We start from the raw sequence: 45478 nt of genomic DNA on the forward strand, positions 1-45478 counted from the left end.
TTGTGTCGTGTCTACCCTCGGCGCGGGGGTCGGGGGGCGGGGGGGCGGGCCGGCGGTCTTCCCCACCGCCGCGCGCCCGGCCCCGCCCCCCCCCCCACGCCCGCTAGACGGACGGGGGCGGGGACGAGGACCCGCCGGACCCGCCGGTGTCGGTGTGCCGGATGCGCACCCACAGGGGCAGGGCGAACCAGCACAGCAGGTACCAGAGCAGGACCCCGGCAACGATCCACGGCACCACGGTGTTGTCGGTGGACACGCGCAGGATCAGGAACAGGGCGGCGACGAGCGTGGCCAGCAGCAGCACGATCCCGGTCATCGTGAGCCGGGAGGCCCACACCACCGCCTGCGGTTTGATCTGGCGTCCCGAGACGATGCGGTGGAGGGACACGGGCCCGATCAGCGCTCCGGTGGCCAGCGAGCCGAGGACGACCGTGATGGTGTAGATCGTCCGGTCCATGTCGGAGAGCCGCTGGAACTGGACGGTGAACGCAACGGTCAGCAGGAACCCGAACAGGATCTGGACGCCCGTCTGGACGACCCGGATCTCCTGTACGAGCTCTTGCCACCGCCGGTCGGCCCGTTCCTCCGGGGTTTCGTCCCGGCCGCGTTCCCCGCGATCGGCGTCAGCTTTCAAGGGTGTCCTTCGTCTTCTCCTCGGCCTCGCGGACGTCGCCCTCGATGCGTTCCGCGCGGCCTTCGGTGGTCAGGCGCCTGTCGTTGGTGATACGGCCGGCGGCTTCCTTGGCCTTGCCCTTGAGCTGTTCGCCCTTGGCCTTGGCCTTTTCCTTGCCGGACATGGCACTCCCTCCGAAGGGACCGGTGAAGGTGAACATCCATGCGTCTGACCCGCGGTGCGGGCCGCAAACGCTCCCGGCCGGGAAATCGCGCCCGGACCCGCACCGGGGCGCGGTACCGGGCCGTGCCCGTCAGGGCCTCGCGGGATCCCCGCCCATGACGTCGCGGAAGGCCGTCATGCAGGGCACACAATGCGCATCGGTCTCGGTGTACCCGGCCGGAAGGAGGGGGCGGCCGCACAGGGTGGCGGAGCGGTCGCGGGCGACGACGTGCCAGACCGGGTCCTGCCCGGTGGCCGCCTCGCCGAGGTGCATTTCGTACATGAGACTTCCCCGTGTGCTCGACAGCTCGTGCATCCACCACACCAGGGGCCGGCCCGGACGGCCCGATGAGTGGGCCGTCCGGGTGATGTCGGGGCCGCCACGCGGCATACCGGGGCAAACGAAAAAACCCCGGGCCGAATTGGCGTCCAGGGTTTTCATTCGCGTATATTTAATGGTTCACGCATCCCCGTGAGGGCAGGCGTGAAGAAGCTTTACGAGGACACTGTATCGGGTCGGGAGTGGAATTGTCAACCGAGGAATTCCGTAAAGAGCAGCAATTCATCGACGCGCTCTACGCGCGCCTCGATGACCTGCGGGATCAGGCCGAACGCGCCGTGCACAGCGCACTCGCGGCCGGCGCGGGAAACAGTGGCCAGGCGCGCCTGGAGCGCGACATCCTGGTCGCCGAGCAGTCCGGGCTGCTTTCCGCGCTGAACTCGGGGGAGAGCGGTCTGTGCTTCGGGCGTCTGGAGTTCTCCGACGGGCAGGACCGTCACATCGGCCGGATCGGGATCCGCCGGGACGACGCCGAGCGCACCCCGCTCGTCATCGACTGGCGGGCCGAAGTCGCCCGCCCGTTCTACCTCGCCACCAGACACCACCCCATGGGCCTGCGCCGGCGCCGGCACATCACCACCACGGGGCGCCGCGTCACCGCCCTGCACGACGAGATCCTCGACCTCACCGACACCGAGCGCACCGGACACGAGGGCGCCGACGCGGACGCCGTGCTGCTCGCCGCGCTCGACGCCGCCCGCACCGGCCGCATGCACGACATCGTCGAGACCATCCAGGCCGAGCAGGACCGGATCATCCGCTCCCCGCACCGCGGCGTGCTCGTGGTCGAGGGCGGCCCGGGCACCGGCAAGACGGCGGTCGCCCTGCACCGGGCGGCCTACCTGCTCTACGCGTACCGCGAACTGCTCGCCAAGCGCGGCGTGCTGATCGTCGGCCCGAACCCGGCGTTCCTCGGCTACATCGGCGAGGTCCTTCCGGCCCTCGGCGAGACCGGCGTCCTGCTCGCCACGATGGGCGAGCTGTTCCCCGGCATCCGCGCGACGGGCACCGACCGGCCCGGCGCTGCGGCGGTCAAGGGCCACGCGAAGATGGCCACGGTCCTGGCCCGGGTCGTGGCGGACCGGCAGACGCTGCCCGAGACCGTGCCCGCGGGCAGCGGCGAGGACAGCGCCGTGGTCCCCGAACCCGCCCTGGAGATCGACCACGACGAGTACGGGACGCTGCTGCTGGACCGGACCATGGCGTACGAGGCCCGGGACCGGGCGCGGGCCACCGGGCTGCCGCACAACCTCGCCCGCCCCTACTTCGCGTTCTCCGTCATCGACGCCCTCACCGAGCAGCTCGCGGACCGGCTCGGCGCGGACCCGTTCGGCGGCCCCAACCTGCTGGGCCCGGACGACATCGCACAGCTCGGCAAGGAGATCGCGACGAGCAGCGAGGTACACGCCGCGATCGACACCCTGTGGCCGCCGCTGACCCCGCACCGGCTGGTCTCGGACTTCCTCGCCGATCCCACCCACCTCCCGGACGGCGAAGCCGAGTTGATCCGCCGTACGGGGTCCGCGGCCGCCGACTGGACCCCCGCCGACATCCCGTTGCTCGACGAGGCCGCCGAACTCCTCGGCCTCGACGACAGCGCGCAGCGCGCCGCCGAGGAGCGGGCCAGGCAGGAGCGCATCGCGTACGCGCAGGGCGTTCTCGACCTGTCGGCCGGCTCGGAGTCGTACGAATTCGAGGACATGGAGAACGAGTTCCTCGCAGCGCACGACATCATCGACGCCGAGCGGATGGCCGAACGCCACGACGAGGCCGACCACCGCAGCACGGCCGAACGGGCCGCCGCCGACCGCACCTGGGCCTTCGGGCACGTCATCGTCGACGAGGCGCAGGAGCTGTCGGCCATGGCCTGGCGGCTCCTGATGCGGCGCTGCCCGACCCGTTCCATGACGCTGGTCGGCGACCCGGCCCAGACGGCCGACGAAGCCGGCTGCGGCTCCTGGGGCCAGGTCCTGGACCCGTACGTCGGCGACCGGTGGGAGCTCGTCCGGCTCGGCGTCAACTACCGCACGCCCGCCGAGATCATGGACGTCGCGACCGCCGTGCTGCGGGCCCGCCACCCCGGCTTCGAGCCGCCGCGTTCGGTGCGCTCCACCGGCCGGCAGCCCTGGCTCCTGGCCGCGGACGATCTGGCCGCCGCGGTGGCCGACGCCGTCCGCCGCGGCACCCCCGCGGAGGGCCGGCTCGCGGTGATCGCGCCGCCGGCGCTGCACGAGCCGCTGGGGGCGGCGCTGCCGGGCGTCCGTGGGGGCGCGGAGCCCGATCTCACCCGGACCGTGGTCCTGTTGGAGCCGCGGCAGGCCAAGGGCCTGGAATTCGACTCGGTGATCGTCGTCGAGCCCGCCGACTTCGCCCCGAGCGACCTGTACGTGGCCCTGACCCGAGCCACCCAGAGCCTCGGCGTGGTGCACACCGGCCGCCTGCCCGACGGACTGGGGGAGACGGCGGCGGTGTAGCGGCCCTGCCCGGCCCGGTCAAGCCGTGACCGGGCCGACGGCCGGGGCCCGGTCACGGGCCGGGGCCGCGGCCGGGGCCGGGGCCGGGGTGGTGGTGGTGGTCGTCGGCACGGCCGGGTCGGGAGCCGTGGACTGTGCCCGTGCCCGTTCGCGTTCCCCCGCCAGGGTCTGGAGCCGCTCCAGGCGCCGGCGGGTCTCCTCGTCCAGCGGCGCGTACGTCACCAGGCGCGGGCCCGGTGCCGGGCCGAGCCACAGGCTGGTGTGCTCCAGGTGCAGGAGCCCGACCTGCGGGTTGAGGACGTACTTCGCCCTGGCCCCCTGGCCGACCACCTCGCGCCGGGCCCAGACCTCGCGGAACTCCGGGGAGCGGGCCTCCAGCCGGGCCACCAGCCCCTTCCAGGCGGGCTCGGCCAGGTGCTCGGCCATGGACGCACGGAACTTGGCCGCCAGCACCCGGACCATCTCCGCGTGGTCGACGACGGACCTCCGCCAGTCGGGGTCCGTGAAGGCCAACCACAGGCAGTTGCGGTCCTCCGGCGGCAGCGCGTCCAGGTCGCACAGCAGCCGCCCGTAGGTGCTGTTGTACGCGAGGATGTCGTACCGGCTGTTCTGCACGCAGGCCGGGAACGGGGCCAGCTGGTCGAGCATCGCCCGCAGCGCCGGGGTCACGCTCGGACACGGCGTGTTCGGCGCCGGGTCGGCGGTGCAGGCCAGCGCGAACAGGTGCGCGCGCTCGCTCGCGTCGAGCAGCAGGGCGCGCGCCACGGCGTCGAGGACCTGCGCGGACACCTGGATCTCGCGGGCCTGCTCCAGCCAGGTGTACCAGGTGACGCCGACGGCGGAGAGCTGGGCGACCTCCTCGCGGCGCAGCCCCGGCGTGCGCCGTCGGCGCCCGCGGGGCAGCCCCACCTGCTCGGGGGTGATGCGTTCGCGGCGGCTGCGCAGGAACTCGGCCAGCTCGTGCCGGCGGACGTCGCTCCGGGGGGCCACAGTGGTCATGGAACCAGGGTGCCGTACCGCCCATCAGGTTGCCAGGTGGTGCGGGTACCAGGATGAGGAGACTCTGGTACCAGGCTAGTGCGGGCGCGATCCTGCGGTGTGTGAGTGAGACGACCCTACGAACGACCCTGTCCGCCCCGGGCGCGGCCTCCGCCGCAGCTGCCGCCGCCTCCGTCCCGGCCGCGGCCGCCGCCCCGACTCAGGCCCCCGTGCCCCCTCCCGCGTCCGCCCCGGCCCCGATGGGCCGGCTGGGGCTGTTCACGGTGCTGCTCGGCGCCGCCCTGCCGATGGTCGACTTCTTCATCGTCAACGTGGCGCTGCACGCCATCGACCGCGACCTCGCCGCCGGTCCCGCCGTGCTCGAACTGATCGTCGGCGGTTACGGCGTCGCGTACGCCGTGCTCCTCGTGCTCGGCGGCCGCCTCGGCGACACCGCCGGCCGGCGCCGGCTCTTCCTCGCGGGCACGGCCGCCTTCGGCCTCACCTCGCTCGCCTGCGGCCTCGCCCCGACCGCATGGACCCTCGTCGTGGCCCGGGTGGCACAGGGCGCCGCGGCCGCACTGATGTTGCCGCAGGTGCTCGCCACCATCCAGGCCACCACGCAGGGCCCGCGCCGGGCGCGGGCGATGAGCCTGTACGGGGCCACGGGCGGGCTGTCCATGGTGGCGGGGCAGGTCCTGGGCGGGGTCCTGGTGGCCGCCGACGTGGCCGGCCTCGGCTGGCGGTCCGTGTTCTTGGTGAACGTCCCGGTGGTCCTGCTCGGGCTGGTGCTCGCCGCCCGGACCGTGCCGCAGACCCGCTCGGAGCGGCCCGCCCCGGTCGACCTGCCGGGGACGCTGCTGCTGGCCCTGTCGCTGGTGTCGCTGCTCCTGCCGCTCACCGAGGGGCGGGCCACCGGCTGGCCGCTGTGGACGTGGCTCTCGCTGGCTGCTTTCCCCGTCTCGGCCGCCGCCTTCGTCGCCGTGGAGCGGCGGGCCGACCGGCTGGGGCGGACCCCGCTGGTGCCGCCGAGCCTGCTGCGGCTGCCGTCGCTGCGGCGCGGCCTGGCCCTGCTGGTGCCGTTCTCGATCGGGTTCAGCGGCTTCATGTTCGTGATGGCCGTGGTCCTGCAAGAGGGCCTGCGCAAGGGCCCGGTGGCCGCCGGGCTCGCCCTCGCACCGATGGCCGTCGCCTTCTTCGCGGCCTCGCTGGCCGGGCCGCGGCTGACCGGCCGGTTCGGCAGCCGGGTGGTGACCGCGGGCGCGGGGCTCCAGGCCCTCGGCATCACCGTGCTGCTGCTCACGCTCCGGTACGGTCCGCAGGACCCCGCCCTCGCCGAACTGGCGCCGGGCGTGGCCCTCGCCGGCCTGGGTCAGGGCTTCCAACTGCCCGTATTGATGAGGCTGATGCTCGCGGACGTGCCGGCCGACCGGGCCGGCGTGGGCAGCGGGGTGGTGACCACCACCCAGCAGTCCGCGCTCGCCCTCGGCGTCGCGACCCTCGGCAGCCTCTTCCTCGCCCTCAGCGCATCGCACGGCATGCGGACGGCCCTCACCGCGGTCCTGCTGGCCCAGCTGGGCCTGATCGCCCTCACGGCCGGACTGAGCCTGCGCCTGCCGCGCACCGTGCGGTGAGCGGCGGCCGGGCACCGGCCCGGTTCCGGGACCGCCCGTCAGAGCGCGCCCGAGCGGGCGACGCGGAACCCCACGTCGTCGACGCGGAACGCGGGGTGGCTGCGGCGGCGGGCCGAGGCCCGGCAGCTCCAGTGCTCGTCGAACCAGCCGCCACCACGGAGCACCCGGTAGCCGCCGTAGACCTCGGCGTCGTACACGTCCCAGCACCAGTTCCAGACGTTGCCGAGCATGTCGTACAGCCCCCACGGGTTGGGGAGCTTGCCGCCCACCTCGCGGATGCGCCCGTCCGAATTGCCGCGGTACCAAGCGATTTCGTCGAGCGGTCCGTAGTGCGGTCCTGCCGTCCCGGCGCGGCAGGCGTGCTCCCACTCGGCCTCGGTCGGCAGCCGGTACCCGTCCGCGGACCGGTCCCGATCCACGCCGCCGCCGTCCCCGTCGCCGTCCCCGTCCGCGGCGCCGTCGCGGAAGCGGTAGACGGGCGCGAGGCCGTCCCGCAGCGACAGGGCGTTGCAGAACCGGGCGGCGTCCCACCAGGACACGCCCTCGACGGGCAGCCGGTCCCCGCGGGCCGTGCTCGGCCGCTCCCCGGTCACCCGGGCGTACAGCGCCTGGGTGACCGGCACCGCCCCGAGCCGGTAGGGGGCCACGTCGACCGCCCAACTGCGCTGCGTCCGCCGGTCGGACAGGGTCACCCGTCCGCCCGGCACGGGGACCAGCTCGTGTCCTGTCATTCCGTCCATGATCACGGAATGCTATCCGCGGGGAGGGCCGTCGACGCAGTGAACGCGCCACCGTCCGCATCGGCGGACTGTCACCCCGCACCCCTCCTCCCGTACAGTCCGTGATGCCGGGCCGACGCTCCGTCAGGGTCTTGGCCGGCGGGCGACAGGAGGAGAACCGTGGCCACCGAAGCCGGCCTCGACCGGGACCCGCTCCCGCAGGCCCCCCGACCGGGACGTCCGGTCCCCGAACTGGACGCCGGTGAGGTGCAGCGGTGGCGTGCGGCACGGGGCGACCTCGTCGACCTGCTCGCCGTGGCGCGCGAACGACTCGGCGGCGTCGCCGCGTTGCGCCTCCCTCCCGCAGACGGCGGCACCCCGCCCACCGTCCTGGTCACCGACCCCGCGGCCGTCCGGCACGTGCTCGCCCTGCATCCCGACCGGTACGTGAAACGCTCCCACCGGGCCCGTCTGCTGATCGGCGACGGGGTCCTCGCCGCCACGGGTGAGGCCTGGAAACGTCAACGCCGACTGCTCCAGTCGCAGTTCACCGGCACCGGGATGCGCCGCTACGAGCAGCGGATCGAGCGGGCCGCCGACACCGCCGCCGGACGCTGGGCGCAGTACGCGGCCACCGGGCGGACGCTCGACGTCGGACAGGAGATGCGCCGCTTCGCCCTGGACACCATCTGGCGCTCCCTGACCGGACACCCCCTCGACGCCCGGACCGAGCACGAACTGAACGCCGTCGAGGCCCTCGCTGCCGCGCTGCCCACCCTGCCCGCCGACGAGGCCGACGCCCGCGACGCCGTCGCCGAGGACGTCGCCCGGATCGACGCCGTCGCCCGGTACGCCATCGACGCCGCCCGCACCGGTACCACCGGACCCGACGGCCCCGGGCTGCTCCACGTCCTGCTCGACGCGGCAGTCGAACGGCCCGAATACACCGACCGCCTGATCCGCGACGAGCTCGTGACCCTGCTGTTCGCCGGGCACGAGACCACCGCGACCACCCTGACCTGGCTGTACCTGCTGCTCGATGGGAACCCCGAGGCCCGGGGGCAGGCCCTCGCGGCCGGCGGCGCGGGCTCCCCGGAGCGCCGGCAGGCCGTCCAGGCACTGGTCCACGAGACGCTGCGGCTCTACCCGTCCGCGTGGATCTTGCCCCGCCACGCGGCACAGGACGACGTCCTGGCCGGGCATGCCGTCGCCGCGGGCACCGACCTCCTGGTGTGCCCGTACCTGACGCACCGCGACCCGGAGCTGTGGCCGGACCCGGAGCGCTTCGACCCCCGGCGGTTCACCGCACCCCGGGGCCGCCCGGCCGACCAGGGCGCCTACCTGCCCTTCGGGATGGGTCCGCGCGCCTGCCTCGGCCTGCAGTTCGCCCTGCGCGAGTCCACCGTCCTGCTGGAGCGGCTGCTGCCCGCATACACCGTCACCTTCCGCTCCACCCCCGCCGGGGCCGCGTACGGGATCACCGTCCGCCCCGACGGCCCGACCCAGGCGACCCTCACCGCCGACGGCCCGCCCGCCGACGGCCCGGCCAGGTCCGGCCCGCCCGCTCCCTGATCGGCCGCGCCCTGAGGCGGGCACACCCGGAACCGCGGGGCGTGCCCGCATCCGCGCAACCCCCGACCGCCCTCCCGCGCCCGCGGAATCCGGCGCGGTGGGGTCGGCGGGGTCTTCCGTGAAGCAGTGAATCGGTGCTTCAATCCTTCCCGTGCCCTACCGCCGCCCCCCTGCCGTGCAGGCCCGCCTCGACGCCCGCCGCGACCGGGTCCTGGAAGCCGCCGTCCGCCTGCTCTCCCGGGAGGGGTACGGCGGCTGCTCCGTCGCCGCGATCGCCGCCGAGGCGGGCATCTCCACCGGCAGCGTCTACCAGTCCTTCTCCGGCAAGTCGGAGCTCGCCGCCGCCCTCTTCCGCACCCTCGTCGCGCGCGAGTTGGAGGCGGTCGCCGCCGCCGCGGACCGTCCCGGGACCGCCGCCCAGCGGGTCGCCGCCGCGGTGGAGACCTTCGCCTCCCGTGCGCTCCAGGCCCCGCGGCGGGCCTTCGCCCTCCTCGCGGAGCCCGCCGACCCGGCCGTCGACAGCGAACGCCTCGCCTTCCGGCGTGCGTTCCGGGACGTGTACGCCGAACGGATCGCCGCCGGAGTCGAAACCGGCGAACTGCCCCCGCAGAGACCCGAGCTGACCGCAGCCGCACTGGTCGGCGCCATCGCCGAGGCGCTCGTCGGACCCCTCGCCGACGGCGACGCGGCTCCCGGCGACGTCATCCCCGGCCTGATCACCTTCACCCTGCGCGCCCTTGGAGGACACGATGCCGCAGACGCATGAGGTCACCAACCAGGTACCGCCGCACCACGGCTACGACGCCGCCGACGACCCGGCCCTGCTGGCCGCCCTCGACCGCGAGGGAGCCGGCTGGGCCGCACCAGAGTTGCACGAGATCGGCGTCCTCGCCGGCTCGGAACGGGCCGCGGACTGGGGGCGCCTGGCCAACGAGAACCCGCCCGTCCTCCACACCCACGACCGCTACGGCCACCGCGTCGACGAGGTCGAGTTCCACCCGTACTGGCACGAGCTGATGCGCACCGCCGTCACGCACGGTCTGCACGCCGCCCCCTGGGCCGACGACCGGCCGGGCGCGCACGTCGCCCGCGCGGCGAAGTTCCTCGTCTGGAGCCAGGTCGAGGCCGGCCACACCTGCCCGGTCTCCATGACGTACGCGGCCGTCCCCGCGCTGCGTGCGACGCCCGCACTGGCCGAGTGGCTGGAGCCCCTGCTCGCCTCCCGCACCTACGACTTCGGGCTGCGCCGCCCCGACACCAAGCGCGGGCTGATCGCCGGCATGTCGATGACCGAGAAGCAGGGCGGTTCGGACGTCCGCGCCAACACCACGACCGCCGTCCCGGCCGGGGACGGCACGTACCGGCTCACCGGGCACAAGTGGTTCACCTCGGCGCCCATGTCGGACGTCTTCCTCACCCTGGCGCAGGCCCCGGGCGGACTGTCCTGCTTCCTGCTTCCGCGGGTGCTGCCCGACGGCAGCCGCAACCGCCTGCTGCTCCAGCGCCTCAAGGACAAGCTGGGCAACCGCTCCAACGCCTCCGCCGAGATCGAGTACGACGAGGCGTTCGGCTGGCTGGTGGGTGAGGAGGGGCGCGGGGTCGCCACCATCATCGAGATGGTCAACACGACCCGCCTCGACTGCGTCCTCGGTGGGGCGTCCGGCATGCGCCTCGGCGCGATCCGGGCGGTCCACCACGCCACCCACCGGAGGGCGTTCGGCAAGGCCCTGATCGACCAGCCCCTGATGCGCAACGTCCTCGCAGACCTGGTGCTCGAATCCGAGGCCGCCACCGCCGTCGCGATGCGGCTGGCCGGGGCCACGGACCGGGTGGCCCGCGGCGACGCGGACGAGGCGCTCCTGCGCAGGCTGGGGCTGGCGGTGACCAAGTACTGGGTGTGCAAGCGGGCCCCGGGGCACGCGGCCGAGGCCCTGGAATGCCTGGGCGGCAACGGCTACATCGAGGACTCGGGCATGCCGCGCCTCTACCGGGAGGCCCCGTTGTCGTCCATCTGGGAGGGCTCGGGGAACGTGGCCGCCCTGGACGGGCTGCGGGCCATGGCCCGGCAGCCGGAAACCGTGGAGGCGTTCTTCGCGGAGGTGGGGCGGGCGGCGGGCGCCGACCGGCACTTGGACGTGGCGGTGGCGGGGCTGCAGAAGCAGCTCGCCGACCCCGCCGAGGCCGAGTACCGGGCCCGGCAGCTGACCGAGACGATGGCCCTGGTGTTCCAGGCGTCGCTGCTGCAGCAGCACGCCCCCGCCGCGGTCGCCGACGCGTTCTGCGCCTCCCGGCTGGGTGGCGAGCACGGCGGGGCGTACGGCACCCTCCCGACGGGGGTGGACACCGGGGCCGTACTGGCCCGCGCCCGTACGACGGCCGTCTGACAGCGGGGCGGAGCCGGGGCGGGGCGGTGGGGGAGACCACCCGCTCGCCCGGCCCGGCGTGCGGCACCTGCGGCACCGTTCCTCGGCGGACGGCCGGGTGGCCCGTGCAACCGCGCCGCCGCCCCGGACGTCTCCGCCCGCGACGGCAGACGGCCGCAGCGGCGACGGGGGACGGACATGGCACGTGCGCGCACCCACGCGATGGCGGCCACCGCGGTGGCGGTGGCCCTCGGGCTCTCGGCCTGCTCCCCGAACGACGATCCGGCCGCCCCCGGCGCGACCGCCCCGCCCAGCGCCCCTTCCGGCGCGCCGCAGCACCCGCCGATCGGCTCGCCGGGCGGCACCGGGCCCTCCGGCGGGCCCCGCCCCTCCGGTTCCCCCTCGGGCAGCCGTCCGCCGTCCGGCAACCCCGGCGCCGCACCCGCCCCCCGTACGGGGGTCCCGTGGAACCTGGACCGGATCGACCAGCGCACCCCACCGCTCGACGGCACCTTCGCCCCCGGCTCCGACGGCAGCGGCGTGCGCGTCTACGTGCTCGACACCGGCATGGAGGTCCGGCACGCGGAGTTCGGCGGCCGCGCCTCCCTCGGCGCCGACTTCGTCGGGGACCCGGACGCCGGTGACTGCTTCGACGGCGGCGGCCTGGGGCACGGCACGTTCGTGGCCGGCATCATCGGCGGCCGCACTAACGGCGTCGCCCCGCGCGCCGACCTCGTCCGCGTACAGGCCATCGCCTGCGAGGAGGGCGGCTCGGCAGGGGCCGCAGACGCCGGCCCGGCCGCCGAGGCCTCCGTCATCAAGGCGGTGGAGTGGGTGGCCGAGCACGCCCGCCGCCCGGCCGTGGTCAACATGTCCCTCAACCTGGCGAACCGCTCGGCCGCCCTCGACGCCGCCGTGGAACGCCTGATCGCCTCGGGGATCCCCGTGGTCGTATCGGCGGGCAACTTCGCCGATGACGCGTGCCGGCACTCCCCGGCCGGCGCGCGCGGCGCGCTCGTGGTCGCCGCCTCCACCGCCGACGACCGCCACTGGCGGGACAGCGACGCGTTCGGCTCCGGGCACGGCCCCTGCGTCGACCTGTACGCCCCCGGCGAGAAGGTCACCTCCGCGCTGGCGGGCGCGGGCACCGCCACGAGCGACGCCACCGCCACCTCGTGGGCCGCCCCGCACGTGGCCGGCGCGGTAGCCCTCTACCTCTCGGCGCACCCGGACGCCACCCCCGCGCAGGTCCGCACCTGGATCACCGAACGGGCCGCGCGGGACGTCCTGGCGGGAGTCCCGCCGCAGACCCCCAACCGGCTGCTCAACGCGGGCGGCCGGTAGGCGGGCGGGGCGGGATCGGACGGTCCGACTTCCCGACGGTGCCTGCTGGTGCTCGACACGGGCGGCGGGGGTGCGGCGGCCGCTGCGTCCCGGCAGCACGCTGCGAGAGGCGTCCGCACTCGGACCCCGTGCCGGCGAACGCCCGCGCGCCGGCAGGGCCCGTACTGCCCTGGGGCAGGAACGGCTCGACACCACGGCCGACGGCACGGGGCCGAACGGGTGCGGTCCTATCCGCGCGGGTCGACCGGGGCCAGGACACCGAGCCGGTCCTCCACCGCCTGGGCCGCGTCCAGGCACAGGTCCTCGCGGAACGCCCGCCCGACGATCTGCACCCCGCACGGCAGCCCGTCGGCGTCCCTTCCGGTCGGCACGGCCACCCCGGGCACGCCCGCGAAGCTCGTCGCCGTGCACAGCCGCAGGCCCGACGCGACCCGGTCCCGGCCGGCCGGGTCCCGTGACTCCAGCCCCGGTTCCACCGGCGGCTCGGTGAACGACGGGCCGAGCAGCAGCGGCCACTCGTCGAGGAACTCCGCCCAGGAGCGGCGGACGCCCAGCCAAGTGCCCATCAGCCGCACCAGACCGGCCGCGTCCACGGGAGGCGTCCGCTCCATCGCCATGCCGATGTACCGGCTCCCCTCCGGGCCGAGCAGCCCCCGCACCGCGGGCCACGACGGCGCGAACTCCGTCAGGGTGATCCGGTCGTACGCCTCCAGCGTCTCGTCCAGCCGCGGGACGTCCGCCACCTCGCGCACGTCGTACCCGGCCTCGCGCAGCGCACCCGCCGCCGCCTCCACGGCCGCCCGCACCGCCGGGTGGACGCCGTGCCCGCCCGGGTCCGCCACCACCGCGACCTTCACCGGCCCCGGCAGCGGCTCCCCGCGCACGGGCACCGGCACCGCCCGCGGGTCACGGGGATCGGCCCCGGCCAGGACCTCGTACGCCAGCCGCAGATCACGTACCCGGCGGGCCAGGGGACCGTCGGTGACCAGCATCTGCGAGGCCGGTCCGGGATCCTCGGGGCCGAGGACGCGGTGGTCCGCGGGGAACCGGCCCGCCGTCGGTTTGAGCGCCGCGACCCCGCAGAACTGGGCCGGGACGCGCAGTGACCCGCCGGAGTCGTTCCCGAGCCCGAGCGCGGCCATGCCGGTGGCGACGGCCACCGCATCGCCCCCGCTGGTACCACCGGGGGTGCGCGCCGGGTCCCACGGGTTGAGCGTGTCCCCGAAGAGCTCGCTGCGCGTGTGCATCCCGGCCAGGACCAGGGTCGGCATGTTGGAGTGCCCGACCGGAACCGCCCCGGCCGCGCGCAGCCGTGCCACCGGCGGCGCGTCCGCGGGCGCCACGAGGTCCCGGAACCGCTCCACGCCGAACGTGGTCGGCACCCCCGCCACGGCAGTGGTCTCCTTCACCGTGAACGGCACCCCTGCGAGCGGCCCCAGCGCCTCGCCGGCCGAGCGCCGCCGGTCGAGGGCGGCCGCGTCCGCGCGGGCCCGTTCGGCCATGAGCTGGGTGACCGCGTTGACCCGCGGATTGACCTCGGCGATGCGCTCCAAATGGCTGTCGACCAGCTCCACGGCCGAGACCTCCGCCCGACGCACCGCCTCCGCCTGCTCCGCCGCCGACAGCTGCCACAGGGGTTCGCTCACGGCGCCCCACCTCCCCGTTCCTCGTTGTGATGCGCTTGCATCGGAACGATAGTCCAAGAACCGATGCGGATGCATCGAATAAAGTTGCCCCACCCGACCCGCGGCACCGACGGACAGGAGATACGACATGCCCCGGCAGGTGGACCACGAAGGCCGGCGGCGCCTCATTGCTGAAGCCGTCTGCGCCCTCGCCGACGAAAGCGGGCTGGAAGGCGTCACCCTGCGCGACGTCGCTGACCGCGCCCAGGTGTCGATGGGTGCCGTCCAGCGGTGCTTCCGCACCAAGGAGGAGATGCTCCTCTTCGCCCTCGGCCACGTCGGCGACCGCATCGGCGAGCGCGTGCGGGCCCGCCTGGTCCGCAGCCCGGCCCAGTCCGCCGGCACCGCCCTGGGCCACGCGGCCGCCGAACTCGCCCTGCTGCGCGAGGAACACCGCGCCGAGGCCCGGGTCTGGCTCGCCTTCCTCGCCCAGGCCGCCGTCAGCGAGCCGCTGGCCCGGGCGGTGAGGGCCAACTACGCAGCCCTTCAGGACGTGTTCACCCGTCTCCTCGCGGAAGCCGCCGTGAACGCCAGCGGCCCCGGGGGCACCGGCCGCGCCGCTCCCCTGGACCCGGCCCGGGAGGCCCGTACCCTCCTCGCCCTCGCCGACGGGCTCACCGCGCACGTCCTCATCGGCCACCTCACCGCGGACGAGGCGCACGAGGTCCTGCACGCCCGCCTCGCCGCCCTGTGGGAGGGTGTCAACACGCCCTGAAAAGCTGACCTATGTCCGGGAAAAAACCGTTCGGCGCGGCGCGGCCCCACCGACCCCGGATGGCTCTACTGTCTCCGCATGGCTGAGACGTTCGATCACAACCCACAGGTATGGACCGCCGGCCGGCTGCGCGAGGTGCTGGCCGCACTGCCCGAGGACACCCCGATCCACATCGGTGTCGCGGACGGCCCCGGTGACTTCGAGGGCTACGGCGAGTACGTACTCGTGGACGCCGAACCGGTGGAGCTCGACATCGAGGGCGACGAGGACGGAGCCGGGGGCCCGGGTGCTCCCCGCGTGCAGTTCACGCTCTTCGCCGACGCCACGGCCGGCGTCTACCACCTCGACCTGGACTGACCGCCCGCCGGGCCGCCCACGCCCCCCCCGCCCCCGCGCAGACCGCGCCGGCCGGACGGGGTGCCCGGTGGTCGCAGCGACGGCGCGGCGGACCCGGCGTAGCCTGGTCTGAACGCCGGAACCGCCCGTGAGCCAGGAGGCGGCGCATGACCGATCCGCACGGGTTCCTCCGCACGCCCCGCAGCGCCGTCCCGGCCCGGCCCGCCGACCAGCGGATCGGCGACTGGCTGGAGGTCCATGCCGGGCAGGCGCTGCTGCCCCTGGTGTCCGCGCAGGCCAACCGGTGCATGGACTGCGGTGTCCCCTTCTGCCACGGCGGCTGCCCGCTCGGCAACCTGATACCCGAGTGGAACGCGTACGCCGCCCACGACGACTGGCAGGCGGCCTCGGACCGGCTCCACGCGACCAACAACTTCCCCGAGTTCACCGGCCGGCTCTGTCCCGCCCCCTGCGAGGACGCCTGTGTCCTGGCCATCAACTCCGACCCGGTCACCATCAAGAACGTCGAACAGACGATCGCCGACCAGGCCTGGGAGCACGGGTACACCGCTCCCGTCCCGCCCGCCCGGCCGACCGGCAGGACCGTCGCCGTCATCGGATCGGGCCCGGCCGGGCTCGCCGCGGCCCAGCAGCTCACCCGGGCCGGGCACACCGTCGTCGTCCACGAGCGCGCCGACCGCATCGGCGGCCTGCTCCGCTACGGCATCCCCGCCTTCAAGATGACGAAGGCGCACCTGGACCGGCGCGTGGCGCAGATGCTCGCCGAGGGCACCGTGTTCCGTACCGACGCGGACGTCGGAGGCCGTATCGATGCGGCCGAGCTGCGCAGACTGCATGACGCGGTGGTCGTCGCGGTCGGCGCCGGCGAGCGCCGCGAGCTCCCCGTACCGGGCCGCGGCCTGCACGGCGTCCACCAGGCCATGGAGTACCTCACCGGGGCCAACCGGGTCCAGGAAGGCGACCTCGCGGCGGCCCCGATCAGCGCGGAGGGCCGGCACGTGGTGATCGTCGGCGGCGGGGACACCGGCTCCGACTGCCTGGGCACCGCCCTGCGGCAGGGCGCCCGCTCCGTGGTGCAGCTCGACATCAACCCGGAGCCCGGCCCCGACCGGACCGCCACCGAGCCCTGGCCCGTGTACCCGAAGGTCTACCGGATCTCCCACGCGCACGAGGAGGCCCGCGACCGCGACGGCGACGACCCCCGGATCTTCGCCCACGCCACGCTGCACTTCGAGGGCGACGCGGCCGGCCGGGTACGGGCCCTGCACCTGACCGCGGTGGAACCCGTCACCCGCCGGCCCCTCCCCGGGACCGAGCGGGTCATCGAGGCCGGACTGGTCCTGCTCGCGCTCGGCTTCTCCGGGCCTGAACGGTCCGCCACCCTGGAGGAGCAGCTCGGCCTCACCCGGGACGGCCGCGGCGGGTACGCCCGCACCCCCGGCTTCGCAGCCGTCCCCCCGCCGGCCCCCGACGGCGGCGTCCCCGGCTCGGGCCCCGGCCCCGCCGAAGGGGTGTTCGTCGCCGGGGACGCCGGGCGGGGGCAGTCCTTGGTGGTGTGGGCCATCGCGGAGGGGCGGTCGGCGGCCGCCGCCGTCGACCGCTACCTCACCGGCTCCACCTCGCTCCCCGCCCCCGTACGCGCACACGACCGCCCCCTGACGGCCTGACGGAGCGGGACCCGCGGCGGTCCGCGCGGGGGAGGCGCCACCGGCTGGCCGCCACGGACGGCACAATCAGGGGGTGACTGGTGAAGATCCGTTCCTTTGGTTGGAAGACGTCGAAGGCGAGGCGGCGCTGGATTGGGTCGCCGAGCGGAACGCGGAGACCGCCGCCGCGCTCACCGCGGACCCCCGCTTCGAGGCACTGCGCGGCGAACTGCGCGAGGTCCTCGACGACGCCGAGCGCATCCCCTACACCGTCCGCCGCGGCCCCTACCTGTACGACTTCTGGCGGGACGCCGACCGGCCGAAGGGCGCGTGGCGGCGCACCACGCTGGAGCAGTACCGCAAGGACGAGCCCGCCTGGGACGTCCTCCTCGACGTCGACGCCCTCGCGGCGGCGGACGGCGAGGCGTGGGTGTGGGCCGGGGCCGCCGTCCGCTACCCGGACTACGGGCGTGCACTGGTCATGCTCTCGCGGGACGGCTCCGACGCCGTCGTGGTCCGCGAATTCGACCTGGAGGAACGCGCGTTCGTCGCGGGTGGCTTCGAGGTCGCCGAGGCGAAGACCCGGGTCGCCTGGATCGACGAGGACACCGTCTTCATCGGCGCCGACCTCGGCCCCGACTCCCTGACGGCCTCCGGCTACCCCCGCACCGTCCGCCGTTGGCGCCGCGGCACCCCCCTGGAGGAGGCCGAAACCGTCTTCGAGGCCGAACACGCGGACGTCTCCGCCTCCGGCTGGTACGACGCCACGCCCGGCTTCGAGCGGGCCTTCGTCTCCCGGGCCACCGACTTCTTCCACCGTGAGCTCCACCTGCTGGCCGACGGCGACCGACTGGTCCGGATCGACGTCCCGGCCGACGCCGGCGCGTACGCGTACCGGCAGTGGCTGGTCGTCACCCCGAAGAGCCCCTGGCTGGGCCATCCGGCCGGCTCGCTGCTCGTCTTCGACTTCGACGGCTTCCTCGCCGGCGACCGCACCGCTCACGCCCTGTTCACCCCCGACGAGCGCACGGCCCTGTCCAGCCACTGCTGGACCCGCCACCACCTGGTCCTGGACACCCTGGCCGACGTCGCCACCCGGCTGGAGGTCCTCACCCCCGGCCCCGACGGCTGGAGCCGCCGCCCGCTCGCCGACGTGCCGCCGCTGTCCTCGGCGTGCATCACCGACACCGATCCGGACACCTCCGACGAGTACTTCCTCGACGTGGACGGCTTCCTCCAGCCCTCCACCCTCACCCGCGGCCACATCGGCGGCGACACCGAGGTGCTCAAGCAGGCCCCCGCCCGCTTCGACACCGCCGGCCTGGCGGTACGGCAGCACTTCGCCACCTCCCGGGACGGCACCGCCGTGCCCTACTTCGTCGTCGGCCCCGCCGACCGCGACCGGCCCGGCCCGGCGCTGCTCTACGGCTACGGCGGGTTCCGCGACCAGCAGACCCCCGGCTACAACGCCCTCACCGGCCGCGCCTGGCTCGCCCGCGGCGGCACCTTCGTCGTCGCGAACGTCCGCGGCGGCGCCGAATACGGCCCCGCCTGGCACCAGGCCGCCCTCGGCGCCCACCGGGTCCGCTCCTTCGAGGACTTCGCCGCCGTCGCCGCCGACCTCACCGCCCGCGGCATCACCACCCCCGACCGGCTCGGCATCACCGGCGCCAGCAACGGCGGCCTGCTCATGGGCGCCGTGCTCGTCCGGTACCCCGAGCTGTTCGGCGCGGTCGTCGCCAAGGTCCCCCTCCTCGACATGCTGCGCTACCACCGGCTGCTCGCCGGCGCGTCCTGGATCGCGGAGTACGGCGACCCCGACACCGAGGCCGACCGGCCCCACCTGGAGGACATCTCCCCGTACCACAACCTGGCCGCCGGCCGGCCGTACCCGCCGGTGCTGCTGATGACCTCCACCCGCGACGACCGGGTCCACCCCGGGCACGCCCGGAAGGCCGCCGCCCGGCTGCGGGAGCTCGGCCACCGCGTCCTGTTCCACGAGAACACCGGCGGCGGCCACGGCGGCGCCTCCGACAACGAACAGGCCGCCCACAACCAGGCCCTCGCCTACACCTTCCTGTGGCAGCACCTCGGCGGCGACGCAGGATCCTGACGGCCGCCGTCCGGGGCGCGGCGGTCCGGCGGGCGGAAAATGCCTTGCCGCCCGCCGCGGCCCTCGCGGACCATGAAACGCTGTGAGTACCACCCGTCGCCTGTCGGACCTGCTGCCCGACTTCTCGCCGTGGCGTTCCAGCCGTGACTTCCGCACCCTCTTCTTCCAGGGCGCGGTCACGTTCTTCGCCTCCTTCATGGCGATGATCGCGCTGCCCCTGCAGATCAAGGAGCTGACGGAATCCCCGATCGCGGTGGGCGCGATGGGCGCGGTGGAACTCGTACCGCTGGTCGTCTTCGGCCTGTACGGAGGGGCGCTCGCCGACGCCCTGGACCGGCGGCGGCTGATCCTGCTGAGTGAGGCCGGCCTCGGCCTCCTGGCCCTGCTCCTGCTGGTCAACGCCCTGCTGCCGGACCCGCTGCTGTGGCCCTTGTACGTGGTCGCGGCCGGGGTCTCGGCGCTGTCAGGGCTGCAGCGGCCCGCCTTGGACTCGCTGCTCGCGCGGATCGTGCCGCACGAGCAGATGACCGCGGCCGCCGCGCTCAACGCACTGCGCTACCAGATCGGCGCGATCGCCGGACCGGCCGCCGCCGGCCTCGTGGTCGCCTACGCCGGGTACGCCGCCGCGTACGCCATCACCGTCGCCGGGTTCGCCGTCTCGGTCGCCGTGTGCACCCGGCTGTCCCCGGCGCCGCCCGCGCCCGGCGCGGAACGGCCCTCGCTGCGGGGCATCGCCGAGGGCGCCCGCTACGCGTGGAGCAGGCCGGTGCTGTTGGGGACCTACGCCGTGGACCTCGCGGCGATGTTCTTCGCCTTCCCCAACGTGCTCTTCCCCTTCCTCGCCGACGAGCTCGACGCGGTGTGGGCGCTCGGCCTGATGTACGCCGCGGGCGCGGTGGGCTCGCTCGTCCTGAGCGTCACCAGCGGCTGGACCTCGCGGGTACGACGGCACGGACTCTTCGTGGTCTTCGGTGCCGCGGTCTGGGGCGCGGCCGTCGCGGGCGCGGGCTGGTTCACCGAGCTCCCGCTCGTGCTGCTGTGCCTGGCGGTCGCGGGTGCCGGCGACATGCTCAGCGGGCTCGGCCGGGCGACGATCTGGAACCAGACCATCCCCGAGGAGCTGCGCGGCAGGCTGGCCGGCATCGAGGTGCTCTCCTACAGCGTGGGCCCGCAGCTCGGCCAGGTCCGCGCCGGAACCATGGCCGGCTGGACCGGCACCCGCCCGGCGTTCTGGGGCGGCGGTCTGCTGTGCATGGCAGCGGTGGCCGGCCTGTGCACCCTCCTGCCCTCCCTGCTGACCTACGACGCGGACACCGATCGGGACGCGAAGCGCCGCCGTGAGGCCCGGGAGGCGGCGCGGGCGGCAGCGTCCGGCGAGGCGGCAGGGGCGAAGGGGAGCGGCAGCCAGGCCTGACCGCCCGTCGCCACTGCGGCGGCCGCCGCCCGCTTCGAGTGACCCCCTTGCACCGGCGCATGCCCGATGCAAGGGGGCGCGTACTGCGCTGGATGCGCCATTTCCGAAGAAATTCGTGGACCACGCGTGCACAAACGGGCGCTCCGTGCGATGGGCTGAGGCTGGGGAGCCCTTTTCCGGAACTCCGGGTGCCGGAGCGGGGACCGGCGCCCTCCGCCACCGCACATCTCATCGGAAGGTCGCGTACCGACGTGAACGCCGTCCAGACAGTTGCCCACGTGCCGATAAGGGCCGCCGCCGTACCGCTGGTCCGCCCCGTCACCGTGAGGCACCCGCCGCGCCCTTCCGCGACGACGAGCAGCTGTGGGGGAGTAGCGCATGAACGAGGGTGAGCTCGACCCATCCGGGGACCAGGCGGTCTCCAGCGAACTGGCCGGCGTCCTGCCGGTGGACTTCACGGCCTTCCACTCCCAGCACCACCGCGCCTACCTGCGCTACGCCCACCTCCAGCTGGGCACCCGCAGGGACGCCGAGGACACCGTCGACGACGTGTTCACCTTCCTGCTGAAGGTGTGGCAGCACGCCCTGCGCCAGGAGAGCCTGCACGGCTTCGCGTGGGCCGTCCTGCGCGAGCACGTCGAGCGTCGGCTGGCCGTCACCGGCCGGCCGGTGGCCATGGTGGAGACGGCCTGGTTCGCCGCCCTGCGCCGCGCGTCGCGGGAGCGGCTGGAACTGCTGGAGTCCAAGCTCGGGCTGTACGCGGCCATCGCCGAACTGACCGAACGGCACTACGACGTCGTCCTCCTGGCCTTCCTGATGGGCAACGACTACGACACCGTCGCCCGGATGATGGGGATCACCCCCGCCACCGTCCGCTCGCACATCCGCGGAGCCCGCCGGACCCTGTCCCGGAAGCTCGGCCTGGACCGGGCCCCCGGAGAGGAGAAGAGCCAGTGGGCGACATGACACGCGACCGCGGAGCCACCGGCTTCGAGTTGGCCTCCGCCCTGGCGGACGCGCAGGTGCTGGCGGAGGAGTACGCCGGGTACGACGAGTACGCGGCCCTGCGCCGCATCGCGCGCCGCGTCGCCGCCGACCGCGCCCGCTCCGCGGCCCGGACCCGGCCCGGGACCGGCGCAGTGCCCGGGCACGGCGGCGCCGCGGCCGAGTCCGACCACCTCCTCCTGGACGCGGCCTGCCACGTCCGGGCCGCCAGAGCCCTCGACGCCCTGGCCGGACACCTCGCGGACAGCAGAGCCCTCGCCGAACACGCCCTCGCGCCCCGGTCCTGGCCCCACGGCCCCGAGTCCGCGCTGCTGTTCGGCTGCCTGCTGCACCTGGCGGAACGGACGGAGGGTGCGCGGTTCTGGTTCCAGTACGCGGCCGGCGCCGGCTCCCGGGCCGCCGCCCACTGCCTGTACCTGCACCACCTGGCCCGGGCCGAGGTGGCCACCGCCCGCCACTGGAAGCAGTACGCCCGCGCCCTTCCCCCGGACCCCGGCCCGCCGGAGCTGCTGCCGCTCCCGGTCAACCTCGAAGGGGCGCTCGCCGCCTCGGTCATCTGGACCTCCCCGCCCATCACCACCCAGGACCTCACCGCCCTGCCGGCGCCCGGCCGCCCGGGCGGGGGCCGCCACCGGCTCGGCGCCCGGCTGCGGAGGGCCGTCGCCGGGCTCGTGCCGGAGCAGGACCCGGACCTCGGCGAGGTGTTCACCCCGGGCCCGCAGATCGCGGTCGCAGTGGCCCGGCACGCACAGCTCGACCCCGCCCGCCTGACCCAGGCGGCCAACGCCTGGGCGCTGGAAGCCCAGCGCCCCCCGCAGGCACCCCGGGCCCCCCGCCGTTCCGCGGGGGCGCGGCGCGCTCCGGCCGCGCTGGAGGCCGTACACCAGGCGCTGCGCGTGCTGGAGGTGGTGGGGAGGTTCTCCGGCGGGGTGAGCCTCGCGCAGATCGCCCGGCTGACCCGGCTGCCGCAGCTGGTCCTCGGGCGGGTGATGGAGCGGCTGGTCCGTGCGGACCTGGCCACCCCGGTCGGCCCCGGCGCCTACGTGGCGGGCACGGCCCTGGCCCTCACCGGGACCGCCGGGGGGCCCGGCCGGCTGCACGAGACCCTGGCCTGGGTCCGCGACGCGGTGGGAGCGGCCGTGTACCTCGGCCGGTACAGCGACGGCGAGGTCGCCGTCACCCAGTACGCCGACTCGCCCACCGCACCGCCCGTGGAGGAGTGGGTGGACTTCCGTGCGGCCGCGCACGCCTCCGCGGTCGGCAAGGCGCTGCTGACCCAGCTCCCGTACGCGGACCGCAAGGACCACGTGGCCCGGCACCGGCTCGACCGGTTCACCCCGCACACCCTGACCAGCGAACGCGACCTGTTCCGCGAGCTCGACGCCCGGATGCCGCACGAACCGCTGCTGGACCTCCAGGAGTACGCCATCGGCACGGTGTGCGCGGCAGTACCGATCACGGCCGGCCCGAACGCGGAGTGCCTGGCCCTGTCTATGCCGGCCCCCGACCCGCGGCGCCTGCGGCAGGCGGCCGGGATCCTGCAGAGCGAGGCGGCCGCGGTCCTCCTCGCGCTCATCGTCTCCGGAGGTTCGCCGCCGCAGCCGCGGACCACGGGGGAGACCGCCCCGGGCGGGGGACACGGCCCGGGGGTGTGCCGTCACGGAGCGGACGGCACCGACAGAGCCGGCCGGTGCCCCTCGGGGGTGTAGCGGGCCCGTCGCCGGTCACGGCGGGTGCCCCGCAGGGGACAGCGGGCACCCGCCGTGGGGCCGATCGAAGGTAAATCGCCCCAACATCCCATCCTTTGATTGCTTCTGACCGATCCGGTTCATATGGTCCTCAGGCACTCGACGTTGGCTGTTCCCCGCCCCGCGCGACCACCGGAGGTCCGTATGCCCATGACCGGCCGCAAGTCCCACTCGATCCTGGCGGCGGCAGCGCTGCTCTCACTCGGATTCCCCGCGGTGGCCGCTGAAGCGGCCGAGGGGGCGACCTGCTTCGGGCGGGTCGCGACGATCACCGGTTCCGGAACGGTCAACGGAACGGAGGGCGACGACGTCATCATCGGGTCGGCGGCGGCCGACACCATCGACGGCAAGGGCGGCGACGACCTGATCTGCGGCCTGGCCGGCAACGACTCGCTCGCCGGAGGGCTCGGCAACGACCAGGTGGACGGCGGCGACGGCAACGACCTCGTACGCGGTGACCTGATCGGCACCAGGGCGAGCGTGGACGGCGGCGGCAACGACATCGTCTTCGGCGGCGCGGGCGACGACCGCGTCGGAGGCGACAGCATCTCCTTCGGCGGCAGCGCCACGGGCGGCGGCAACGACATGGTCTTCGGCGGGGACGGCAACGACCACCTGGTCGGCGACAGTCGGGGCGGCATCAACGCCTCCGGCGGCGGCAACGACATCGTCGACGGCGGTGCCGGCGACGACAGCATCACCGGCGACTCCTCCGCCGAGGCCACGGCGACCGGCGACGGCAACGACGTCCTCCTCGGCGGCACGGGCACGGACGCGCTCATCGGCGACGGAAACTCGGGCCACAGCGCCCGCGGCCGCGAGGGGAACGGCACCCCCTCCGCCTCGCGTCCGAAGCCCGCGGTCACCCCCGCGCCCGCCCCTGCGCCCGCCCCGGCCCCCGCGGACGCGGCCACGGGCGGCAACGACGTCATGGACGGCGGTGACGCCGCGACGGACTCCTGCGACGGCAAGGGCGGTTCCGACATCTCGCTCGCCTGCGAGATCACCGCGAACGTTCCCTAGCGGTTCTGTCCGGGGAGGCCGTGGCCGGGTGACGCAGGTCCCGACCGGGGGTCCTGAACGGGTGAGGGCCTTCCGGGTCCGGTGCGGATCGTGACGTCCACACCGACCGGAAGGCCCTCGGTCAGGCGTCCTGCCCGCGCACGCACTCGATCAGGTAGTCGCCGTTGTCGGGGTCGACGGTGACGCCGTGCGCCTCGCTGCGGAAGCCGGGGAAGGCCCGGTCGAAGGCCTCCAGGGCGCGCAGGTAGCGCAGCAGCGGGCCGTCGTCGGTGCCGGTGGACTCACCGGGCATGAGGACCGGGATGCCGGGCGGGGTGACGGTCACCATGGCGGCGGCGACCCGGCCGGCCGCCTTGCGGAGCCGGACCCGCTCCGTCCCGCCGCGGATGAGCTGCTGGTAGCAGTGCCGGGGCGGGGCGACCGGCTCGGGCAGTTCCCGGAAGGCCGTGTCGAGGGCGTCGATGAACGCGCCGTCGGTGAGGTGCCGGTGCATCTGCCGGCACAGCGCGCCGAGCGTGGTGCGGGCGTAGCGCCGGGGGAACTGCTCGACGAGCTCCGGGAGGACGCGGTCCAGCGGGGCGTCCTCGTCGTACAGGGCCTTGAAGTCCATCAGGGCGTCCATCAGCGTGCCCCACTTGCCCTTGGTGATGCCCATCGAGAACAGCACCAGGGCGGTGTAGCTGTCGGTCTTCTCCACCACGATGCCGCGGGCGGCCAGGTACGCCGTGAGGATCCGCGCCGGGACGCCCCACTCGGCGGTTTCGCCGGAGGCGGTCACACCCGGGCAGGTCAGGGTCACCTTGACCGGGTCGAGGAGGCAGTACCCGTCGGTGAGGCCGGGGAAGCCGTGCCAGGCGGCGCCGGGTTCGAGCTGCCAGCAACGGGGCTCCCGGCTCAGCAGCGCGGGCGGTGCGTCCTCGAAGGCGGTGCGCTCGCCGGTGGCCGGGTCGATGACCGTGTCGGGCTGCCAGACCCCGAAGAACCAGGCCGGCCGGTCTCCGGCGGCCGCGATCCGCCGGCCCGTCCGGACGACGGCCTGGCGGAACCGGACGGCCTCGGTCACGGCCTCGTCGATCAGCCACTGGCCTTGGGAGCCGTCCATCATCGCGGTGGCCACGTCGAGGGAGGCGATCGCCGGGTACAGCGGGGAGGTGGTGCCGTGCATCATGAACGCCTCGTTGAAGCGCTCGTGTTCGACGGGCGCCCGGGGCGCCGCCTTGACGTGGACCATCGCGCACTGGGAGAGCGCGGCGAGCAGCTTGTGCGTGGAGTGGGTGGCGAAGACGGTGGGCCGTCCGGGCCCCCGCCCGTCGGTCTCGTCAGGAAAGGTGTCCTGGCCGACGGCCATGCCGTAGCGGCCGGCGTACAGCGGGTGGAAGCGGGCGTACGCGAACCAGGCCTCGTCGAAGTGCAGGCGCGGAGTGCTCGGGGCGAAGGCGCGGGCGGCGGCCACGGTGTCGTAGCACAGGCCGTCGTACGTCGAGTTGGTCAGCACCGCGTACTGGGCGTCGCGGGACACCGCCCCGGCCGTCAGCGGGTTCGCGGCGATCCGGGCGGCGACGTTCTCCGCGGTGGTCTCGGCCGGCGGCAGGGGGCCGGCCAGGCCGTAGCCGTTGCGGGTCGGCACGAGGTAGACGGGACGGGCGCCGGAGATCACCAGGCCGTGCAGGATGGACTTGTGGCAGTTGCGGTCGACGAGGGCGATCTCGTCGGTGGTGACGCTGTAGTGGCCTACCATCCGGTCGGCGGTGGAGTCGCCGTGCAGGACGAAGTAGGTGCGGTCGGCGCCGAAGACGCGGGCGGCGTTGCGCTCGGCCTCGCCGATCGGGCCGCTGTGCTCGAAGAGGGAGCCGAGTTCCCCGACCGAGATCGACAGGTCGGTGCGGAACAGGCGTTCGCCGTAGTAGTCGAAGAACGCCCGCCCGGCGGGGGACTTGAGGAAGGCCACGCCGCCGGAGTGGGCGGGGGTGTGCCAGGAGTACTCGTGCGCGTCGTCGAACCGGCGCAGGGCCTTGAAGAACGGCGGCAGGACGTCCTTGTGGTAGTTGCGGGCGGCCGTGCCGACGCGGCCGGCGATGAAGGACGGCGTGTCCTCCAGGGGCCAGATGTAGCCGACCACGGTCTCCGAGACCCACAGGGGCAGCCGCTCCAGGTCCTGGTCGGAGTCGTCGGCCATGACGAGGAAGACCGGCAGGTCCTTGAAGCGGCGCCCGATGTGGCGGAGCACGTCCCCGCCGCCCCCCTCCTCGGGGGAGCCCGAGGGGCCGGGCGGGAGGTCCCAGGCGACCACGGCCGCCGCGAGCCCCGCCTCCGTGCGGAGCGTGGCACGGGCGTCACGGGCGTTGGCCGCCCAGCGGAGTTCCAGTCCCTGGTTTTCCAACTCCTTTCCGATACGGCGGAGTTGTTCGGCGCTGACGCCGCCTCCGAGGGGGTTCTCACGCAGTGCCAGCAGGACCGTGCCGTTCGCCATGTGCCGTTGCCGTTCGCTCATGTGGAGTCGGAATGACGGGAGTTCCGTCGTCGGCAGTCTTCCGGCAGGCCCGGGCCCCGTTCCCGGTCTCCGGCGCTGCTTCACCCGCAGGTGGGGCGTGCGGAGGGCCGCCCTTGACCCGCGGCGGGTACGGCGGCGGCCCTCCGGTGGCCGTGGCGCCACTGCGCCGCGCGCCGGGCGTTCGGTGGTGCTAAGGGCGTACGGCGGCGGCGTGTTCGAGGACGGCCCGGACCTCCGCGGCGATCGCGTCCTCGTTGTGCTCGAACTCCGACCCGGTCAGCGTCTGCGGGTCGGCCGGGAGACCGGTGAGCACCGGGGTGTGCAGGTGGCCCCCGGGCACGTGCGGGGCGAGCTCGGCCCGCAGCCGGTTGGAGCGGTAGGCCACCTCGTTGGAGAGGTAGCCGCCCCCGCCGCCCGCGACGGCGCGCGAGCCCGCCGTCGGGCCGTCGGTCCGGTCGACGGGGGCGGTGCCGCCCGCCGGTATCTCGGTGACGGCCGTGTTCAGGCGCACCGGGAACGGCGTCTGCACGGCTGCGGTGACCGCGTCGGCGGGCAGTGTGGTGCGGATGAACTCCGGGCCGGGGGCGAGGCCCGGGGCGGTCACCGGATGCTCGCGGGTGCCGCCGGAGAGGCTGCGCGTGTTGTCGGGGTACGGGTCAGCGGACCGGGAGCGGCCGGCCCAGGCCTCCAGGGTGAAGGTCCCGGGATAGCCCTGGCTGACCGTGGTGATGAGGTCCGCGGGCGCGGGGCCGCCGGCCAGCCGCGGGGTGAAGGCGCGCTCGACGACGCCGGCGTCGAAGTCCGCGTACCGCACGGGGAGTACGACGGCCCGGACCTCGGCGGTGCTGCCGTCGGCGAGGGTGATGCGCCGCCCGTTGAGCCGCAGGACGGCGGAGCCCGAGGGGTTGGCGCGGCGGATCTCCGTGTCGAGGCCGAAGGGGTCGAAGCCGCTGACGAAGACGCGGCGTACGCCGGGGGCGGAGCGGAAGGCGTTGTCCTTCAGGCCGCGGGAGGCGTCCTCGAAGCGGCTGCGCAGGGCGCTGCGGTCAACGGTGAACGGCGGCTGCCAGCGGGCCAGTTCGGCGGTCATGGCGAGGCGCGCCCAGTACAGCGGCCGGTCGTCGCCGGCGGGGAGGTCGCCGCCGGGCCGCCGACCCTGGGCCCGTTGGACCGCGGCCTGCCAGAGCGCGGTGCCCCAGGCGTCGAGGAGCCGGGAGGCTTCCGCCGGGTTGCGCGTGCTGCACAGGGCGGCGGGGAAGCGGCGTACGAAGTCGCCGAATCCGCCGCGCTCGACGAGTGCGGCGGTACGGGGGTCGGCGAGCCGGGCCTGCTCCGGATCGGGGGCCGCGGCGGAGGGCGGGCGGCAGGCGGCGGAGCCGTCGTCCGCGTGGGCGGGGGCGACGACGGCGGTGGACAGGACGGTGACGAGGAGGGCCGCGACGGATGCGGCGCGCCGTAAGGACATCATGCGATGTGACATTACAAAGCCCTCGTGGCCGCCGACAGCCACCCCTCGGCCCGATGCGGACACCGCCCACGGGAGAGTGAATCACCCGCCTCCGCGGCCGACTGGTATGGGATGGGCCCCGCACACCCCTCACTCGATGGGAGATCCTCATGAAGATCCGTACCATGGTCGCCGCAGCGTCCCTGGCCGTCTGCGCGGCGCTCGGCGCGGCCGGATCCGCCGTCGCCGACAGCACCGCCAACGGCGCCGCCATCGGTTCGCCGGGCGTCCTGTCGGGCAACGTGGTCCAGGTACCGATCCACATCCCGATCAACATCTGCGGCAACAGCATCAACATCATCGGCGCGCTGAACCCGGCGGCGGGCAACCTCTGCATCAACGCCTGATCCCCGGGCAGTAGCCACGCACGCCGTGTGCGGTGCCACCGGACCCGTCGGGTGGCACCGCTCACGCGCGAAAGCACTCCGGTCCGGCGGCCGCCATCCGCTCCCGAGGAACTGTCAGACCCCGTTCCTAGCATGACGTTCATGAGCACCTCGCACGGCGATCCGGCCGCCCAGACCCTGCGCACCCTCCTCGCCCTGCCCCGGCGGGCGTCCGGCGGGCCGGCCGCGCCCGGCGCCGCCGGCCGGGCGGTGGAGGAGGCACGCCCCGCCCGTACCGCGGCCGCCGCCTTCGAGGCCGCCGGCGGGGCCGACGAGGACACCGCCCGGCTGCTGGCCGCGCTGGTACGGGACCACCTCGGCGGATCCGCCGAGCGGTGGCTAGGCCTCCACGACACCCTCGCCGCCCACCGCGGGACCCTTCCCGAACTCCTCGCCGCCGCCCCGCGGCCCCTACCGCCCGCCGCCCCCGGCGAGATACGGCCGCCCGCACCCCGCAGCGTCCACGCCACCCTGGCCCTGCTGCTGGAGCACGCCCGGCCCGAGGACGCCGCCGCGGCCCTGGCCGCGCTCCCCGACCACAGCCTCGACGCGCTGCTCGCCACCGGCGCCCTCCCCGGGCCGACCGTCACCGCCGCCGTCGTGGAGCACGGGGACGCCCGCACCCGGGTCGCGCTCGCCCGCCACACCCGCCTCGACAGCCGGGTGCTGGCCCGGCTGCTCGACAGCGCCGACCCGGCGGTCGGAGCCGCCGTCTACCGCAACCCGCGCACCACCCAGTCCCTGCGCCGCACCCTCGCGCAGCGCCTCCACCAGGTGCCCATGGACGCGCAGCTGTACGCCGAACTCACGGCCCGCGGCACCGACCTGCCGAGCACCTGGCTCGCCCCGCTGCTCGTCTCCGGCGACCCACGGCTGACCGCCCGCGCGCTGACCGCCGAAGTCCGCGGAACCGCCCAGCAGTACGCCCTGGCCCGGGTCTGGGAGCGCAGCGGCCCGGACGGGGTGCGCACCGTCCTCGACGACCCGGACGCCGCGGCCCGGCTGACGCGACCGACCGCCTCCGCCGTCGCCGAGGCCCTCGCCGCGGACGACGGGGAAGGGGAAGGACTGCGCCACCTGCGCGAGCGCGGCGAGCCGTACGAGGACCCGGCACGACTGCCCGCCCTGCTGACCACCACGCGCGGTACGAGCACCCTGAAGACCCTGCTGACCGAGCCGTACGTCCAGGACGCCCGGGCCCTGGCCGAGGCGCACGCCGCGTCCCCGTTCATGCCGAGGGCGAGCGAGGAACTCGCCCGTCACGAGGCGGCGGACGACGCCCAGCGGCTGGCGTTCCGACTGAGCGCCCTCAACGACCCCTGGCAGAAGAGCGCGAGACGCGTCGGCAACACCGCCCCGCCGGGGCAACGCCTCGCCGAGGAGGCCCTGGACTACAACGCCGCCCGGTGGGCCGAGGGCATGGCGGCGGCCGGCCTGCTCGACCCGCTCGACCTGGTCCGCACCGGGCACCCCGCCGTGCACGCGCTCGGCGCACTCGCCCGGCTCGCCGAGCGGAAGCTGCTGACGGACACCGCCCTGGGCGAACTCGCGGAGCTCACCGACCGCCGGCTCGGCGAACGCCCCGAGGCCTGGGCCGCGTTCGCCACCCTCCTGCCCGGGCACCCCGGCACCCTGGCCGAGGTGATCGCGGAGGCGGGCAACGCCCCTGCCGCGGAGCACCGCGACGGTGACGGGGACGAGGCGGGCGAGGGGGAAGCCGACGAGGCCCACGGCCCGGCCGCCGGCCGCTGCGAGACGGAGGCGGCCGCACCGCCCGCCGCCCCGCGGTCGCCGGCCGAGCGGGCCGCCCTCGCCGCCCTCGACCTGCTGCGCACCCTCGCCCCCGGCGACGTCCCACCGCCCGCCGACCCCGGCGCACTGCGGTTCCTCGCCCACTCCCAAGGAGCCGGCCTCCCCGCCCTCGCCGCCACCCCGCAGTGGCTCGTCGACGCCTGCGCACCGCACGGCATCACACCGCCCGGCGAAGAACCCTGGCCGACCGCACCCGGCCGCGCCGCAACGGCGCAGGCCCTCGCCGCCGCCACGACCTGGGCGAGCGGTGTGCAGCACCTCGAACTCGCCCACGCCGCGGGACTGCTGCCGGTGGAAGACATGGTCGCCCTGCTTCCCGCACGTTTCCTGCTGGACCTCCCGTACGACTGGCGCCGCCTCGGCTTCGCCCACGCCTGGCGGGAGGGCACGGCCCGCCTCCTGCGCACCGAACTCGGCACCGACCCCGAGGCCTGGCTGCGGCTCGCGGCCACGGCGGAGGCCGAGGCCGAGGCCGAGGCCGGCGGTGACCGCACGGGCGGGGGCGGACCCACCTGGCCGGACCTGCTCCGCCTCGCCCGGTCCGCAGACACGGCGGTCCCCGGGCACCGGCACCTGGAGCGCAACGGCTGCGCCGCCCCGCGCACCCCCGACGAGGCGATCGAGCTGGGCCGCAGGGCCAGCCTCGGGTGGCCCTGGGCGATCGGCACGCTGCTCTGCCTGGCCGACGCGGATACCGTCGACGCCGTCCTGCCCCGCCTCGGACCGGACGGCCCCTGGAAACTCGCCTCCTACGTGCAGCGCCACGACCGCACGCCCCGGTTCGTGGTCGACCGGCTGCTGGCCGGGCGCGATCCGCAGGCCCTGCGGGTCCTCGCCTCCGGGATCCAGCGCCTGTCGGACTGGGTCCCCGGCCTACTGGCCGACCTCGGCGACCCGGACGTCGACCTGGTCCTCCTGCGCATCGGCGTACCGCCGCACCTCGCCCGCCGGATCGTGGGCCGCTCCCGGCCGGGCACGGGGAAGCCCGGAGAAAACCTCGGAGCACGGGTGCGGGACGAACTGCGGGCCGGCCCGGCGACGGGCACGGGCACGGGCACGGGCACGGGCCGGGAGACGGGTCCGGCGGGTGGCATCCGCTGGCTGGCCTCGGCCGAACCCGAACTGATCGAGGAGGTCTTCGCCCGGCACGGTGACCTGAGCCTGCTGCACCAGGTCGTCGGCTGCCTGCACCTGGCCGAGCACGGCGGCCCGGACCGGCTCGCCGCACTCGTCGGGCGCGGCGTACTGGGCCGGGCGGTGACCAGCCTGTGCGTGAAGGCACTGCAGGCCGGGGATCCGGTCGCCGTGCTCCGCGCCCGCGCGGACCGCGAACTGGCCCCGGCCAAGCTGATCACACGGCTGCGCCGGCACTCCGGGGCGTGGCAGAGCACCGGTGCCGTGTGGAGCGCCCCGTACGACGTGGACTGGCAGGCCCTGGAGGCCGCACACGAGGAGGATCCGCTGCCGCAGTGGTCCTCCCTCGTCAACCATCCCGACGCCCCGACCGGACTGAGGCTCCGCCATGCCGGGCTCGTGCACGAGCCCGGACCGGAGGGCCTGCCCGACGGCCCCGAGCTGACCCGGGCGCGGGCCCGCCACGGTCTGGGCACGCTGTGGTCCTGTGCGCTGACCACCCAGCTCGACGGGCTCCTGGCCTCCGGCCACCTCGGGGCGGCCGACCTACTGCACCAGGTCGCCCCGGCGGCCCGGGTCCTCGCCTACCTGGGCGGTGCGTCCCGCCGTACGGACGCCCCGGCGGCGGCGGCCGAGGCGCTGGCCGAACTGACGGCCCTGGTCGGGACCCGGCTGGGCACCGACCCGGAGGCCTGGGAGCGGATCGTCGGGCGACTGACCGGCCGCGACCCGCAGTGGGACGGCATGTCGACGGTGGCCGCACTGTTCGCCTGACGGGCCGCTACGACACCCCCCGGATGCGACGGACCAGCACCGATCCGGCCAGGGCGAGGGTGCCCGCGAGGGCGTACAGGGCCGTGTAGCCCCCCAGGTGGGTGACCACCGGGGCGGCCACCGCCGGGGCCAGGACCTGCGGCAGGGCGTTGGCGATGTTGAGGACGCCGAGGTCCCTGCCGTGGTCCGCGGCCGTCGGCAGCACGTCCGTGAGCAGGGCGAAGTCGACCGCCGTGTAGACGCCGTAGCCGATGCCGAGGACGAGCGAGGCGACGATCGCGCCGGTCCAGGTCTGCCACCCGGCGAGGAGCAGGGTGGCCGCCGAGATGACCAGCCCGGATCCGATGACGTAGGCCTTCCGCCGGCCCGAGCGGTCGGACAGGACACCGCCGACGACCACCGTGGCCAGGACGGTGGCCGCGTTGAGGGCCGTCAGGACCAACACCCCCTCGTCCGCGTCGCCTTCGTACCGTACGGCGTCGGTCAGGTAATACAGCAGGTACATCGTGCTGACCGAGTACGACAGGTTCATCAGGAACCGGGTGAGCCAGGCCCACGCGAAGTCGGGGTGGCGGCGCGGGTCGATCCGGAAGCCGGCCAGGAAGGCCCGCCCGCGGAAGACGGGCCGGTCGGCGGGGGCCAGGCAGGTGTCACCCCGCAACAGCACGTACGGGACGGCCGCCAGCAGGGCGAACGCCGCGCAGGCGGCGTACCCGGCGGCGATCCCGCCCGCGGACGCGGCCAGCGCGGTGCCGAGCAGGATGCCCGCGACCTGGGAGACGCCGAGCCAGCCCCCGACCAGCCCGCGCTGCCCGGGCGGCACCCGGTCGGGCACGGCCGCGGTCAGCGCGGCGAACGCCGCGTTCAGGCCCAGCTGCGCCAGGCACCAGCCCGCGGTCACCGCGGCGATGCTGCCGGCCCGGGCCAGGGCGAGCAGACCGGCCGCGCCGGCCGCGACGCCGCCGACCACCCAGGGGATCCGCCGGCCCGCCGCCGCCGTCGTACGGTCGGACAGGGCCCCGAAGACCGGGTTCGACACCATCGACACGGCTGCCCCGACGCCCGTCACCAGGGCGAGGGCCGAGGCCTTGGCGTCCGGGGCGAGGAGTTCGGCCTGGCGGGCGAGGAGCAGTTGCAGCGGGCCGAACCAGCCCACCCACACACCGAGGTTGGCCAGCGACAGCGCCGCCACCCACGGTCCATCGACCCCGCCGAGCCGGCCGGCCCGGCCGGGCCGGGCTTCGGTCCCACCCCGGCCGGCCAACGTGCCGGCTCCGTCGGCCGGGCCGGCCGGACCGGCCGGGCTGTCCGTCGGGCCGGCGGTCATCTGCCGCTCTTGATCACGGCGCGGTACCAGTCGTACGAGTCCTTGGGCGTCCGCTCCAGCGTTTCGTAGTCCACGTGCACGAGCCCGAACCGCTGTCGGTACCCCTCCGCCCACTCGAAGTTGTCGAGGATCGACCAGATGAAGTAGCCGCGGACGTCGACGCCCTGCTCCATGGCCCGGTGCAGGGCCCGCAGGTGCCCCTCGTGGTAGGCGATCCGCCGCGCGTCGGCGACGCGTCCCGTGGCGGGGTCGGGCCCGTCGCCGTACGAGCAGCCGTTCTCGGTGACGTAGAGCGGCGGCAGCCGGTCGCCGTAGCGCTCCCGCAGGCCCACCAGTAGCTCGCGCAGCCCGTCCGGGACCACCGGCCAACCGAAGTCGGTCTGCTCGTACCCCTCGATCGGGCGGATCCCGAACGGCAGGTCCGCCGGGATGCCGATCCCGCCGAAGGCGGTGGCGGCGCCGTCCGGCTCCGGCGCCCCCACCAGCATCGGGTTGTAGTAGTTGACGCCGTACCAGTCGAGCGGGGCCGAGATGGTCCGGAGGTCCTCCGCCACCGGCCCGGGCAGGAGCGCGGCCAGCCCCTCGTCCGGATAGGCGCCGGTCAAGACGGGGTCGGCGAAGAGGCGGTTCGTGAGCAGGTCGTACAGCCCGGCGGCCGCTCGGTCGGCGTCGGTGTCGCCGGCGGTCCACACGGGGCTGTGCGAAGCCGCCACGCCGATCCGGCGGGCCCCGGCGGCGCGCAGGGCCTGTACGCCCAGGCCGTGCGCCAGCAGCTGGTGGTGGGCGGCGGGCAGGGCGTCGAAGACCAGCTGCCGGCCCGGGGCGTGCTCCCCGAGGCCGTAGCCGAGGAGGGTGACCTCGGCGGGCTCGTTGATGGTGATCCACAGGGGCACGCGGTCCGCGAGGCGCTCCGCGACCACCGAGGCGTAGGCGGCGAACCGTTCGGCGGTCTCCCGTGCGAGCCAGCCGCCGCGTTCTTCCAGGGCGAGCGGGGTGTCCCAGTGGAAGAGGGTGGGCACCGGGGTGATGCCCCGGGCGCAGAGCTCGTCGACGAGCCGGTCGTAGAAGTCCAGCCCGCGCGGGTTGACCCGGCCGTGGCCGTCCGGCAGGACCCGCGACCAGGAGACCGAGAACCGGTAGGCGTCGACGCCGAGCCCGGCCATCAGGGCCACGTCCTCGCGGTAGCGGCGGTAGTGGTCGGTGGCGGTGTCGGCGTGCGAGCCGTCCTTGATCCGTCCCGGTTCCCTGGTGAAGGCGTCCCAGGAGGAAGGCCCCCTGCCGTCGGCCGAGAGGGAGCCCTCGATCTGGAAGGCGGAGGCGGAGACCCCCCACACGAAGTCCGGGGGGAAGCGGGGGAAGCCGGCAAGGGGTGCGGGGACGGGCGCGGTCATACGGGCTCACTTCGGTCGCCGGGGTGCAGGGTGCTGTGCGTGCTGTGCGTGCTGTGCGTGCTGTGCGTGCAGTGCGTGCGGTGCGGTGTGGGCTGTGCGCTGTGCCACCCGCACTGTTGGGCCCCGGAGGCCGCCGTGTCAATGGAAAGTGAACATTCCTCAGCTTCTCGCGTCGGCCCGGGTCACCACCAGCGGCGGCCGGACCCGCTCGGCCGCCCAGTCGTGCGCCCGCACCAGGGCCGGGTCGGCGAGGCCGAGCGCCTCGTCCACCGTCGGTCGCTCCTGGACCAGGTCCCCGAAGTCGCAGCGGTCCAGCAGCGCCGGCAGCAGGGACACGGGCCAGGCGTGGTTGCGCACCTCCTGCCAGGACCCGTCCGTGCGGCGCAGCCGCAGGGCCAGTTCCCCGCCCGGACGGTACGGACCCCCGGGCGCCCTCCCGCCGCTGCCGATCCGCAGCGACGCGTAGTCCAGACCGGTGCAGTCGGGATCGGTGCTCAGCAGCACCAGCGGGGCACCCGGCCGGAGCAGTCGGCGGATCTCGGTGAACACCGCCAGCACCGCCTCCTCCGTGGCCAGCGAGGCGAGCACGTGATTGCACATCACCGCGTCCGCGCACTCGTCCGGGAGACCGGTCACCCGGCCGTCCTCGACCAGGTGGAACTCCGCCACCGCCCCCGCCCCGCTCCGCGCCAGCGCCAGCATCTCGGGGGAGGTGTCCACGCCCACCACCCGTGCGCCCAGCAGCCGCGCCGCCCGGTCGGCCACCCGCCCGGGCCCGCAGCCGTAGTCCACGAGGACCGAGCCCGGCCCGACCCGGTGGGACAGCGCCCGGAACACGAAGGGGTAGCCGAGCAGCCAGTCGGTGGCCGCCTCCACTGCCGCGAACGCCTCGGCCCCGGCAGCCCCGGACCACGTTCCGCCTCCGGCCTCCGGCGCGGGGCGGCTCCGTCCGTCTGATCCCGCTGATCCCGCTGATTCCGCTTCCTTGCTCACAGCACCCCACTATCGGCCTGCGGCCCCGGCCCGGTGCGGCGGCACGCCCGGCCTCTTCGCACGCTGCCACCGGCCGTGACGGCACGGGCGCCGCGGGCACGATCCAGGCCCAGGAACGGGCCCCGGCCACTGACCCGGGGGCGGGCCGGGCGTTCCGCCGGGCGTACGCGGACCGGACCGCGGCTGACGACGGACGGCCGTACGGCATCCGGGCGACCCGGAACGGCGTCTGCGCGAGGGCTACCCGTACCGGGTCGAGCGGCACGATCAGGAGGTCCGGTCGCGGGCGGCGGCCGTGCGGCGCTCCTGACACACCGGCCGAGCGGCCCCGGACACGGGTGTCACGGGGCGCCCGGGCCGGCTTCGGGTTCGGTGGTGCCGTCGGTGCGGGCGGCGAGACCGGCGAGGTCCAGCGCACGCTCCATGGCGGGCAGGTCCAGCTCACCGGCCGGTACCCGGCCCGCCAGCTCCTCAAGGGTCCGGCGCCCGAGGCGGTAGCCCTCGGCGGCCGCGGTCAGCTCCGCCGCCTCGGAGGCCTCCAGGTGCAAATCCCCGAAGAGCTCCTCGCGCACCGCGAAGCGGCTGATCCCGCAGTCGAGTCCGTCGTCCTTCAGGTCCTCGGGGTACGGGGCGCGGGCCCAGGCCCCGTTCTCGTACCAATAGACGCAGCCCAGTTGCCAGCCGTCGAGCAGGTCGCGCAGCGTCTCGTACGGGAGCCAGTCCGGGCCCCCGGCCAGCATGTCGACGGGCGGCTCGTGCCACTTGACGCCGCTGGACTCGTCCTCGCCGTAGAGCACGTAGCGGCCGCCGCCCAGCGACTCCATCGCCCACCAGGTGCAGCCGCAGTCGTCGAGGCGCAGCCCGGACCCGTCGACCCAGGTGCCGGTGCGGTGGACCCCGCGGTCCTCGTCCTCGGTCCTCGCCGACAGGACGGCGGCCAGGGCCCAGCGCGCCCAGAGCACTTCTGCCGGGGGCAGGTCGCCGGGCTGTCCCGGGCGGTTGATCGTCATGGGGTCCTCACTGTTCGTGGCGGTGGTGGCCGGCTCGACATGATCGTAGACATCGGGCACGACGATCCCTCGGGCGGCAGCCGTTCGTATGCTGATCCGCATGGTGCGACTGGAGCGTCTCAGGATCGGACACGCCGATGCCCTGCTGGCCTTCGAGCGGGAGAACCGGGCCTACTTCGCGCGGTTCGTACCGGACCGCGGGGACGCGTACTTCACGGACTTCGCCGCCCGGCACCGGGCCCTGCTGGCGGAACAGGACGCCGGCGTCTGCCACTTCCACGTGGTGCTGGCCGATGGCGGCGCCGGGGACGGTGAACTGGTCGGTCGGGTCAACCTCGTGGACGCCGCCGGGGGGAGCGCCGAGCTCGGTTACCGGATCGGCGAGCGCGCCGCCGGACGGGGCCTGGCGACGGCCGCGGTCGCAGAGGTCTGCCGCTCGGCCGCCGACGCGTACGGACTGTCCTCGCTCACCGCTGTCGCCGCCGTCGACCACCCCGCGTCCCGGGCCGTGCTCGTGCGCAACGGCTTCACCGAGACCGGCCGGACCACGGCCGCCGGCCGCCCAGCCGTCACTTACGCCCGCAGCCTCACGCCCCGGCCGTGACCGCCCCGGCGCGGTCACGGACCGCACCCCGGGCAACAGCCCGTACGCAGTGCGGGCCGGCTAAGGGGCGGGTGGTTCCTGGGCGAACGTGACGACGGCTGCCAGGTCCGCGCCGGCCCGGAGCAGCGCCACGGTCCGTGCGGCGATCAGGTCGAGGCGTCGACGCAGGACGCGGCGGGCATCTTCTCGACCGTCGAGCCGGTGCAGGGAGTCCACGACCTCGCGCACCGCGGCAATGCCGTAACCGCTGCTGCGGAGGGCCGTGACGATCCTGGCCGCCCTGATCGCCGGAAGGCCGTAGCGACGTGCTCGCAGCGACGTCACCCGCTCGGGGGAGACGAGCCCTTCCTGCTCCCAGAACCGCAGGGTCGAGGTGCGTACACCGAGGGCTCCGGCGAGCTCCGTGATCGTCATGGCGTCACGCTCCTGCTCGAAGCCGGCGGTGTGCGCTTCGGCCTCGATCGCCTCCAACGCCTGCAGGGCGCGCAGGGATTCGTCGCGCTCCCGGGCGAGCCGAACGTGCACACCGTTGATCGACGAGGCGGCCTCCGCGATCGTTCCCGTTCGCAGCTCCGCGAGCATCCGCCGGGCTGCGACGGGCCCCACGGCACCTGCGAGTCCTCGATAGGCGCGCAGGGCCTGCACGTGGATCGGCGCGTAGGCGCGGTAGCCGCTGTCCGATCGGGCGGCCGGGGGAATGACGCCCAGCCGTTCCAGGTCGCGCACCTGTTGCAGCGAGTACCCCGACTCCCTGGCCACATCGATCGTTCTGAGCCGTACCCGTTGGGAACCGTTCACCGGCCCGGACATCGCCAACCCCACATCAGCACTTGAAGGTGATGCTTGAACCATGAGTATGGAACAGATCATCGCGACCGTGCGTCGCTTCGACGGCGCGCTCGTGCTCGTCCCGGGACCGGGGAGCGACTTTCCCGAACCCGCGTGGGGCGACGCGTTCTTCTACTACGCCCCCGACGGCCGGGTGCCGCACCGCGTGCAGCCGTACGGGACGATCGTCACCAAGGACCATCCCGGCGACACCGCTTCCGACCTCGACCCTCCTGGCCGCTGGCGGGTGAACGTCCACGTCGACCGTGCGACGTTCCGGGAGCTCACCGGAGAGGAGCCGCGCAGCCTCCGCCGCCCCCGCGACCACGCAGCCGTCGACAGCGTGCTGCCGCATCCGGTGTACGGCGCGGTCGGCTGGATCTGCGTCGTCAATCCCGGTGAGAGGACGACGGACACGGTCGTGCAGCTCCTGCGCAGCGCCCACGACGCTGCTCGTGCCCGGTTCGAGCGGCGGCGCGAACCGGGAGGACCGCCGAAGAACGCTTGACCTCGACTTTGCTTCAGGTCTTACGGTTCTCGAACCGGCGATCCCCAGGGGGCTGCCGGACGACCACTCACGAGGGGGAAGCCGACCATGGCGACACCGAAGCCGCTGACGGCACCGCAGGACCAGTCCGACGCCGAACTCGCCGCGCAGCCGGCCGCGTACTGGACGGGGGTGGCCCACGAAGCGCTGATCGCCTTCACCCGGGCCCGGCAGGCCGAACTCGGCTTCACCCAGCCCCAGTACTGGCTGCTGCGCAACCTCTCGGAGCACGACCTCTCGCCCGACGGGCACGGCATGACCGTCCCGGAACTCCGTCGGGCCATGGCCGGCTACCTCCGTCCGGAGGACGACCTGGGGGCCGAGGCGGAGACCCTGCTCCGGCAGGGGAGGCTGACCCGCGACGGCGACGGCCGGTTGTGGATCACCGAGGCGGGGGAGGAGGCCCGTACCCGCATCAAGGCGCACGCCCCGACGATCCGCGCCCGCATGCACGAGGGCATCGACGACGCCGACTACGTCACCGCGTTGAAGGTACTCCGGCGGATGATCCGGAACACCGGGGGCCGCCTGCCCTGAGGCCACCGGCGGGCATTCCGCCCGGGCCCTCGGGCGTCGGTCCCGGAGACGGCCGGACCGTTCCCCCCGGCCGTCTATACGATGGCGTACGCATCACGGGCGCGGGTGAGGAGAAACGGATGGGTGCGACGCGGACTCCGCGCGGCAGGTGGATCGAGGAGGGCCTGCGCGCCCTCGCCGCCGGCGGACCGGAGGCCGTCCGGATCGAGGTGCTCGCCCAAGCCCTCGGGGTCACCAAGGGCGGCTTCTACGGCTACTTCCGCAACCGGGAGGCGCTGCTGGCCGAGATGCTCGACACGTGGGAGGAGGAGGTCACCGAGAAGGTGATCGAACGCGTCGAGAGCGCCGGCGGTGACGCCAGGGCCAAGCTGGACCAGCTGTTCACCATCGCCGCGACCGCCGAGGAGCCCGCGATGACCGTGGCCGCGGACCTGGCGGTCCGCGACTGGGCGCGGCGCGACGAGGAGGTCGCCCGGCGGCTGAAGCGCGCGGACAACCGGCGCATGGAGTACCTGCGCTCCCTCTTCCGCTCCTTCTGCCCCGACGAGGACGAGGTGGAGCTGCGCTGCATGATCACCTTCTCGCTGCGCATCGGCAGCCCCTTCATCGCGGCCGACCACGCCGGCCGCACCCGGGCCGAAGTCATGCAGCTGGCCAGGCGCCGCCTCCTGAGCCGGCCGGTCAACTCCTGAGCCGGCGTTACAGATCCTGAGCCGGCGTGTCACCTCGTGAGCCGGCCGGTCACACCCTGGGCAGGCCCGTCACCTCCCGGGGCGGCGGGGCCGACAGGCCGGCCACCCGCCGGCTCCTCACCCGCCGCCGGCGAGCCGGCGTTCGAGGGGCGTGCGGTAGCAGGGGGTGACGCGGGTGTCGGCGAGGAACGCGGACAGCCGTTCGGTCTCGGCCCGTACGGCGGCGCGGGCCGCGGGGCCGGGATCGGTGAGCAGGTGGTGGACGATCCGGCCGTCCGCGCGCTGGGCCCAGCCGCCGATGATGCGGCCGTCCCACCACACGGTGGGGCCGATGTTGCCGTTGCGGTCGAAGAGGTGCGCGGTGTGTGCCGGGTCCAGGTACCAGCCGCGGTGCCGCCAGCCCATCGCCGTCGGGTCGAGGCCCGGCAGCAAGGCGGCCGCGGGCTCCGTGGCGGGCGGTTCCTCGTCCGGGTCCCCGTGCAGGACGTAGCCGGTGCCCTCGTCGAGGGTGACGGCCCGGGCGCCGGTGGCGGCGAGGGCCTTGCGGCTGTCGGTGACGGTCCAGCCGGTCCACCACTTCAGGTCGTCGAGGGTGACCGGCCCGAACGCCCTGAGGTAATGGCGGGCCAGGACGGTCCGCGCCGCGGCCGGGGGCAACTGCGGCAGCGGCCGGGCCGGCGCCCAGTGGAACTGCGCGGAGGTCCACGACCCGGCCGGCCGGGTCCGCCGGATGCGGCCCTCGGCGGCGAGCACACCGAGTACGGGGGTACTCGCCCGCTGTCGGGTTTCGTACGGCTTGCCGGGGGAGACCACGATCTGCTCCCGCAGCGCGGGCACGTCGGCGGCCAGCTGGGCGGCGGTCGCCCGGCCGCGCGCCGCGAACGCCGCCAGGACCTCCTGCTCCACCGCGGCGTAGCGCGTCTCGTCCCAGCCGAGCTCCGTGCGGAGCCGGGCGGCGGCCTCGGCGCGGTGGCGGCCGGCTCCGGCACCCGCGGTCGCGGACTGCACGGCCGGGGCCAGCGCGGCCGGTACGACGAACATGGTGCGGCGCATGCACCGTATGCGCTCCAGCGCCGGGCTCCCGCAGGCGGACCCGGCCTCGTACAGGGAGCCGTCGATGGCGGCGGCCGTGGGCGCGCGCATCCGGGCGGCCGCGGCGAGGAACACGGTCGCCGGGTCGGTGGCGTGCAGGCCGACCAGGGCCTCGGCCACCGCCTCCGCGGTCTCCTCCCGGACGGAGGGTGCCAGGCGGTGGCGGAGCACCAGGCGGGCACGGCGCCCGGCGGCGGTGATTCGGGGCAGGTCGGCCATGGCGGTGCTCAGCGGACGACCTTGATGCCGAAGTGGGTGCCGAAGCCCAGGGCGAGGCCGATGGCGCTGTGCAGGTGGGCGTACATCTCCATGCCGCGGGCGGACACCAGCGGCCCCAGGTCGAGGACGTCCTCCCAGCCGTACGCCTCCAGCAGGTCGACGGCGTGCTGCTTGGCATCGGCGTGTTCCCCGGCGACGAACATGGTGTGCGCGCCGCCGCCCACCGCCTTCGGGTCGACGACGGTCGCCTGCTCCTGCGTGACGAAGGACTTCACGACCTTGGTCCGCGGCAGGGCCCGCTGGATCTGCTCGCCGAGGCTGTCGGTGTCGCAGGGCTCCATCATCGGCATCACGCCCCACGGCGTGGGCCACGGGTGCTCGACGTCCGGGTCGTACACGTACGGGACGGCATAGTCGATGAGCGTCTTGCCGGCGAGGGCGCCGGAGATCGCCGACAGTGCGGCCACGGCGCTGTGCCCGTCGATGCCGTTGATGACCACCTCGTCCGCGGCGGCCGCCGCCTCCCCGAACGGCAGCAGGGTGAGGCCGGGGTGCTCGGCGAGCCAGGTGCGGAACGGCGGGTTGCCCATCATGTCCGGCTCGGTCCGGGCCGTGGTCGCCCGGGGGTCCCGGGTGCCGACGAAGACCTCGTGCCCGAGCCCGGCGAGGCGGGCGGCATGCGGGCGAGCGCCCCCGCCGGTACCGAGAACTGCAATTTTCATGGGAAACCTTCCGATTCGTTCCTGCGGACGGACCCACCGTAGGGAGATTTCAGGACAGGGTGTGTCCTCTGACTCGGGCACGATGGGATCCATGACGAGCGAAATGACCGCCCGGATGCTGCGCCTGCTGTCCCTGCTGCAGACCCGCCGGGAGTGGTCCGGCGCCGACCTGGCCGAGCGGCTGGAGGTGACCGTCCGGACCGTGCGCCGGGACATGGACCGGCTGCGCGAGCTCGGCTACCCCGTGGAAAGCGCCCGCGGGCACGCCGGCGGCTACCGCCTGGCCGCCGGTACCGAGCTGCCGCCCCTCCTCCTGGACGACGACGAGGCCGTCGCCATCGCCGTCGCCCTGCGCACCGCCGCGGGGGGCCTGACCGGCATCGAGGAGACCGCCCTGCGGGCCCTGGCCAAACTCGAACGGGTCCTCCCGCGGCGGTTGCGCGGCCGGGCCGCCGCCCTGCAGACCGCCCTGACCGGCATCGTCTGGGAGGACCGCGGGCCGCGGGTCGACCCGGCCCTGCTGTCGGTGCTCGCCACCGCATGCCGCGACCACGAGATCGTGGCCTTCGCGTACACCGCCCGGTACGGGGCTCCTGCCGGCGGGGACGGGAGCGCCGTACGGCGTCGCGTCGAGCCCTGCCACCTGGTCGCCTCCGGCAACCTGTGGTACCTCCTGGCCCACGACACCGACAGGGACGACTGGCGCCTCTTCCGTCTCGACCGCATCAGCCAGGCCACCCCCACGGGCCGGCGCGCCGCGTCCCGAACCGTCCCCGGCGGCGATCCCGCCGCGTTCGTCGCCGCCCGCCTGTCCGCGGTCCCCACCCGCCACCGGGCGGTCGCCACAGTCCGCGCCCCGGCCGACGACGTCCGCGCCCGGATCCGGGGCCTGGGCCCGCGGGTCCACCCCGTGGACGCCCGGACCTGCCGCGTCGACGCCTCCGACGACTCGCTGACCCGGATCGCTCAGACCCTGGCCGGCCTCGACGCGGACTACGACCTCGACGCCGACCCCGACGTCCTCGCGCACTTGCGGACCACTGCCGGCCGCCTCCTGCGCGCCGCGGGCTGAACCGCCGGCCCGGTTCACCCGGGCCCGGCCTCCCCCGGCGGACCGTTTCCCACCATCGGACGGAATGACGGTCCGCCCCGGGTGGAACCGGCCGCGGGCTGCCGCTGCCCCGGGCCCGGGGCGTGCACAGTGGGGGACCCACCTCCGGTGCGGGGACGTGACGCCCGGCGCCGGTGCGTGCCGGGTGGCCGCCCCGCGCCGCCCCATTCCAGGAAGGGTCGCACCAGATGCCGTTCGCGACGGGCGTGCTCCCCACCGTGCTCCCCACCGTGCTCCCAGCAGCGCTGTCCGCAGTGCTCTCCGCCGTACTGTTCCTGGCGCCGGCGGGCCGACCCCCCGCCTCCGGCCCCCCGCCCGCGCCCCGCCACCTGCCCCGGTCCGCGCCGGGAGCCGTACCCGCGTCCGCGCCGGGAGCCGTACCCGCGTCAGCGCCGGGAGCCGTGTCCGGGGTCGGCGCCGTGCCCGTGGGCACCCTCGCCGCGCCGTACGACAGGCAGCCCCTGCACCCGACCGCCCTGTTCAGCGTGAAGGCCCCGCACAACGCGGCGGCACAGGAGTTCAGCGTCTCCACCACCCGGATCTCCCGCGTCGCCGTCTACCTCGCCAGTACGGCCGCCACCGGCAGGGTGACCGTGCAGATCCGCCGCGACAAGGCCGACGCCGCCTCCGTCCTCGCCTCCCGGACCGTCACCCTGGAGTCCCTGGGCGGCGCCGGCGCGGGCTGGCTGGAGTTTCCGCTCGGCGCCGACGTCACTCCCGGAACCACCTACCACCTGTACCTCCAAGCCACCACCACCGAGAGCAAGACCATCGCCTGGTACGGCACGACCACCAGCGTCCCCGGCTCGCTGACCAGCTGGAACTACGACAGGCCGTACTGGGGCGGCTGGCACGCCTCCCCCTCCTCCCGGCTGGCGTTCCGGGTGAACCCGCCCGACACCGACCGCTGCGGCGAGACGGAGCCGTGCTACGTGCCCACTTCGGCGCTCGCAGCACGCACCGCAGGACTGCTGTCCAACGGCACCGCCACCGAGGCCGTACCGCCCTCCTTCGCGGTGGGCGCCGCGTACGTCGACGGCAGCAACGTCCTGACCCTCCCGTCCGGGCGACGCCGGTACCTACCCGCCGGGGCGCAGAAGTCCGCCGTGGTACCGGCGGACGATCCCGGCGCGCAGGCGCAGATCGCCGAGAGCCGCGCCTGGCTCGCCGCCGGCCGGGTCCCGGGCACCACCGCCGACCGGCGGGCCGCGGCGCAGCGCGCCCTGTTGTCCATGCGGGCACTCCTCCAGCCGAACGGGGCCTTCGCCGCGGCCTGGTCGCCGCCGTGGGAGTACTCGTGGCCCCGCGACGGGGCCTTCGCGGCCGTCGCGTTCGCCGCCACCGGCCATGACGAGGAGGCCTACCGGATCCTGCGCCACGACGCCGACACCCAGCGCGCGGACGGGACCTGGGAGGCCCGCACCAAGCTGGACGGCAGCGGCCCGCCGGACACCCGGGCCTGGCAGCTCGACGGCAACGGCTGGGTCCCCTGGGCCACCTGGCACTGGTACCGGACGGCGCCGGCCGTGGACCGGGACGAGCGACTGCGCCTGCTGTACCCGATGGTGGGCCGGGCCGCCGACCACGCGGCCGCCAGCCTCGACGCCGACGGCCTACCGCCCGCCTCGCCCGACTACTGGGAACTCGGCACGGACGCCCCCAACATCGGCACTGCCGCCCCGCTGCTGGCCGGCCTCAACGCCGCGGCCGACCTCGCCGACCGGCTCGGGCACGCCCAGGACGCGGACCGCTGGGCCCTCGCCGCAGGGCGGCTGTCGGACGGCATCGCCGCCTCCTTCGCCCCGCTCGGCTACCCGCGCACCGCCGACGGGGCACACGGCCGCGACAGCGCGGCCGCCTTCATGGCACCGCCGATCAACCGGGCCCCCGCCGACCTGCGGGCGGCGCTGGACTCCACCCACCGGGCGCTGCTGCTGCCCAACGGGGGGCTCTCGCCCGGCAACGACCCCGGGTTCAGCTGGGGCTCGTACGCCTGGACCGCCAGCACCAGCTTCTTCGCGCTGGCCTGGGCCCACCTGGGCGAGACCGGGAAGGCGCACGGCGTACTGGACTGGGTGCTGTCCAAGCGCAACGGCCTCGGTGAACTCCCGGAAACCGTCAACGGATCCGGCCACCCCTCGTCCGTCGCCCCGCTCGGCTGGACCGACGCTCTGCTGCTGATGACGGAACTCGCCCTGGAGGGCAGTCCGCTGCCCGCGCCGCCGCTGCGGGCGGCCCGGGCCGGGGCGCGGTAGCGGCGCGCCACGCGTGCCAGCAGGCACGCGTGGGTGGCCGCACGGCGAACGGGCCCGGCCCCGGCTCCGCTCCCGGGCCCC

General features: G+C 74.9%; 36 protein-coding genes and 1 pseudogene. 22 read left to right on the forward strand and 15 right to left on the reverse strand.

Annotated features, from left to right (window positions below; genetic code table 11):
- Positions 1–103: 103 nt before the first annotated feature.
- The 3 genes from ACFV7Q_RS19615 to ACFV7Q_RS19625 all read right to left on the reverse strand — a co-directional run bounded on the left by ACFV7Q_RS19615 (position 104) and on the right by ACFV7Q_RS19625 (position 1118).
- On the reverse strand, positions 104–634 hold the full coding sequence (locus tag ACFV7Q_RS19615) for a DUF6328 family protein (protein WP_385429957.1): 531 nt from the start codon (positions 632–634) through the stop codon (positions 104–106).
- Positions 624–797: a CsbD family protein gene (locus tag ACFV7Q_RS19620; protein WP_385429959.1), complete on the reverse strand. Its 174-nt coding sequence runs from the start codon at positions 795–797 to the stop codon at positions 624–626. Before ACFV7Q_RS19620 ends, ACFV7Q_RS19615 begins: the two co-directional genes overlap by 11 nt.
- A gap of 129 nt (positions 798–926) precedes the next feature.
- Positions 927–1118, reverse strand: coding sequence for a hypothetical protein (locus tag ACFV7Q_RS19625; protein ID WP_385429961.1), 192 nt, complete (start codon positions 1116–1118; stop codon positions 927–929).
- A gap of 245 nt (positions 1119–1363) precedes the next feature.
- On the opposite strand from ACFV7Q_RS19625, the gene ACFV7Q_RS19630 reads away from it, so the two are divergent.
- Entirely contained in the window at positions 1364–3649 is a 2286-nt protein-coding gene (locus ACFV7Q_RS19630; protein ID WP_385430009.1) for a HelD family protein, read from the forward strand.
- 18 nt (positions 3650–3667) lie between these two features.
- Here the strand turns inward: ACFV7Q_RS19630 and ACFV7Q_RS19635 are convergent, their stop codons facing one another.
- The gene (locus ACFV7Q_RS19635) at positions 3668–4648 is read right to left on the reverse strand and encodes a helix-turn-helix transcriptional regulator (protein WP_385429962.1); all 981 of its coding nucleotides are present in this window, start codon (positions 4646–4648) and stop codon (positions 3668–3670) included.
- Positions 4649–4887: 239 nt separating this feature from the next.
- Here ACFV7Q_RS19635 and ACFV7Q_RS19640 point away from each other — a divergent pair, with 239 nt between their 5' ends.
- Positions 4888–6261, forward strand: a complete 1374-nt coding sequence (locus ACFV7Q_RS19640; RefSeq protein ID WP_385430011.1) for an MFS transporter — start codon at positions 4888–4890, stop codon at positions 6259–6261.
- Positions 6262–6299: 38 nt separating this feature from the next.
- Here ACFV7Q_RS19640 and ACFV7Q_RS19645 read toward each other — a convergent pair whose 3' ends face one another.
- On the reverse strand, positions 6300–7001 hold the full coding sequence (locus tag ACFV7Q_RS19645) for a formylglycine-generating enzyme family protein (RefSeq protein ID WP_385429963.1): 702 nt from the start codon (positions 6999–7001) through the stop codon (positions 6300–6302).
- A 159-nt stretch (positions 7002–7160) separates the two neighbouring features.
- Between ACFV7Q_RS19645 and ACFV7Q_RS19650 the strand changes: the two genes are divergently transcribed.
- From ACFV7Q_RS19650 to ACFV7Q_RS19665, 4 genes are all read left to right on the forward strand, one after another.
- Positions 7161–8552, forward strand: coding sequence for a cytochrome P450 (locus ACFV7Q_RS19650; RefSeq protein ID WP_385429965.1), 1392 nt, complete (start codon positions 7161–7163; stop codon positions 8550–8552).
- A 151-nt stretch (positions 8553–8703) separates the two neighbouring features.
- A complete protein-coding gene (locus ACFV7Q_RS19655; RefSeq protein ID WP_385429966.1) occupies positions 8704–9318 on the forward strand; it encodes a TetR/AcrR family transcriptional regulator in 615 nt (204 codons plus the stop codon).
- Positions 9302–10936 (forward strand): isovaleryl-CoA dehydrogenase, encoded by a 1635-nt coding sequence (locus ACFV7Q_RS19660; RefSeq protein WP_385429968.1) that lies wholly within the window; start codon positions 9302–9304, stop codon positions 10934–10936. Before ACFV7Q_RS19655 ends, ACFV7Q_RS19660 begins: the two co-directional genes overlap by 17 nt.
- Before the next feature lie 177 nt (positions 10937–11113).
- Positions 11114–12259: a S8 family peptidase gene (locus tag ACFV7Q_RS19665; RefSeq protein ID WP_385429970.1), complete on the forward strand. Its 1146-nt coding sequence runs from the start codon at positions 11114–11116 to the stop codon at positions 12257–12259.
- Between the two features lie 227 nt (positions 12260–12486).
- Here ACFV7Q_RS19665 and ACFV7Q_RS19670 read toward each other — a convergent pair whose 3' ends face one another.
- Positions 12487–13905, reverse strand: coding sequence for an amidase (locus ACFV7Q_RS19670; RefSeq protein WP_385429972.1), 1419 nt, complete (start codon positions 13903–13905; stop codon positions 12487–12489).
- Positions 13906–14032: 127 nt separating this feature from the next.
- Between ACFV7Q_RS19670 and ACFV7Q_RS19675 the strand changes: the two genes are divergently transcribed.
- The 8 genes and pseudogenes from ACFV7Q_RS19675 to ACFV7Q_RS19710 all read left to right on the forward strand — a co-directional run bounded on the left by ACFV7Q_RS19675 (position 14033) and on the right by ACFV7Q_RS19710 (position 23965).
- Positions 14033–14659: a TetR/AcrR family transcriptional regulator gene (locus ACFV7Q_RS19675; RefSeq protein ID WP_385429974.1), complete on the forward strand. Its 627-nt coding sequence runs from the start codon at positions 14033–14035 to the stop codon at positions 14657–14659.
- Between the two features lie 78 nt (positions 14660–14737).
- Positions 14738–15016: a DUF6225 family protein gene (locus tag ACFV7Q_RS19680; protein WP_385429975.1), complete on the forward strand. Its 279-nt coding sequence runs from the start codon at positions 14738–14740 to the stop codon at positions 15014–15016.
- A gap of 146 nt (positions 15017–15162) precedes the next feature.
- Positions 15163–16683 carry a glutamate synthase subunit beta gene (locus ACFV7Q_RS19685; protein ID WP_385429977.1) on the forward strand — a complete coding sequence of 507 codons (1521 nt, stop codon included), beginning with the start codon at positions 15163–15165 and terminating at the stop codon, positions 16681–16683.
- A gap of 73 nt (positions 16684–16756) precedes the next feature.
- Entirely contained in the window at positions 16757–18775 is a 2019-nt protein-coding gene (locus tag ACFV7Q_RS19690) for a prolyl oligopeptidase family protein (protein ID WP_385429979.1), read from the forward strand.
- 82 nt (positions 18776–18857) lie between these two features.
- A complete protein-coding gene (locus tag ACFV7Q_RS19695) occupies positions 18858–20189 on the forward strand; it encodes an MFS transporter (protein WP_385429980.1) in 1332 nt (443 codons plus the stop codon).
- 378 nt (positions 20190–20567) lie between these two features.
- Complete coding sequence (locus ACFV7Q_RS19700; RefSeq protein ID WP_385429982.1) at positions 20568–21155, forward strand: RNA polymerase sigma factor; 588 nt, start codon at positions 20568–20570, stop codon at positions 21153–21155.
- Between the two features lie 908 nt (positions 21156–22063).
- Positions 22064–22774, forward strand: a pseudogene (locus tag ACFV7Q_RS19705) (IclR family transcriptional regulator C-terminal domain-containing protein); the annotation flags it as partial.
- 318 nt (positions 22775–23092) lie between these two features.
- Positions 23093–23965, forward strand: a complete 873-nt coding sequence (locus tag ACFV7Q_RS19710; RefSeq protein WP_385429984.1) for a calcium-binding protein — start codon at positions 23093–23095, stop codon at positions 23963–23965.
- A gap of 121 nt (positions 23966–24086) precedes the next feature.
- Here ACFV7Q_RS19710 and ACFV7Q_RS19715 read toward each other — a convergent pair whose 3' ends face one another.
- The gene (locus ACFV7Q_RS19715) at positions 24087–26435 is read right to left on the reverse strand and encodes an Orn/Lys/Arg decarboxylase N-terminal domain-containing protein (RefSeq protein ID WP_385430012.1); all 2349 of its coding nucleotides are present in this window, start codon (positions 26433–26435) and stop codon (positions 24087–24089) included.
- A 211-nt stretch (positions 26436–26646) separates the two neighbouring features.
- Complete coding sequence (locus tag ACFV7Q_RS19720) at positions 26647–27924, reverse strand: pyroglutamyl peptidase (RefSeq protein ID WP_385429986.1); 1278 nt, start codon at positions 27922–27924, stop codon at positions 26647–26649.
- Positions 27925–28073: 149 nt separating this feature from the next.
- Here ACFV7Q_RS19720 and ACFV7Q_RS19725 point away from each other — a divergent pair, with 149 nt between their 5' ends.
- Together ACFV7Q_RS19725 and ACFV7Q_RS19730 are read left to right on the forward strand one after the other, a co-directional pair.
- A complete protein-coding gene (locus tag ACFV7Q_RS19725) occupies positions 28074–28310 on the forward strand; it encodes a chaplin (protein ID WP_385429987.1) in 237 nt (78 codons plus the stop codon).
- 141 nt (positions 28311–28451) lie between these two features.
- Positions 28452–32069, forward strand: coding sequence for a hypothetical protein (locus tag ACFV7Q_RS19730; protein ID WP_385429988.1), 3618 nt, complete (start codon positions 28452–28454; stop codon positions 32067–32069).
- Between the two features lie 7 nt (positions 32070–32076).
- Here ACFV7Q_RS19730 and ACFV7Q_RS19735 read toward each other — a convergent pair whose 3' ends face one another.
- The 4 genes from ACFV7Q_RS19735 to ACFV7Q_RS19750 form a co-directional block, all read right to left on the reverse strand.
- On the reverse strand, positions 32077–33396 hold the full coding sequence (locus ACFV7Q_RS19735) for an MFS transporter (protein ID WP_385429989.1): 1320 nt from the start codon (positions 33394–33396) through the stop codon (positions 32077–32079).
- Complete coding sequence (locus ACFV7Q_RS19740) at positions 33393–34787, reverse strand: GH1 family beta-glucosidase (protein ID WP_385429990.1); 1395 nt, start codon at positions 34785–34787, stop codon at positions 33393–33395. Before ACFV7Q_RS19740 ends, ACFV7Q_RS19735 begins: the two co-directional genes overlap by 4 nt.
- Positions 34788–34946: 159 nt before the next feature.
- Entirely contained in the window at positions 34947–35663 is a 717-nt protein-coding gene (locus tag ACFV7Q_RS19745) for a class I SAM-dependent methyltransferase (RefSeq protein WP_385429992.1), read from the reverse strand.
- 458 nt (positions 35664–36121) lie between these two features.
- Positions 36122–36790: a hypothetical protein gene (locus ACFV7Q_RS19750; protein WP_385429993.1), complete on the reverse strand. Its 669-nt coding sequence runs from the start codon at positions 36788–36790 to the stop codon at positions 36122–36124.
- A gap of 100 nt (positions 36791–36890) precedes the next feature.
- On the opposite strand from ACFV7Q_RS19750, the gene ACFV7Q_RS19755 reads away from it, so the two are divergent.
- Complete coding sequence (locus ACFV7Q_RS19755; protein ID WP_385429995.1) at positions 36891–37394, forward strand: GNAT family N-acetyltransferase; 504 nt, start codon at positions 36891–36893, stop codon at positions 37392–37394.
- 60 nt (positions 37395–37454) lie between these two features.
- Here ACFV7Q_RS19755 and ACFV7Q_RS19760 read toward each other — a convergent pair whose 3' ends face one another.
- Positions 37455–38204, reverse strand: a complete 750-nt coding sequence (locus tag ACFV7Q_RS19760; RefSeq protein WP_385429997.1) for a MerR family transcriptional regulator — start codon at positions 38202–38204, stop codon at positions 37455–37457.
- Positions 38205–38250: 46 nt separating this feature from the next.
- Here ACFV7Q_RS19760 and ACFV7Q_RS19765 point away from each other — a divergent pair, with 46 nt between their 5' ends.
- The 3 genes from ACFV7Q_RS19765 to ACFV7Q_RS19775 all read left to right on the forward strand — a co-directional run bounded on the left by ACFV7Q_RS19765 (position 38251) and on the right by ACFV7Q_RS19775 (position 39998).
- The gene (locus tag ACFV7Q_RS19765; protein WP_385430014.1) at positions 38251–38730 is read left to right on the forward strand and encodes a DUF6194 family protein; all 480 of its coding nucleotides are present in this window, start codon (positions 38251–38253) and stop codon (positions 38728–38730) included.
- Positions 38731–38817: 87 nt separating this feature from the next.
- On the forward strand, positions 38818–39306 hold the full coding sequence (locus ACFV7Q_RS19770; protein WP_385429999.1) for a MarR family transcriptional regulator: 489 nt from the start codon (positions 38818–38820) through the stop codon (positions 39304–39306).
- A gap of 119 nt (positions 39307–39425) precedes the next feature.
- On the forward strand, positions 39426–39998 hold the full coding sequence (locus ACFV7Q_RS19775) for a TetR/AcrR family transcriptional regulator (protein ID WP_385430001.1): 573 nt from the start codon (positions 39426–39428) through the stop codon (positions 39996–39998).
- Between the two features lie 117 nt (positions 39999–40115).
- Here the strand turns inward: ACFV7Q_RS19775 and ACFV7Q_RS19780 are convergent, their stop codons facing one another.
- Both ACFV7Q_RS19780 and ACFV7Q_RS19785 read right to left on the reverse strand, forming a co-directional pair.
- Positions 40116–41309, reverse strand: coding sequence for a winged helix DNA-binding domain-containing protein (locus ACFV7Q_RS19780; protein ID WP_385430002.1), 1194 nt, complete (start codon positions 41307–41309; stop codon positions 40116–40118).
- Positions 41310–41317: 8 nt separating this feature from the next.
- Positions 41318–42031: an NADPH-dependent F420 reductase gene (locus tag ACFV7Q_RS19785; protein WP_385430004.1), complete on the reverse strand. Its 714-nt coding sequence runs from the start codon at positions 42029–42031 to the stop codon at positions 41318–41320.
- 91 nt (positions 42032–42122) lie between these two features.
- Between ACFV7Q_RS19785 and ACFV7Q_RS19790 the strand changes: the two genes are divergently transcribed.
- Both ACFV7Q_RS19790 and ACFV7Q_RS19795 read left to right on the forward strand, forming a co-directional pair.
- A complete protein-coding gene (locus ACFV7Q_RS19790) occupies positions 42123–43103 on the forward strand; it encodes a helix-turn-helix transcriptional regulator (RefSeq protein ID WP_385430005.1) in 981 nt (326 codons plus the stop codon).
- Between the two features lie 227 nt (positions 43104–43330).
- A complete protein-coding gene (locus ACFV7Q_RS19795; protein WP_385430007.1) occupies positions 43331–45397 on the forward strand; it encodes a hypothetical protein in 2067 nt (688 codons plus the stop codon).
- The last annotated feature ends 81 nt before the right edge of the window (positions 45398–45478 follow it).

Origin of the sequence: Streptomyces sp. NPDC059851 (assembly GCF_042732005.1) — a bacterium.
GTDB lineage: Bacteria > Actinomycetota > Actinomycetes > Streptomycetales > Streptomycetaceae > Streptomyces.

Excerpts from the sequence above, each read along its gene's own strand:
- ACFV7Q_RS19645 (WP_385429963.1), bottom strand. The coding sequence starts at position 7,001 with ATGGACGGAATGACAGGACACGAGCTGGTCCCCGTGCCGGGCGGACGG.
- ACFV7Q_RS19775 (WP_385430001.1), top strand. The coding sequence starts at position 39,426 with ATGGGTGCGACGCGGACTCCGCGCGGCAGGTGGATCGAGGAGGGCCTG.
- ACFV7Q_RS19635 (WP_385429962.1), bottom strand. The coding sequence starts at position 4,648 with ATGACCACTGTGGCCCCCCGGAGCGACGTCCGCCGGCACGAGCTGGCC.
- ACFV7Q_RS19770 (WP_385429999.1), top strand. The coding sequence starts at position 38,818 with ATGGCGACACCGAAGCCGCTGACGGCACCGCAGGACCAGTCCGACGCC.
- ACFV7Q_RS19680 (WP_385429975.1), top strand. The coding sequence starts at position 14,738 with ATGGCTGAGACGTTCGATCACAACCCACAGGTATGGACCGCCGGCCGG.
- ACFV7Q_RS19625 (WP_385429961.1), bottom strand. The coding sequence starts at position 1,118 with ATGTACGAAATGCACCTCGGCGAGGCGGCCACCGGGCAGGACCCGGTC.
- ACFV7Q_RS19795 (WP_385430007.1), top strand. The coding sequence starts at position 43,331 with ATGCCGTTCGCGACGGGCGTGCTCCCCACCGTGCTCCCCACCGTGCTC.
- ACFV7Q_RS19675 (WP_385429974.1), top strand. The coding sequence starts at position 14,033 with ATGCCCCGGCAGGTGGACCACGAAGGCCGGCGGCGCCTCATTGCTGAA.
- ACFV7Q_RS19790 (WP_385430005.1), top strand. The coding sequence starts at position 42,123 with ATGACGAGCGAAATGACCGCCCGGATGCTGCGCCTGCTGTCCCTGCTG.
- ACFV7Q_RS19720 (WP_385429986.1), bottom strand. The coding sequence starts at position 27,924 with ATGATGTCCTTACGGCGCGCCGCATCCGTCGCGGCCCTCCTCGTCACC.
- ACFV7Q_RS19780 (WP_385430002.1), bottom strand. The coding sequence starts at position 41,309 with ATGGCCGACCTGCCCCGAATCACCGCCGCCGGGCGCCGTGCCCGCCTG.
- ACFV7Q_RS19755 (WP_385429995.1), top strand. The coding sequence starts at position 36,891 with ATGGTGCGACTGGAGCGTCTCAGGATCGGACACGCCGATGCCCTGCTG.
- ACFV7Q_RS19765 (WP_385430014.1), top strand. The coding sequence starts at position 38,251 with ATGGAACAGATCATCGCGACCGTGCGTCGCTTCGACGGCGCGCTCGTG.
- ACFV7Q_RS19640 (WP_385430011.1), top strand. The coding sequence starts at position 4,888 with ATGGGCCGGCTGGGGCTGTTCACGGTGCTGCTCGGCGCCGCCCTGCCG.
- ACFV7Q_RS19700 (WP_385429982.1), top strand. The coding sequence starts at position 20,568 with ATGAACGAGGGTGAGCTCGACCCATCCGGGGACCAGGCGGTCTCCAGC.
- ACFV7Q_RS19660 (WP_385429968.1), top strand. The coding sequence starts at position 9,302 with ATGCCGCAGACGCATGAGGTCACCAACCAGGTACCGCCGCACCACGGC.
- ACFV7Q_RS19710 (WP_385429984.1), top strand. The coding sequence starts at position 23,093 with ATGACCGGCCGCAAGTCCCACTCGATCCTGGCGGCGGCAGCGCTGCTC.
- ACFV7Q_RS19725 (WP_385429987.1), top strand. The coding sequence starts at position 28,074 with ATGAAGATCCGTACCATGGTCGCCGCAGCGTCCCTGGCCGTCTGCGCG.
- ACFV7Q_RS19685 (WP_385429977.1), top strand. The coding sequence starts at position 15,163 with ATGACCGATCCGCACGGGTTCCTCCGCACGCCCCGCAGCGCCGTCCCG.
- ACFV7Q_RS19750 (WP_385429993.1), bottom strand. The coding sequence starts at position 36,790 with ATGACGATCAACCGCCCGGGACAGCCCGGCGACCTGCCCCCGGCAGAA.
- ACFV7Q_RS19785 (WP_385430004.1), bottom strand. The coding sequence starts at position 42,031 with ATGAAAATTGCAGTTCTCGGTACCGGCGGGGGCGCTCGCCCGCATGCC.
- ACFV7Q_RS19620 (WP_385429959.1), bottom strand. The coding sequence starts at position 797 with ATGTCCGGCAAGGAAAAGGCCAAGGCCAAGGGCGAACAGCTCAAGGGC.
- ACFV7Q_RS19760 (WP_385429997.1), bottom strand. The coding sequence starts at position 38,204 with ATGTCCGGGCCGGTGAACGGTTCCCAACGGGTACGGCTCAGAACGATC.
- ACFV7Q_RS19740 (WP_385429990.1), bottom strand. The coding sequence starts at position 34,787 with ATGACCGCGCCCGTCCCCGCACCCCTTGCCGGCTTCCCCCGCTTCCCC.
- ACFV7Q_RS19715 (WP_385430012.1), bottom strand. The coding sequence starts at position 26,435 with ATGGCGAACGGCACGGTCCTGCTGGCACTGCGTGAGAACCCCCTCGGA.
- ACFV7Q_RS19665 (WP_385429970.1), top strand. The coding sequence starts at position 11,114 with ATGGCACGTGCGCGCACCCACGCGATGGCGGCCACCGCGGTGGCGGTG.
- ACFV7Q_RS19735 (WP_385429989.1), bottom strand. The coding sequence starts at position 33,396 with ATGACCGCCGGCCCGACGGACAGCCCGGCCGGTCCGGCCGGCCCGGCC.
- ACFV7Q_RS19730 (WP_385429988.1), top strand. The coding sequence starts at position 28,452 with ATGAGCACCTCGCACGGCGATCCGGCCGCCCAGACCCTGCGCACCCTC.